Source organism: Streptomyces sp. NPDC036822 (assembly GCF_055609145.1).
This window is the reverse complement of sequence record NZ_JBVJPY010000016.1, coordinates 57,672-113,538: the sequence shown is the minus strand read 5'-3', so window position 1 is coordinate 113,538 and position 55,867 is coordinate 57,672. Positions and strand designations below refer to the sequence as shown.

At 73.0% G+C, this 55,867-nt stretch carries 51 protein-coding genes (2 of these 51 only partly in view); 27 read left to right on the top strand and 24 right to left on the bottom strand.

Annotated elements, in window-relative coordinates; all coding sequences use genetic code 11:
- Positions 1 to 839 carry the 3' portion of a hydrogenase expression/formation protein HypE gene (hypE, locus tag ACZ68P_RS28955; protein ID WP_471011390.1) on the top strand. It extends 202 nt beyond the left edge of the window, so 839 of the gene's 1,041 nt are visible here — the last part of the coding sequence; the start codon falls outside the window, past its left edge; its stop codon occupies positions 837 to 839.
- 3 nt (positions 840 to 842) lie between these two features.
- Here the strand turns inward: hypE and ACZ68P_RS28950 are convergent, their stop codons facing one another.
- Together ACZ68P_RS28950 and ACZ68P_RS28945 are read right to left on the bottom strand one after the other, a co-directional pair.
- Positions 843 to 1,076 carry a hypothetical protein gene (locus tag ACZ68P_RS28950; protein ID WP_471011327.1) on the bottom strand — a complete coding sequence of 78 codons (234 nt, stop codon included), beginning with the start codon at positions 1,074 to 1,076 and terminating at the stop codon, positions 843 to 845.
- Complete coding sequence (locus tag ACZ68P_RS28945; RefSeq protein ID WP_471011324.1) at positions 1,060 to 1,311, bottom strand: DUF6400 family protein; 252 nt, start codon at positions 1,309 to 1,311, stop codon at positions 1,060 to 1,062. Before ACZ68P_RS28945 ends, ACZ68P_RS28950 begins: the two co-directional genes overlap by 17 nt.
- A 563-nt stretch (positions 1,312 to 1,874) precedes the next feature.
- Between ACZ68P_RS28945 and ACZ68P_RS28940 the strand changes: the two genes are divergently transcribed.
- Complete coding sequence (locus tag ACZ68P_RS28940) at positions 1,875 to 2,960, top strand: S1 family peptidase (RefSeq protein ID WP_471011321.1); 1,086 nt, start codon at positions 1,875 to 1,877, stop codon at positions 2,958 to 2,960.
- Positions 2,961 to 3,046: 86 nt separating this feature from the next.
- On the opposite strand, the gene ACZ68P_RS28935 is transcribed toward ACZ68P_RS28940, so the two are convergent.
- Both ACZ68P_RS28935 and ACZ68P_RS28930 read right to left on the bottom strand, forming a co-directional pair.
- Positions 3,047 to 3,766, bottom strand: coding sequence for a leucine-rich repeat domain-containing protein (locus ACZ68P_RS28935; protein ID WP_471011319.1), 720 nt, complete (start codon positions 3,764 to 3,766; stop codon positions 3,047 to 3,049).
- A 271-nt stretch (positions 3,767 to 4,037) separates the two neighbouring features.
- Positions 4,038 to 4,955 (bottom strand): LysR family transcriptional regulator, encoded by a 918-nt coding sequence (locus ACZ68P_RS28930; RefSeq protein WP_471011389.1) that lies wholly within the window; start codon positions 4,953 to 4,955, stop codon positions 4,038 to 4,040.
- A gap of 117 nt (positions 4,956 to 5,072) precedes the next feature.
- On the opposite strand from ACZ68P_RS28930, the gene ACZ68P_RS28925 reads away from it, so the two are divergent.
- On the top strand, positions 5,073 to 6,161 hold the full coding sequence (locus tag ACZ68P_RS28925) for a DMT family transporter (RefSeq protein WP_471011318.1): 1,089 nt from the start codon (positions 5,073 to 5,075) through the stop codon (positions 6,159 to 6,161).
- On the top strand, positions 6,043 to 6,597 hold the full coding sequence (locus ACZ68P_RS28920) for a YdeI/OmpD-associated family protein (RefSeq protein ID WP_471011388.1): 555 nt from the start codon (positions 6,043 to 6,045) through the stop codon (positions 6,595 to 6,597). The genes ACZ68P_RS28925 and ACZ68P_RS28920 overlap by 119 nt, the downstream gene beginning before the upstream one ends.
- 14 nt (positions 6,598 to 6,611) lie before the next feature.
- Here the strand turns inward: ACZ68P_RS28920 and ACZ68P_RS28915 are convergent, their stop codons facing one another.
- The gene (locus ACZ68P_RS28915; RefSeq protein WP_471011316.1) at positions 6,612 to 7,457 is read right to left on the bottom strand and encodes an SGNH/GDSL hydrolase family protein; all 846 of its coding nucleotides are present in this window, start codon (positions 7,455 to 7,457) and stop codon (positions 6,612 to 6,614) included.
- Between the two features lie 331 nt (positions 7,458 to 7,788).
- Here ACZ68P_RS28915 and ACZ68P_RS28910 point away from each other — a divergent pair, with 331 nt between their 5' ends.
- The 6 genes from ACZ68P_RS28910 to ACZ68P_RS28885 all read left to right on the top strand — a co-directional run bounded on the left by ACZ68P_RS28910 (position 7,789) and on the right by ACZ68P_RS28885 (position 15,506).
- Positions 7,789 to 8,403, top strand: coding sequence for a TetR/AcrR family transcriptional regulator (locus tag ACZ68P_RS28910; RefSeq protein WP_471011314.1), 615 nt, complete (start codon positions 7,789 to 7,791; stop codon positions 8,401 to 8,403).
- 123 nt (positions 8,404 to 8,526) lie between these two features.
- Complete coding sequence (locus ACZ68P_RS28905; protein WP_471011313.1) at positions 8,527 to 9,375, top strand: hypothetical protein; 849 nt, start codon at positions 8,527 to 8,529, stop codon at positions 9,373 to 9,375.
- 191 nt (positions 9,376 to 9,566) lie between these two features.
- Positions 9,567 to 10,370: an endonuclease I family protein gene (locus ACZ68P_RS28900; protein WP_471011310.1), complete on the top strand. Its 804-nt coding sequence runs from the start codon at positions 9,567 to 9,569 to the stop codon at positions 10,368 to 10,370.
- Between the two features lie 149 nt (positions 10,371 to 10,519).
- The gene (locus ACZ68P_RS28895; RefSeq protein WP_471011309.1) at positions 10,520 to 12,730 is read left to right on the top strand and encodes a protein kinase domain-containing protein; all 2,211 of its coding nucleotides are present in this window, start codon (positions 10,520 to 10,522) and stop codon (positions 12,728 to 12,730) included.
- A gap of 123 nt (positions 12,731 to 12,853) precedes the next feature.
- Positions 12,854 to 13,837 (top strand): LysR family transcriptional regulator, encoded by a 984-nt coding sequence (locus ACZ68P_RS28890; protein WP_471011308.1) that lies wholly within the window; start codon positions 12,854 to 12,856, stop codon positions 13,835 to 13,837.
- Positions 13,838 to 14,105: 268 nt separating this feature from the next.
- Positions 14,106 to 15,506, top strand: coding sequence for a carbohydrate-binding protein (locus ACZ68P_RS28885; protein ID WP_471011306.1), 1,401 nt, complete (start codon positions 14,106 to 14,108; stop codon positions 15,504 to 15,506).
- A gap of 175 nt (positions 15,507 to 15,681) precedes the next feature.
- Here ACZ68P_RS28885 and ACZ68P_RS28880 read toward each other — a convergent pair whose 3' ends face one another.
- Positions 15,682 to 16,647, bottom strand: coding sequence for an ArsR/SmtB family transcription factor (locus ACZ68P_RS28880; protein ID WP_471011304.1), 966 nt, complete (start codon positions 16,645 to 16,647; stop codon positions 15,682 to 15,684).
- A gap of 68 nt (positions 16,648 to 16,715) precedes the next feature.
- Here ACZ68P_RS28880 and ACZ68P_RS28875 point away from each other — a divergent pair, with 68 nt between their 5' ends.
- Both ACZ68P_RS28875 and ACZ68P_RS28870 read left to right on the top strand, forming a co-directional pair.
- The gene (locus tag ACZ68P_RS28875; RefSeq protein ID WP_471011303.1) at positions 16,716 to 17,654 is read left to right on the top strand and encodes an alpha/beta fold hydrolase; all 939 of its coding nucleotides are present in this window, start codon (positions 16,716 to 16,718) and stop codon (positions 17,652 to 17,654) included.
- Positions 17,655 to 17,796: 142 nt separating this feature from the next.
- Entirely contained in the window at positions 17,797 to 19,212 is a 1,416-nt protein-coding gene (locus tag ACZ68P_RS28870; RefSeq protein ID WP_471011300.1) for an amidase, read from the top strand.
- A 22-nt stretch (positions 19,213 to 19,234) separates the two neighbouring features.
- On the opposite strand, the gene ACZ68P_RS28865 is transcribed toward ACZ68P_RS28870, so the two are convergent.
- On the bottom strand, positions 19,235 to 20,848 hold the full coding sequence (locus ACZ68P_RS28865; protein WP_471011299.1) for an FAD-binding oxidoreductase: 1,614 nt from the start codon (positions 20,846 to 20,848) through the stop codon (positions 19,235 to 19,237).
- A gap of 67 nt (positions 20,849 to 20,915) precedes the next feature.
- Between ACZ68P_RS28865 and ACZ68P_RS28860 the strand changes: the two genes are divergently transcribed.
- Positions 20,916 to 21,578 carry a TetR/AcrR family transcriptional regulator gene (locus tag ACZ68P_RS28860; RefSeq protein WP_471011298.1) on the top strand — a complete coding sequence of 221 codons (663 nt, stop codon included), beginning with the start codon at positions 20,916 to 20,918 and terminating at the stop codon, positions 21,576 to 21,578.
- Positions 21,579 to 21,657: 79 nt separating this feature from the next.
- On the opposite strand, the gene surE is transcribed toward ACZ68P_RS28860, so the two are convergent.
- Both surE and ACZ68P_RS28850 read right to left on the bottom strand, forming a co-directional pair.
- Positions 21,658 to 22,575: a 5'/3'-nucleotidase SurE gene (gene surE, locus ACZ68P_RS28855; protein ID WP_471011295.1), complete on the bottom strand. Its 918-nt coding sequence runs from the start codon at positions 22,573 to 22,575 to the stop codon at positions 21,658 to 21,660.
- 261 nt (positions 22,576 to 22,836) lie between these two features.
- Positions 22,837 to 24,129 (bottom strand): MFS transporter, encoded by a 1,293-nt coding sequence (locus tag ACZ68P_RS28850; RefSeq protein ID WP_471011293.1) that lies wholly within the window; start codon positions 24,127 to 24,129, stop codon positions 22,837 to 22,839.
- A 466-nt stretch (positions 24,130 to 24,595) separates the two neighbouring features.
- Between ACZ68P_RS28850 and ACZ68P_RS28845 the strand changes: the two genes are divergently transcribed.
- Positions 24,596 to 25,606, top strand: a complete 1,011-nt coding sequence (locus tag ACZ68P_RS28845; RefSeq protein WP_471011291.1) for a LacI family DNA-binding transcriptional regulator — start codon at positions 24,596 to 24,598, stop codon at positions 25,604 to 25,606.
- 184 nt (positions 25,607 to 25,790) lie between these two features.
- Here the strand turns inward: ACZ68P_RS28845 and ACZ68P_RS28840 are convergent, their stop codons facing one another.
- Both ACZ68P_RS28840 and ACZ68P_RS28835 read right to left on the bottom strand, forming a co-directional pair.
- On the bottom strand, positions 25,791 to 27,371 hold the full coding sequence (locus ACZ68P_RS28840) for a glycerol-3-phosphate dehydrogenase/oxidase (RefSeq protein WP_471011289.1): 1,581 nt from the start codon (positions 27,369 to 27,371) through the stop codon (positions 25,791 to 25,793).
- Positions 27,368 to 27,967: a TetR/AcrR family transcriptional regulator gene (locus ACZ68P_RS28835; RefSeq protein ID WP_471011288.1), complete on the bottom strand. Its 600-nt coding sequence runs from the start codon at positions 27,965 to 27,967 to the stop codon at positions 27,368 to 27,370. Before ACZ68P_RS28835 ends, ACZ68P_RS28840 begins: the two co-directional genes overlap by 4 nt.
- Positions 27,968 to 28,041: 74 nt before the next feature.
- Here ACZ68P_RS28835 and ACZ68P_RS28830 point away from each other — a divergent pair, with 74 nt between their 5' ends.
- The 3 genes from ACZ68P_RS28830 (at position 28,042) to ACZ68P_RS28820 (ending at position 31,309) form a co-directional block, all read left to right on the top strand.
- Entirely contained in the window at positions 28,042 to 29,637 is a 1,596-nt protein-coding gene (locus ACZ68P_RS28830; RefSeq protein ID WP_471011285.1) for an FAD-binding oxidoreductase, read from the top strand.
- Between the two features lie 29 nt (positions 29,638 to 29,666).
- Entirely contained in the window at positions 29,667 to 30,548 is an 882-nt protein-coding gene (locus ACZ68P_RS28825) for a diacylglycerol/lipid kinase family protein (protein WP_471011283.1), read from the top strand.
- A gap of 260 nt (positions 30,549 to 30,808) precedes the next feature.
- Entirely contained in the window at positions 30,809 to 31,309 is a 501-nt protein-coding gene (locus ACZ68P_RS28820) for a hypothetical protein (protein WP_471011282.1), read from the top strand.
- Positions 31,310 to 31,365: 56 nt separating this feature from the next.
- On the opposite strand, the gene ACZ68P_RS28815 is transcribed toward ACZ68P_RS28820, so the two are convergent.
- Both ACZ68P_RS28815 and ACZ68P_RS28810 read right to left on the bottom strand, forming a co-directional pair.
- Complete coding sequence (locus tag ACZ68P_RS28815) at positions 31,366 to 31,932, bottom strand: Clp protease N-terminal domain-containing protein (RefSeq protein ID WP_471011280.1); 567 nt, start codon at positions 31,930 to 31,932, stop codon at positions 31,366 to 31,368.
- Positions 31,932 to 32,141: a helix-turn-helix domain-containing protein gene (locus ACZ68P_RS28810; RefSeq protein ID WP_005312042.1), complete on the bottom strand. Its 210-nt coding sequence runs from the start codon at positions 32,139 to 32,141 to the stop codon at positions 31,932 to 31,934. Before ACZ68P_RS28810 ends, ACZ68P_RS28815 begins: the two co-directional genes overlap by 1 nt.
- A gap of 147 nt (positions 32,142 to 32,288) precedes the next feature.
- Here ACZ68P_RS28810 and ACZ68P_RS28805 point away from each other — a divergent pair, with 147 nt between their 5' ends.
- The 3 genes from ACZ68P_RS28805 to ACZ68P_RS28795 all read left to right on the top strand — a co-directional run bounded on the left by ACZ68P_RS28805 (position 32,289) and on the right by ACZ68P_RS28795 (position 36,148).
- Entirely contained in the window at positions 32,289 to 34,088 is a 1,800-nt protein-coding gene (locus ACZ68P_RS28805; protein WP_471011278.1) for an ATP-binding SpoIIE family protein phosphatase, read from the top strand.
- 219 nt (positions 34,089 to 34,307) lie between these two features.
- Positions 34,308 to 35,159, top strand: a complete 852-nt coding sequence (locus tag ACZ68P_RS28800) for an MBL fold metallo-hydrolase (RefSeq protein ID WP_471011277.1) — start codon at positions 34,308 to 34,310, stop codon at positions 35,157 to 35,159.
- Positions 35,160 to 35,668: 509 nt separating this feature from the next.
- Positions 35,669 to 36,148 (top strand): lamin tail domain-containing protein, encoded by a 480-nt coding sequence (locus ACZ68P_RS28795; protein ID WP_471011274.1) that lies wholly within the window; start codon positions 35,669 to 35,671, stop codon positions 36,146 to 36,148.
- A gap of 86 nt (positions 36,149 to 36,234) precedes the next feature.
- On the opposite strand, the gene ACZ68P_RS28790 is transcribed toward ACZ68P_RS28795, so the two are convergent.
- Positions 36,235 to 37,689, bottom strand: a complete 1,455-nt coding sequence (locus tag ACZ68P_RS28790; protein WP_471011273.1) for an MFS transporter — start codon at positions 37,687 to 37,689, stop codon at positions 36,235 to 36,237.
- 174 nt (positions 37,690 to 37,863) lie between these two features.
- Between ACZ68P_RS28790 and ACZ68P_RS28785 the strand changes: the two genes are divergently transcribed.
- From ACZ68P_RS28785 to ACZ68P_RS28760, 6 genes are all read left to right on the top strand, one after another.
- Entirely contained in the window at positions 37,864 to 38,379 is a 516-nt protein-coding gene (locus ACZ68P_RS28785) for a MarR family winged helix-turn-helix transcriptional regulator (protein WP_471011385.1), read from the top strand.
- A gap of 171 nt (positions 38,380 to 38,550) precedes the next feature.
- Complete coding sequence (locus ACZ68P_RS28780) at positions 38,551 to 39,000, top strand: SRPBCC family protein (RefSeq protein WP_471011270.1); 450 nt, start codon at positions 38,551 to 38,553, stop codon at positions 38,998 to 39,000.
- Between the two features lie 274 nt (positions 39,001 to 39,274).
- Entirely contained in the window at positions 39,275 to 40,282 is a 1,008-nt protein-coding gene (locus tag ACZ68P_RS28775; protein ID WP_471011267.1) for a YhjD/YihY/BrkB family envelope integrity protein, read from the top strand.
- A gap of 175 nt (positions 40,283 to 40,457) precedes the next feature.
- Positions 40,458 to 41,099: a GAP family protein gene (locus ACZ68P_RS28770; protein WP_471011264.1), complete on the top strand. Its 642-nt coding sequence runs from the start codon at positions 40,458 to 40,460 to the stop codon at positions 41,097 to 41,099.
- 153 nt (positions 41,100 to 41,252) lie between these two features.
- Positions 41,253 to 41,699 (top strand): DUF6325 family protein, encoded by a 447-nt coding sequence (locus ACZ68P_RS28765; RefSeq protein ID WP_471011262.1) that lies wholly within the window; start codon positions 41,253 to 41,255, stop codon positions 41,697 to 41,699.
- Between the two features lie 35 nt (positions 41,700 to 41,734).
- Positions 41,735 to 42,034, top strand: a complete 300-nt coding sequence (locus tag ACZ68P_RS28760; protein ID WP_471011260.1) for an SHOCT domain-containing protein — start codon at positions 41,735 to 41,737, stop codon at positions 42,032 to 42,034.
- A gap of 84 nt (positions 42,035 to 42,118) precedes the next feature.
- Here ACZ68P_RS28760 and ACZ68P_RS28755 read toward each other — a convergent pair whose 3' ends face one another.
- From ACZ68P_RS28755 to ACZ68P_RS28715, 9 genes are all read right to left on the bottom strand, one after another.
- A complete protein-coding gene (locus ACZ68P_RS28755; protein WP_471011258.1) occupies positions 42,119 to 43,486 on the bottom strand; it encodes a chloride channel protein in 1,368 nt (455 codons plus the stop codon).
- Between the two features lie 40 nt (positions 43,487 to 43,526).
- On the bottom strand, positions 43,527 to 44,090 hold the full coding sequence (locus ACZ68P_RS28750) for a potassium channel family protein (RefSeq protein ID WP_471011256.1): 564 nt from the start codon (positions 44,088 to 44,090) through the stop codon (positions 43,527 to 43,529).
- The gene (locus ACZ68P_RS28745; RefSeq protein ID WP_471011254.1) at positions 44,087 to 45,448 is read right to left on the bottom strand and encodes a hypothetical protein; all 1,362 of its coding nucleotides are present in this window, start codon (positions 45,446 to 45,448) and stop codon (positions 44,087 to 44,089) included. Before ACZ68P_RS28745 ends, ACZ68P_RS28750 begins: the two co-directional genes overlap by 4 nt.
- A 184-nt stretch (positions 45,449 to 45,632) precedes the next feature.
- The gene (locus tag ACZ68P_RS28740) at positions 45,633 to 47,243 is read right to left on the bottom strand and encodes a long-chain-fatty-acid--CoA ligase (protein ID WP_471011252.1); all 1,611 of its coding nucleotides are present in this window, start codon (positions 47,241 to 47,243) and stop codon (positions 45,633 to 45,635) included.
- Positions 47,244 to 47,288: 45 nt separating this feature from the next.
- Positions 47,289 to 48,698, bottom strand: a complete 1,410-nt coding sequence (locus ACZ68P_RS28735; protein WP_471011251.1) for an aldehyde dehydrogenase family protein — start codon at positions 48,696 to 48,698, stop codon at positions 47,289 to 47,291.
- Between the two features lie 183 nt (positions 48,699 to 48,881).
- The gene (locus tag ACZ68P_RS28730) at positions 48,882 to 49,859 is read right to left on the bottom strand and encodes a GlxA family transcriptional regulator (protein WP_471011249.1); all 978 of its coding nucleotides are present in this window, start codon (positions 49,857 to 49,859) and stop codon (positions 48,882 to 48,884) included.
- 206 nt (positions 49,860 to 50,065) lie between these two features.
- Positions 50,066 to 51,229 (bottom strand): PP2C family protein-serine/threonine phosphatase, encoded by a 1,164-nt coding sequence (locus ACZ68P_RS28725; protein ID WP_471011384.1) that lies wholly within the window; start codon positions 51,227 to 51,229, stop codon positions 50,066 to 50,068.
- Between the two features lie 356 nt (positions 51,230 to 51,585).
- Positions 51,586 to 52,128, bottom strand: a complete 543-nt coding sequence (locus tag ACZ68P_RS28720) for a TetR/AcrR family transcriptional regulator (RefSeq protein WP_471011247.1) — start codon at positions 52,126 to 52,128, stop codon at positions 51,586 to 51,588.
- Between the two features lie 13 nt (positions 52,129 to 52,141).
- The gene (locus tag ACZ68P_RS28715; protein ID WP_471011245.1) at positions 52,142 to 52,723 is read right to left on the bottom strand and encodes a sugar O-acetyltransferase; all 582 of its coding nucleotides are present in this window, start codon (positions 52,721 to 52,723) and stop codon (positions 52,142 to 52,144) included.
- A 312-nt stretch (positions 52,724 to 53,035) separates the two neighbouring features.
- On the opposite strand from ACZ68P_RS28715, the gene ACZ68P_RS28710 reads away from it, so the two are divergent.
- On the top strand, positions 53,036 to 55,435 hold the full coding sequence (locus tag ACZ68P_RS28710; protein WP_471011243.1) for a lectin: 2,400 nt from the start codon (positions 53,036 to 53,038) through the stop codon (positions 55,433 to 55,435).
- Between the two features lie 102 nt (positions 55,436 to 55,537).
- Here ACZ68P_RS28710 and ACZ68P_RS28705 read toward each other — a convergent pair whose 3' ends face one another.
- Positions 55,538 to 55,867, bottom strand: the end of a protein-coding gene (locus tag ACZ68P_RS28705; RefSeq protein ID WP_471011242.1) for an aldo/keto reductase. The gene runs 705 nt beyond the window's last position; the window shows 330 of its 1,035 coding nt (coding positions 706-1,035); the start codon falls outside the window, past its right edge — the gene reads right to left on this strand; its stop codon occupies positions 55,538 to 55,540.

The window sequence follows — 55,867 nt, the reverse complement described above, 5'->3', positions numbered from 1 at the left end:
TGGTGCGCCCCCTGTTCTTCCCCGGGGGCAGCATCGGCGACCTGGCCGTCAACGGCACGGTGAACGACCTCGCCATGAGCGGGGCCCGCGCGGCCTATATGTCCTGCGGCTTCATCCTGGAGGAAGGGGTGGAGACCGAGGTCGTGACCCGCGTGGCGAACGCCCTCGGCGCGGCGGCGCGGGCGGCGGGCGTGCAGGTGGCCACCGGCGACACCAAGGTGGTGGAGGCCGGCCACGGCGACGGAATCTACATCAACACCTCCGGCATCGGCCTGATCCCGCCCGGGGTCGACCTCCGGCCGGAGCGCGTCGTACCCGGCGACGTGGTGATCGTCAGCGGCCCCGTGGGCGTCCACGGGGTGGCGATCATGAGCGTCCGCGAGGGACTGGAGTTCGGGGTCGAGATCGAGAGCGACTGCGCGGCCCTCGGTGGCCTCGTCGAGGCGATGCTCGCGGTCACACCGGACCTGCACGTGCTGCGGGACCCCACGCGTGGAGGGCTCGCCGCCTCGCTCAACGAGATCGCGGCCGCCTCGGGGACCGGCGTCGTCCTCCAGGAACGGGACGTCCCCGTCCCCGCCCCGGTGGCCAACGCCTGCGCGGTGCTCGGCCTCGACCCGATGTACGTCGCGAACGAGGGAAAGCTGGTCGCCTTCGTCCCGCGGGAACACGCCGACGCCGTACTCGCCGCGATGCGCGCGCATCCGCTGGGCGCCGGGGCGGCCGTGATCGGCGAGGCCGTCGAGGCGCACCCGGGAATGGTGGTCGCCCGCACCGGCCTGGGTGGTACGCGAGTGGTCGACATGCCGCTCGGTGAGCAGCTGCCGCGGATCTGCTGAGCGTCAGCCCCGCGCGCCGCGGTCACGGCCGCGGGCGGTGTCGAGGGTCCAGGTGTGGGTGCAGTTCGGGCACTGCAGGTGGACCCTCGGCCCCTTGTTGGAGATCAGGTAGCGCCAGTGCTCCGGACAGTTGCGACGCTGCGTACAGGTCGCGCAGTCGCGGGCGTCGTCGCACCCCGGACAGGCGACCCAGGCGCGTCGGGCCCGGTCGGCGTGGGGATCAATGGGAAGCCGCACGGCCCGGCTCCTGTCCCGGCAGCACACCCGCCTCGACCAGCATGGCGTGGATCCGCCGCTGCTCGTCGTCCAGCCCCGAGTAGAGCAGGGCGTGCGCCTCCTCCTCGCCCCGCAGGACGGCCACGGGGTCCCAGTCGGGACCCAGAGCCGCGACGACTTCGGCCTGCCTACGGGCCTCCTCGGCGGTGAGGTCGATGGTGAAGACGAGACGGTCGGGATCGGTGCCCTGGCTCATGGCGGTGCTTTCGGCGGAATCGAACAGGTTTCGCCACGTCTACCAGAGGGGGCGCCGGGTACGGAAGGGGGGTCTCAGGGGGCGGCCGTGAGCGGCGTGAGCACTCCGGCAGGAGCCGTGGGGTCGACAGGGGCGCGCGCGGGCGCACTTGAGGACCCGTGTCCCCGGCGGGGCGGCCGCGGGTGATCGCCCGCCCTCCCGCTCCTGTGGCACACCTCACGTACACCGCCCCCCTGCCCTGATCCCCGCGGCCCCGGGGTGCTGTCCGGCCGCCGCGCCGGTCCGCGCGGGGTGCGGGAGAAGTCCGTGCCGGGTCTGATGCGGGGGTGCGCCGGTCCGCCGCGAGGTCCGCCCCCGTCTCTGCCGGGTCTGCGGCAGAGCCCCGTCCGGCGTCCCGGGCGGGGCTCGTCCGTGAAGGACCTGTGAACGCACGCGAGTTGTCGCGTGTGTGTACGGGAGGCGGTCTTGTGTGCGACTGCGACGCATCGGAATAGTGCGGCGGGTCATCCTCCGTACCCGGCGACCCCACATCGTCCGGGCACGGCCCCCCACAGGAGGTCATTTTGAAGCACCGTCGCATAACCAAGCGAAGGACTGCCGTGGCGGGTGGCGCGGTCGCCGCGTTGGTCATCGCGGGCATCTCGTTCCAGAGTGCGAACGCCACCGACAGTACGGAGCAGTTCTCCGTCAAGGCGCTGACGGCGCCTGCCGCCGGGACGCTCGCCCTCTCCCTCAAGGCTGACCTCGGCGCCTCCGAGGCGGGCTCCTACTACGACGCCGCCACCAAGGCGCTCGTCGTGAACGTGGTGTCCGACGACGCCGCGCGGTCCGTACGCGAGGCGGGCGCCAAGGCCCGCGTCGTCGAGCACACCCTCGCCGAACTGACCGGCGCCCGGAAGACCTTGACCGAGAAGGCGACCATCCCGGGCACCGCCTGGGCGACGGACCCGGTCACCAACAAGGTGGTCGTCACGGCCGACCGTACAGTCTCCGGCGCGAAGCTCACGCAGCTGCGGCAGGTCGTGAACAGCCTGGGCGCCAAGGCGGAACTCAAGCGCAGCGCGGGCGAGTTCAAGCCCTTCGTCTCGGGCGGCGACGCGATCCACTCCGGGGGAGGGCGCTGCTCGCTGGGCTTCAACGTGGTGAAGGGCGGCGAGCCGCACTTCATCACCGCCGGGCACTGCGGCGAGACCGGCAGCGAGTGGTCGGACTCGGCGGGCGGCGCGGCGATCGGCTCGATGGTCGACTCCCAGTTCCCCGGCAACGACTTCGCGCTGGTGAAGTACAGCGGCGACACCCCGCACCCGAGCGAGGTCAACCTCTACAACGGCAGCACGCAGCCCATCACGAAGGCGGGGGACGCCACCGTCGGCATGAAGGTGCAGCGCAGCGGCTCGACCACCCAGGTTCACGACGGCGAGGTCACCGGACTCGACGCGACCGTGAACTACGGCAACGGTGATGTCGTCGAGGGACTCATCCAGACGTCGGTCTGCGCCGAACCCGGCGACAGCGGCGGCTCCCTCTTCGCCGGTGACACGGCGATCGGCCTCACGTCGGGCGGCAGCGGCAACTGCTCGTCGGGTGGGGAGACGTTCTTCCAGCCCGTGACCGAGGCGCTCTCGACGTTCGGCGCCGAGATCGGCTGACAGCGGGACCCGCGTCCGACGGCGGGGCCGCCTCCGGCCGGAGGCGGCCCCGCCGTCGGGCGTCGCCGCAGGTCCCGGTGGCGCGGTCACGCCAGGACCACGCACCCCTTCCTCTCCAGTGCGGACAGCACCGGCAGGGAGGGGTCGATCCCGTTCCACCGCAGATCGAGTTTCTCCAGCGCCGGCATCCCGGTGAGCCACTCCGGCAGGCGGCGGAGCCGGTTGCCGCGCAGATCGATCCAGCGCAGGAGCGGCAGGCCGGCCAGGGAGTCCGGCACCTCGGTCACCGCGTTCTCGCGGAGATCCAGGTGGCGCAGTTCGCGCAGTCCGGCGGTCGACGGCGGCAGTCGCTCGATCGCGTTGCCCCGAAGCCACAGCTCCCGCAGGTCGCGCAGGTCGCCGAGGGAGTCGGGCAACGTCGTCAGCCGGGCGTGCTGTGCCCGGAGTTCGACGAGACCGGTCATGTGACCCAGTGTCTCGGGCAGGGCGGTGAGGGGGTTCTCGCCGACGTTGAGGTAGCGCAGCCGCGCCAGGTCTCCCAGGGAGTCGGGCAACCGCGACAGCCGGTTGTCGTGGAGGTAGAGGCAGCGGCTCAGTCCGGGAAGTCCACCCAGTTCGTCGGGCACCGAGGTGAGGGCGTTGTGTCCCAGGTCCAGGGTGTGCAGCCGGGTGAGTCGTCCGATCTCCGGCGGGAGGGTCCGGAGCCCGTTGTCCGCCAGGATCAGCACGCGCAGCTCGACCTGTCGCCAGACCGACGGGGGCACGTGTCCCAGTTGCCGACGCCACAGGTCGAGTGTGTCCTTCATGTTCCGTCCTCTCGCCCCCGCGTCAGACCGGGGGGTGTCCGGGGCTGCGGCTTCCGGATCGGCGATGCTGCCCGACATGATCGACCGTACGTGCTCGGTGATGAGCTCCACGGGCCAGTCCCACCAGGCCACCGCCGGTAGCAGGTCCCTCTCGTCCTCGCTGAAGCGGGTGCGGAAGGGGGCGGCCGGATTGCCCGCACGATGCCGGAGCCGGGCGACGGGCTGCTGGACATGGTCACGGCCGCCTACACACGGCGGTGACGCCCGGAGCTCAGGACCTTCCGCGCCGGCGGGTCGGTGACCCGGTCGCCGGCGCGGAACGCCCCGCGGCCTCCTCCAGCGCGTCGAGCAGGGTACGGAGCGCCGGTTGGGCCGTGGTGCCCTCCCGGACCGCCGCGTGGACGGTCCGGACCGGCTCCGGGCGCCGGACCCTGCGGAGGGAGACGCCGGGGCGGCGGCCCGCCGCTCCCAGGCGGGGGATCAGCCCGACGCCGAGGCCGGCGGCGACGAAGCCCAGCGCGGTGGCGTAGTCCTCGCTGCTCGCGACGAAGGCGGGAGTGAAGCCCGCGGCGGCACACGCGTCCAGCATGACGTCGAGGCAGGGCCCCGGCGGTTCGCTGCCGATCCAGGGCTCCCCGGCGAGATCGGCGAGGTCGAGGACGCGCCGCGCGGCGAGCGGGTGGTCCGCGGGCAGCGCGGCGAGGTAGGGGTCGTCGAGCAGGTGGACCGGATGGATGCCCTCCCGGCCGCCGCGCCGGGGGCGTACCACGATCGCCAGGTCCGCTTCGCCCCGCTCGACCTCCGCCAACGGGTCCTCGGGGTCGATCAGCCGGAGGTCGACCCGCACGTCCTGATGGTCGCGGCGGAGCCGGGCCAGGGCGGGCGCCACGAGCGTGGGCCCGACCGAGGAGAAGTAGCGCACGGACAGCCTGCCGGTGCGCCCGGCTCGCAGGTCGGCCAGTGCCGTCTCCGCCTCGGAGAGTTTCTCGCTGATGAGCGCGGCGCGCTCGGCGAGCAGCCGGCCGGCCGCCGTCGGCCGCACACCGCGACCCACCCGTTCGAGCAGGGCGACCCCGGCCTCCCGCTCCAGCACCGCGACCTGCTGACTCACCGCCGAGGGCGTGTACCCCAGATGCGCCGCGGCCGCAGTCACCGAGCCGCTGGTCACGACCGCCCTCAGCACCTGCATCCGCCTCGGATCAAGCATGTAGCCCAGCTTAACGGTCATGCGGAAAGGTTTGATTGTGCTTACGTGCAGCACCCGGCATCGTTCGGACCGAGGCGAGGACCGGGAGGAGAAGCGAGCGTGAACGGTGCTGTCAGGATGGGGGCGTTGGCCCGGGTGGGGGTGCTCGCCCTGCTGTGGGGCTCCACCTTCCTCTGGATCGAGCTGGCCCTGGAGGCGCTCTCCCCGGTGCAGGTGACCCTGGCCCGCTGCGTGCTGGGCACGGGCACCCTGCTGGCGCTGTGCCTGGCGACCGGGGAGCGCCTGCCACGTGAAAGGGCCGTCTGGGGCCGGGTCCTCGTGGCCGCCTTCTGGTGCAACGCCCTGCCGTTCGCGCTGTTCAGCATCGGTCAGCAGACCGTCGACTCCGGGGTGGCGGGGGTCCTGAACGCGACCACCCCGCTGTGGTCCCTGCTGGTCGGCATCGCCAACGGTACGGAGCGCCGTGTCCGTCCGGTGCGCTTCGGCGGTCTCCTGCTGGGGTTCGCCGGTGTGGTGCTGATCTTCGCTCCGTGGCAAGGGGCGGGGACCGTCGGCTGGGGCGCCCTCGCCATCGTCGCCGCCGCTGCGAGTTACGCGATCGGCTTCGCCTTCGTGGGGCGCCACCTCGTCGGGAAGGGGCACGCGACCCTCTCCCTCTCCGCGGCGCAGCTCCTCGCCGCGTCCGGTCTCACCGCCCTGAGCCTGCCGGCCGGCGGCCTGTCGCCGGTGCACCTCGACCGGACGCTCCTGGTCGCGGTGGCGATCCTGGGCGTCTTCGCCACCGGGATCACCTTCCACCTCACCTACCGGATCATCGCCGACGAGGGCGCGACCGACGCGGCGACCGTCGGCTATCTGCTCCCCGTGGTCTCGATCGGCCTGGGCGCCGTCGTCCTCGGCGAACCCTTCGGCCTCCGGATCGCCGTGGGCATGGCCGTCGTTCTCGTCGGCGTCGGCATGAGCCGCCGCGGGAAGCCGGCTCCGACGGCGATCGGACCCACCACGCGCGGGTGCGGACACCTCGCGGCGATAGCCTGGGGCGATGGACCACATCGACGGGGTGGAGATCATCGTCTGCGCGGATGGCGAGGCCTTCGAGAGCTGGCTCGCCGAGCACCACGGCCGCCACGAGGGAGTGTGGATCAAGGTGGCCAAGAAGGGGTCGGGGATCCCCTCGGTCACCGCTGACCAACTGGTCGACATCGGCCTGTGCTACGGCTGGATCTCCGGCCGGCGCCGGTCTCTCGACGGACGGCACTACCTCCAGAAGTACGTACCCCGGCGGCCCCGTAGCCTCTGGTCGCGCGTGAACGTCGAGAAGGTCGACGCGCTGACCGCCGCCGGCCGGATGCGCGAGCCCGGCCTGGCCGAGGTGCGCAGGGCCCAGGCGGACGGCCGGTGGGCGGCCGCGTACGAGTCGCAGCGTACGGCCACCGTGCCGCCCGACCTGGCGGCGGCGCTCGACGCGGACCCGGAGGCCCGGCGCTGCTTCGAGTCCCTCGACCGGACCGGCCGCTACCAGGTGATCCTCCCCCTGCTCCAGGCCGTCACCCCGGAGAGCCGGCGGGCCCGGCTCGCGAAGGCCGTGCGATCCCTGCGGACGGCCGGCGCCTCGCCGACGTAGCCCTCCGGGCGTGGTCAGTCGAGGCCGAGGACCGCCATGGTGTGCTCGGCCATGCGCTGGGACCCCAGGGCGTTGGGGTGGACGGGGACGACGCTGCGTCCGAAGAGGAGCGGTTCGATCCAGCGGCTGCCGGGGGCCTTGCACGCGTCGTGGCCCTCGGAGGCCTGGGAGAGGTCCACGTAGGTGGCGCCGCTCTCCTCGGCGGCGCGCTCGACGACCGTGTTGAGGTGCGCCTGGATGCCGCGGACGTAGGGCACGTCCCCCGAGGCGATCGGGAGTTTGGCGAAACAGGACGGGTCTGCGGTGGGCGGGACGATCCAGGGGTAACCGAGCACCGCGACACGGGCGTTGGGGGCCTTGTCGCGGACCGCCCGCAGGGCCGTCCTGAGCGCCGGGAGGGTGTTCGCCTCGATCTGGTCGTCGAAGGAGGTGCCGTGCTTGTCCTTGCAGGGGCTGCCCTTCCCTCCGCTGAGGACGCCCGCGGAACCGCAGGACGTGATGGCGTTGATGAAGGTGTTGTTGTCGTTGCCGCCGATCGTCAGGGTCACCAGATCGGTGTCGGCGGAGAGGGCGTTCACCTGCGGGCCCGTACCCGGGTACTGGGCCTCGGTGAAGTGCTTCGTCTGGGCGGCGCCGCAGGTCACGTCCTTCAGTACGGCGCCGGTTCGGGAGGCCAGGACGTGGGGGTAGTTGGCTGTGGACCGCAGGCACAGCAGGTTCGTGGGGTCGACGGGCAGGACGCCCGAGCCGGCGCTGTAGCTGTCGCCCAGAGCGACGTAGTCCAGCGTGGACGAGGCCTGTGCGGCGGTGGCGCCGGTGAGGCTGAGGGCGAGTGCGCAGAGACCGGCTGACGCGGACATGACATAACGGCGTTGAGGCATGTGCTCTCTCTTCTCGGAGGCGTGCGGCTGACGGTGGGGGAGGGTGACCGTGAGGAAACCGGTGCGCCTCCGGGAGGAACGCGGGGCTCGTCGTGCGGCGGGGCGCGGACCGGTGGCGGACCGGTCCGACCGACGTGCGCGAGCGGCGGGCGCGCAGACCGCTCGGAGAGGAGCCGCACGGGGTTACCGCGGGTTCCTACCGATAGGTAATGTGCGGGCGGAGCCCCGGCGGCGTCAACATTGTTGACCGAACTTCTTGAAAGACCGACGACCGGGCGGTTCGACGAGCCGGGCCCCTATCCTTGCCCGCATGCCGCAGCCAGCACCGGGGGCGACCCCGCGCACGACGTCGGCCACACCACCGCGCATCGCGCCGGGGATGACGCCGGGGATGGCGACGCGCGAGGCCATCCGGTCGGCCGCGACCCGCTTGTTCCGGGAACGGGGCTTCGCCAGGACCACGGTCCGTCAGATCGCGGCGGCGGCGGACGCCGATCCCGCGCTGGTGATCCGGCACTTCCGGAGCAAGGAGCTGCTCTTCCTGGAGACGATGCACCTCACGATCGACGAGGAGCCGCTGCTCGACGTCCCCTTGGAGCAGTTCGGCGAACGGCTCGTCGAACTCCTCCTCGATCTCGACGGTGCCGCACGCGGTGTCTTCCTCGCCCTGGTGCGCGGAAGCAACGAGGCGCAGATACAGCAGCGCCTGCGTGACACCCACCAGAAGGTCCTGATCGAGCCGTTGCGTGGCCGGCTGCGGGGACCCGACGCCGACATCCGCGCCCGCATGGCGGCCTCCCTGTGCTCCGGCCTGCTGTACTCCCTGTGGATCGCCCGGGACGAGACCCTGCTCCGCACCGACCGCAAGGCCCTCATCTCGCGGTACGGCGCCTTGTTGCAGCACATCCTGACGCCGGCGCCCTGAGCCGCGGGCCCGTCACGATCGGGAGTGACAATCCGGGCATACCCCTGTGGCGGGCGCGGGACTGGTGGCACGATGGCCGGACAGGCCGGTCGACGGCTGGTACCACCACCTTCTGGGGCACTCATGAACCTCTCGCTCCCCTTCCGACTCCTCGCCTCGGCGACCGTGCTGGGCCTGTCGCTCACCGCGTGCGGTGGTTCCGGCGGCTCCTCCCCGAACGCCTCGAGACCGGCGACCGCGGCATCCGCGATGTCCGGGACCGCGCGGCCGACGACCGAGTCCCCGGCCCCTTCGACCGCCGAGCCGTCGGCCACCACGAGCCCGGCCACGCCGACCCCGAAGACCCCGCGGAGCACGCCGCCGCCGGACGTCCAGGGCCTCCAGCCGCTGTGGCCGTTCGCCACGCGGGCCCAGGCGCAGGCGTGGGAACGGTCGTACCGCTCCGGCGGCCACCAGCCCTGGCACCGGGACCCGGAGCAGACCGCCCTGGCCTTCACCCGTGACTACCTCGGCTTCACGGATATCGACAAGGTGACCTCACGCGCGGTCAGCGGCCGGCACGCGCGCATCGGAGTCGCACCCGGCGGCCCGGAGGGCGGCACCGCGGCCGTGATCCACCTCGTGCGGTTCGGCACCGGCGCGGACGCCCCCTGGGAGGTCGTCGGCACCGACGACACGACGTTCTCCCTCACCACTCCCGCGTACGGCTCGCCCACCGGGTCTCCGCTGCACGTCGGCGGAAGGATCACCGGCGTGGACGAGAGCATTCGCGTCGAGGTGCGACAGCCCTCGTCCGAGGCGCCGTTGGGCACGTCGCCCTGCTGCACCGCCGCGGGCGGCACCAGCCAGCCCTGGAACGCCCGGGTCACCTTCTCCGGTGCCCGCGACCCCATCCTCACCGTCGTCGCGTCCACGGGCGGTCACGTCGCCGAGGTCGAACGCTTCACCGTCACGGCGGTGCGCGCCCGCTGACCCGAGCGCGCCGGCCGTACGGGCCGGCGCGCTCTATGCGAGAACGTCACGGAAAAGCCTTCTCCCCGTTACGTCCACGTCCGCGCTCCCGTGCCACTCTCCCGATGACACGAAGTCAACACGCGTAGAGCGCCGCCCCGTCCCCGCGGGGCGGCGCTCCGGCGCGTGCCGTCCCCGGGAAAGGGCCCCCCATGTCCGTTGCGCAGACAGGCAGATGGAAGGTGTGGACGGCGGGCATAGCCGCCACCCTCGTCGGCCTCACCCTTCCTTCGGTCACCGCGTCTCCCGCGAGCGCCACGACCACGGCGTACGACAGCACGTACTACAAGAACGCGATCGGCAAGACCGGCACCAGCCTGAAGAGCTCGCTGCACACCATCGTCAGCAGCCAGACCAAGATCTCGTACGACGCCGTCTGGAACGCGCTGAAGGCCACCGATCAGGACCCGAACAACAGCGCCAACGTCCTCCTGCTGTACAGCGGCACCTCGCGCAGCAAGACCCTCAACGGCGGTGACCTGGGCGACTGGAACCGGGAGCACGTGTGGGCGCAGTCCCACGGCGGCTTCGGCACCTCCGCGGGCCCCGGCACCGACCTGCACCACCTCCGGGCGGCGGACGTGCAGGTCAACAGCATCCGGGGCAACAAGGACTTCGACAACGGCGGCAGCCCGGTCAGCGGCGCCTCCGGCAGCTACACGGACAGCAACTCCTTCGAACCGCGTGATGCCGACAAGGGCGACGTGGCCCGCATGATCCTCTACATGGCCGTCCGCTACGAGGGCGACGACGCCTGGGCCGACCTGGAGCCCAACGACTCGACCACCAACGGCAGCGTGCCCTACCACGGCCGCCTCTCCGTCCTGAAGCAGTGGAACGAGCAGGACCCGCCGAGCGCCTTCGAGGAGCGCCGCAACAACATCGTGTACGCCACCTACCAGGGCAACCGCAATCCCTTCATCGACCACCCGGAGTGGGTCGAGGCGATCTGGTAGACCCGCCGGATCCCGTGCCGAGCCCCCGGCGCGCCCCCGGGGGGTCGGCCGTCGCCCGCCGTTCCGCAGGGGCCCGGCTTGACTGTCGTACGCCTTGGCGGGTAGTCAATGGCCTGCGCCTGTTCAGGGGCGGAACGGGGGACATACGGATGAAGCCACTGGAACCGGGGGATCCCGCATCGGTCGGTGACGGGCGCTACCAGCTGACGCACCGGCTCGGTCAGGGCGGGATGGGCGTGGTCTACCTGGGCCGTTCTCCGTCCGGCCGGGCGGTGGCCGTGAAGGTCGTACGGCCCGAGCTGAGCACCGAACCGGGGTTCCGGCGCCGGTTCGCGGACGAGGTGGCCGCTGCCCGACGGGTGGGCGGCTTCCACACGGCCTCCGTGGTCGACGCCGACCCCGAGGGGGATCCCGCCTGGCTGGTGACGGCGTTCGTGCCGGGCCCGACGCTGTCCGCCGTCCTGGCGCGCGTCCGCTCCCTGCCGGAGGACACCCTCACGGTGCTCGCCGCCGGGCTCGCCGAGGCGCTGGAGGCGATCCACCGGGCCGGTGTGATCCACCGCGACCTCAAGCCGGCGAACATCATCGTCGCCGAGGACGGGCCCCGGGTCATCGACTTCGGCATCGCCCGGGCCCTGGACGGGACGACGCTGACACGGACCGGATTCCAGGTGGGCACACCCGGATTCCTCTCTCCCGAACAGCTCACGCGCGGCACGGTCACTCCGGCGGTGGATGTCTTCGCCCTGGGCGTGGTGCTGGCCCAGGCGGCGGGCGGCTCGCCGTTCGGCGACGGGCCGTCCGCGGCCCGCCTGTACCAGGTCGTGCACGAGGACCCCGACCTCACCGCCGTCCCCGACGGCCTGCGCGCGCTGGTCGCCGACTGTCTCGCGAAGGACCCGGCGGACCGGCCCACCCCGACGGAGTGCCTGCGTCGCTTGACGGTCCGCCACCGCGACGGCGGCGCCTGGCTCCCGGACGCGGCGACCGCCCTGCTGCCCCGCCGCGACCCGGCGCCGGAACCTCCGCGCGCGCCCGTCGCCGCGGACGACCCGCGCGCGCCCGCGCCCGCCACCGACCCGCGCGCGCCTGCCGCCTCGGAAGACCCGCGCACGCCCACCGCGCGGCCGCAGTCGCAGCCGCAGCCGCGGCCGCAGTCGCAGCCTCAGGTGCGGCCGACGAAGACGGAGCCCGAGCAACGCGTGTCCGAGCCGCGTGATGCAGCGTCGCCCGGGCCCGAGCTGCCGCAGCCCGTACGGGAGCCGGTGTCGCCCCACCCCGTACGGACCGGGCCCGAGCCCACCGAGGCGGGCCGGGTCGCGTCCCTGCTCACCGAGGTCCGGATCGCTGGCGACCCCGCCGCACCGCGGCCGGGCCGGCGCCGCGCCGTACCGGTCGCGATCGGTGTGCTGGCGGCACTCGCCGTGGCCGGCGTCCTGGTGTGGCAGTCGTGGTCCGGCCGGTCCGAGGGGAACGACAAGGGCGGCGGGGTCTCCCCGTCCCCCTCCGCCACCCCCTCCGCCACCCCGGCCCCCTTCCCGTCCCAGCCCCTGCTGATCCGGAAGGACACCGCCCCGGGCTGGCCGGGGAAGTGCCACGGCGTGATCGCCCGCCGCGATCCGGGCCCCGGCGAACCCGTCCCCTTGTTCACCGACGACACCTGCTCGATCCTCCCCCAGTGGTCCCCGGACCGGCGCTTCATCGCGTTCACGAGGGTCACCGCGGACGGCGCGGCCGTCTGGACGGCCAATGCCGACGGCACCAATCCGCGGCGGCTCGCTTCGATCGCCGGCGGCCGGGTGTCCTGGTCCCCCGACGGGACGCGACTCGCGGTGCTCCGCAAGGTGAGCGGTGTCCAGCAGTTGTTCACGGTGGAAACCGCCGACGGGACCGCGCGGCAGGTGACCACCGGCTCGACACGGGTGGAGGACCCCGCCTGGTCGCCGGACGGCAAGCGGATCGCCGTCTGCGTGGAGGCCGGGAAGGGCAACTGGCAGATCCACCTGGTGGAGCCGGACGCCCCCGGAACCGCCCCGCGGCAGGTGACCCGGCTCCCGCACCAGGCGCTGGACCCCGTGTGGTCGCCCGACGGACGCTCCTTCGCCTACACGGCCGGCGCCTACGGCAAGGGCAACCAGGGCGACATCCGCGTGGTCGGCGTCGACGGCCGGGGCGACCGCGCCGTGGTGGCGACCGGCGCCCACGAGATGGACCCCACGTGGTCCCCGGACGGTGCCTGGCTGGCCTTCGTCCGCGGCCCCTACGCGAAGCCCTGGATCTGGGCCGTCCGCGCGGATGGCACCGAGCCCCGCTCCCTGACGCCGGGATCCGCCGCCGAGGGGCACCCCAACTGGCGCTGACGTCCCGCGAGCGGGCCGACCGGCCGGCCCTCGCGCAGTCGTCCGGTCGGTCGCTCCGCATGTCCGCCCCCCATCCTCGCATTTGGTCTGGACCTGTCCGGGGAGGGGCGTCAAGCTCTCCGTATGGATTTGGAGTTGAGGCACCTCAAGACGATCCGGGCCATCGCCGACGCGGGCAGCCTCACACGGGCCGCCACCGCGCTCGGGCTCGCGCAGCCCGCGCTCAGCGCCCAGCTCAAGCGGATCGAACGGGCGCTCGGCGGCGTGCTGTTCGAGCGAGGAAGGGATGGTGTGCGGGCCACCGCGCTCGGTGACCTGGTGCTCGAACGGGCCCGGGTGGTGCTCCCCGCCGTGTGCGAGCTGCAGGAGGAGGCGGTGCGGTTCGCCCGGGACGGAGCCGACGGCTACCGCCTCGGCGGTACGCACGGACCGCTGCTCGGCGGCCTGGTCGACCGGCTGGCACGGACCGAACCCGAGGCGGCCGTCACCACGTACACCTCGTGGTCGGAGCGCGACATCGCCCGCGCGGTCGGCGCGGGGCGGCTCGACTTCGCCCTCGTCGGGGTCTGCGGCGAGAGCAGCCCCTTCGACGCGGACCGGCTGGCCTGGACGGAGGTCGCACGCGACCCGGTGTACGTGATGCTCCGCACCGGCCACCCGCTGGCCTGCCGGGCCGAGCTCGAACTGGCCGAACTGGCGGGGGAGGCATGGACCGACGTACCGGGTGACGGCTGCTTCGGGGACTGCTTCGCCGCCGCGTGCGTACGGGCCGGCTTCACCCCGGCCCGGGTCTACGAGACGGACACCGCCTCCTGCGTCCACCTCGTCCAGGTGGGCCGTGCCGTCGGCCTGTGCCGTGCCTCCTTCCCCGCGACTCCGGGCCTGGTGACCCGTCCTCTGGCCGGAGCCCCGCTCGTCTGGCGGCACCTGCTGGGCTGGCACCCCGACGCGCGCGCGGCCGGCCGGGCCTCCGCCGTCCTCCGGCACACCCGGGACGCCCACACCGAGGCCCTGGCGCGCAGCGCCGGGCACAGCCCCGGCGACGGGCCCGTCGGCGCGCGGGACGACCGGCAGGACAGGGCGCTCGCGCGGGGGCTCGTCTTCTGACGGAGCGGGGCGCCCCTGAGCCCCCGTCAGGCAGGAGCCGGGGCCGCGCGCTCGTCCTCTCACGGAGCCAGGACCGGGGCACCCTCGCGTCCCGGCGCGTGGAAGCGGCGGGCGTTGACGACGGTCCGCCCCCGCGGCCGGCCCCTGGTCGGCGCGCACGGACCGGGGGCCATAACGCGATGCCAGGGGAGGAACGGCATCTGCCGTACGCCCTCCGCGCTCCCTACGGTTCCGGCAGAACCCCCACCGAGACCGAGGAGACATCCCCATGCTCCGACGACACGCTCGCGCGGCGTGTACCGCCCTGGCCGCCGCCGGTATGGCGCTGGCCGGCCTCCAGGCCGGATCCGCCGCCGCGGCCCCGCCGAGACCGACCGACAACGAGGTCCGCACAACGGCCGCCGGACAGGCACCGGGAGCGGCCGTCCGCTCCGCCGCCGACGCGCTCGGCGTCGCCGCCGCCCAGCCGGAGCTGCTGCGCGCCCTCCAGCGCGACCTGGGCCTGACACCCGCTCAGGCCCGCGCCCGCCTCGCGAACGAGGCCGGGGCCGGGGCCACCGCCGCCCGGCTCCGCCACGACCTGGGCGCCGCCTACGCCGGGGCCTGGGTCGGCGGCGCCGACGCCGGCACGCTGACCGTGGCCACCACCCGTACCGCCGACACGGCCGCGATACGGGCCGCCGGTGCCGACGTCCGACTCGTCCCGCACAGCCTGACCGTTCTCGACCAGGCCAAGGCGGCCCTGGACCGCGCGGCGACCGCCGGAACGCCGGTCCGCTACGTCGACGTGCGCGCCAACGCCCTGGTCGTGGAGGAGGCGACGCCCGGAGCGGCCGCGCGACTCCTCGCCGACACCGGCGTGCGCCGGGACCTCGTGCGGGTTGTCCGTACCTCGCAAGCGCCCCGCCCGCTGTACGACATCCGGGGCGGAGACGCCTACTACATGGGCGCCGGGGGCCGTTGCTCCGTCGGCTTCGCCGTCACCCGGGGCACCACGCAGGGCTTCGCGACCGCCGGGCACTGCGGCCGCGCCGGCACGACGACCAGCGGCTACAACCAGGTCGCCCAGGGCAGCTTCCAGGGCTCCGTCTTCCCCGGCAACGACATGGCCTGGGTGGCGACCAACACCAACTGGACCGCCGTTCCGTACGTCAAGGGCGCCGGCGGTGCCAACCTCCAGGTCACCGGCTCCGTCCTGCAGCCGGTCGGTTCGTCCGTGTGCCGTTCGGGGTCGACCACCGGCTGGCACTGCGGGACGATCCAGCAGCACAACACCAGCGTCACCTACCCCGAGGGCACCATCTCGGGCGTGACCCGCACGACCGTCTGCGCCGAACCGGGCGACTCCGGCGGCGCCTACATCTCCGGCAGCCAGGCGCAGGGAGTGACCTCGGGCGGCTCCGGCAACTGCTCCAGCGGCGGTACGACCTTCTTCCAGCCGCTGAACCCGCTGCTGCAGAACTACGGCCTGACCCTGAAGACCACCGGCACCGACCCCGGCCCGGGGCCCGGAGAGCCCGAGCCGGGTGGCACGTGGGCGGCCGGCAAGGTCTACGCGGCGGGTGACGTCGTCACGTACGGCGGTGCGAGCTACCGCTGCCTGCAGGGTCACCAGGCCCAGACCGGCTGGGAGCCGTCCGCCGTCCCCGCCCTGTGGCAGCGCCTGTGACCCCTGGCCGACGGTGAGGTGACCGCCGGCCGACGACGGGCGGGGCCGCGACTCCCGAACCACGCTCGGGGGAGCCGCGGCCCCGCACCGTCCCGCCGGCGTACGCCCCCGCTCGGCCGGGCGCCGCACCGTCCCCCGGACTCCGCTGCGCGGGCGGGCCGTCGGCGCGAGCGTCTCAGGGGGAGGAGCCTTCGAGCAGGTGGGTCGCCCGTTCCGTGCGCAGGTGCAGCGCGTTGCGGCCCTGGCCCTGTGTCGACACCAGGCCGGCTCCGCGCAGGGCTCCCAGATGCTGGGAGACCGCGCTCGGGGTGACACCGAGGCGGGCGGCCAGGGCGGGCGTCGTCAGAGGCTCGGCGAGGGCGGTGAGCAGGGCCGTCCTCGTCCTGCCCAGGACCGGGGCGAGACCCGCCAGGGCCGGCGAGGGCGCCTCCCAGAGCAGCCCGACCCCGACCGCCGGATAGCGGATCGACGCCGCCGCGACCGGCGCCTTGTCCACGCCCGCGTTCGGCCAGTTGAAGACACTGGGCAGCAGGACGAGACCGTGCCCGCCGGTGTCCACCGTGTGGACCGCGTGCGGGGTGCGGCGGCCGTGGACGACCAGCTGGCCGCCGTCCCATGCGATGTCCCGGTGCAGTTCGGCGAAGAGGGCCTGCACCCCGCCGTCCACCAGAGTGAGCGCACGCCGCCCTATGTCGGCCTCCAGCACCGCGCGCATCCGCTCCCACTGCGGGGCGATCACCAGGGCGTGGCAGCGGCGCAGCGCCTCCGCCAGCCGCGGAAGCACCTTCTCCGGCCCGGGACTCTCCTCGACCCGGAGCCCCAGGACCGCGGCGTACTCCTGGCGGAAGAACGTCTCGTCCGTCGCCCTCAGCAGCTCCAGCTCCGTCGCCATCGAAGGCGAGCGCTCCGCCGGCACCGGGAAGAGGAACGACGGCATCGGCCCCGCGATGAGCGACCGCAGCAGCGGCAGTTCCCGCTCGTCCGCCACCAGCGGCCGTGCCCCGCGCGCCCACGGGCGATGGACCGCGTGCCCGCCGGTGCCGAGCAGGATCCGCAGGGCCAGCACCGTCTCGCCCAGCGGGGACAGCGCGAACCGCACCCTCGCGACCGACGCTGCGGTGAACCTGATCTCGACCGCCATCCGTCCCCATCATGTAGCCGTAGCTGAACGATAGGCCGTCCTGCCGGTCCCCCGGCAGGCTGACCGGCATGAACCTCTTCACGTCCCACGACGGAACCGAACTCGCCTACCACGTGCAAGGCGACGGTCCCGCCGTGATCTGCCTGCCCGGGGTACCCATGCAGGCCTCCGCCTATCTCGGCGACCTCGGTGGGCTCTCCGCGCACCGCCGGCTGATCATGCCGGACCTGCGGGGGACCGGCCGGTCCGCACGGCCGGCCGACCCCGGGTCGTACCGCTGTGACCGGCTCGTCGCCGACGTGGAGGCCCTGCGCGAGCACCTCGGCCTCGACCGGACGGACCTGCTCGGGCACTCGGCCGGGGCGAACCTGGCGACGCTGTACGCGAGCCGCCACCCGGAACGCGTCGACAGGCTCCTCCTGATCACGCCGAGCGTCATGGCCGCAGGCGTGACGATCAGCGGGGAGGACCGCCTCGGGGTCGCGCGACTCCGCGCGGACGAGCCGTGGTTCGCGGGCGCCTTCGCCGCCCTGGAGGCGATCGTCGCCGGCCGGGCGACCGCCGACGCCTGGCGAGCCGTCGCCCCGTTCGCGTACGGCCGCTGGGACGACGCGGCGAGAGCCCACCGGGCGGCCGAGGACACCCAGCGGAACGCGCGGGCCGCGGAGATCTTCGCCGAGGCCGGAGCCTTCGACCCGGCCGCCACCCGCACGGCGCTCGGTCGGCTCGGGTCGCCCGTCCTGGTTCTCGCGGGCGAGGTCGATCTGGCGGCCCCTCCCCGCGCCATGGCCGAACTCGCCGGACTCTTTCCGTACGGGACGGTGGCGCTCCAGCCGGGAGCCGCCCACTTCCCCTGGCTCGACGACCCGGAACGGTTCGTGGCGACGACCCGTGCCTTCCTGGACGCTCCGGAGCCCGCCGAGCCATCCGGCGTCGAGGCACGCACCGTAGAGGCCCGCGTCGCCGATCGCCGGATCGTCGTGCCCGGTACCGACCCCGTGGCATAGGTGCGTTGCCGCCCCGCGGTCCGGCCGGAGCGCTACGGCCCGCGGCTCGTCCGTCAACCAAGGCCGTCGCGGCCCGTGCGTGTTACCTGCGGGTAGGGAATGATGGCGGGCGACCATCAACACGGCTGGGGCTGAGGTAGCGGTGACGACTTTCGAGGAACGAACCACGGTGCACGCCTTCCGGGACGACGCCCTGGGCGAGCACGACGCCGTCGGTCTCGCCGCGGCGATCCGCAGGGGCGAGGTCGGCGCCGTCGAGGCGGCCCGGGACGCGGCCGAGCGGGTGCGCCTGGTCGAGGCGCGCCTCCACGCGGTCCAGGCGCACGTCGACGCTCCGGTGCCCGCCGCCGAAGCGGGCGGCGTCTTCTCCGGCGTGCCGACCTTCGTCAAGGACAACACCGACTTCCAGGGGCTTCCCACCGGCCACGGCAGCGCGGCCTTCACCCCGCGGGCCGCGCGGCGGCACGCCCCGTTCGCCCGGCAGCTCCTGAGCAGCGGGGTCACCGTGCTCGGCAAGACCCGGCTCCCCGAGTTCGGGTTCAGCCCGACGACGGAGTACGAGACCGCCGAGCCCGTCCGCAACCCGTGGAACCCAGGCTTTTCGGCGGGTGGTTCGTCGGGCGGCAGCGCGGCCCTCGTCGCCGCCGGAGCGGTGCCGATCGCGCACGCCAACGACGGCGGCGGGTCGATCCGGATTCCCGCCGCGTGCTGCGGACTGGTGGGCCTCAAGCCGACCCGGGGACGGGTCGTGGCGAACGCGCAGAGCCGGCAACTGCCGCTCGACATCGTCTCCGACGGCATCGTGAGCCGTTCCGTGCGGGACACCGCCGCGTTCCTCGCCGCCGCCGAGACGTACTGGCGCAACCCGAAGCTGCCGCCCGTGGGCCTGGTGGAGGGACCCTCGCAACGCCGGCTGCGCATCGGCTTCCTCGTGGACTCGCCGAACGGAGTCCCGACCGACGCCGCCACCCGGGAGGCGGTCGCGCGGACCGTCGCGACGCTCGAACGGCTCGGCCACACCGTGACACCGGTGGAGTTGGACCTCGACCCCCGCTTCACCGACGACTTCCTCGTCTACTGGGGGATGCTGTCCTTCCTTCTCGGCGTCACGGGCCGGACCCTCGGCGCGGACTTCGACCGGCACCGTATGGACGGCCTCAGCCGGGGCCTGCGCGAGGCGTACGTGAAGGAGTGGCGGCGCACGCCGGGCGTGCTGCGGAGACTGAAGCGCACGCGGGAGGCGTACGCGGCGGCCTACCGCGGGCTCGACCTGGTCCTCACCCCGGTGCTCGCCCACACGACGCCGCCGATCGGTCACCTCGGCCCGGACGTGCCCTATGCGACGCTCATCGAGCGGATCCTCGCCTACGTCGCCTTCACGCCGGTGAACAACGCCGTCGGCACTCCCTCGATATCGGTGCCCGCCCCGACCGCGACGGAGGACGGGCTGCCCGTCGGCGTGATGTTCTCCGGCCGCCCCGGCAAGGAACGGGACCTGCTGGAGGTCGCGTTCGCGCTGGAGGCCGACCGGCCGTTCCGGCGTATCCAGGACGTGTGATCCCGCTCGGGGGCGGGTCGGGTCATGTGCCGCGCAGGGGGTCGAGCAGGGCACCGGGGTTGAGGATGCCCGCCGGGTCCAGCACGGCCTTTCCGGCCCGGAGGGCGGCGGCGAAGAGGTCGGGGCGCTGCCGGTCGTACCACGGCCGGTGGTCGCGGCCCACCGCGTGGTGGTGCGTGATGGTGGCTCCGGAGGCGAGCAGCGCTTCGGAGACCGCCGCCTTGATCTCGTCCCACTGCTCCACCGTCCTGCCCCACGCGCCCGTGGCGTAGATCCCGAAGTACGGCGCCGGGCCGTCGGGGTGGACGTGGGTGAACCGGCAGGTCACCACGCCGGTGGCGCCGACCCGGCGCATGGCGTCCCGGGCCGCTTCCTCGACCGCCGCACGGAGGCTGTCGTACCGGTCCCAGGTGCAGGCGGTCTCGAAAGTCTCCACGATCATGCCCTGGGCCGCCAGCGCGTCGCGCTGGTACGGCATCCGCAGAAAGGACGAGCGCCAGGTGCCCGCCGCCCCGCCGTGCGCGGAACGGTCGGCCGTGTCGGTGTGGCGCGGCGGCTCGGACAGGGTGCCCCCGTGGTCACGGCAGAGTTCGAGGGCGCGTTCCATCCGGGCGGTGACGGGGTGGTCCGCGGACTCGAAACCGAGGACCAGGACCGCCGTCGGGGAGCCGGCGTTGAGGAACGCCTCCACGGGGTCGAGGAGACGGCAGTTGGAGGGGTGGAGCCCCGACTGGGACAGCGCCCGCACGGCATCCACACCGTGCGCGTGGTCCGCGAAGCCGACCGACGCCCCCGCTCGCCACCGGGGACGGTCCTGGAGCCGTACCCACGCCTGGGTGATGACGCCGAGCGACCCCTCGGAACCGAGGAACATCCGGTCCGGGGAGGGGCCCGCGCCCGACGCGGGAAGCCGGCGGGACTCGACGACCCCGGCGGGGGTGACGACCCGGAGCGACTCGGTGAGGTCGTCGATGTGCGTGAGCGCCGTGGCGAAGTGGCCACCGGCCCGGGTGGCCAGCCAGCCGCCGAGTGAGGAGAACTCGAAGGACTGGGGGAAGAAGCGGAGCGTGTACCCCTGCGGCCTGAGCCGGTCCTCGAGGTCCGGGCCGAGCACCCCGGCCTGGACGAGCGCGGCCCGGCTGGTGCGGTCCACCTGGAGGACCCGGTTCATCGAGGTGAGATCCAGACTGACCGACCCCGCGTAGTCGTCGCCGACGCGCGGTTCGACGCCTCCCACCACCGAGGTGCCGCCGCCGAAGGGCACGACCGCGACGCCGGCGTCGCCGCACCAGTCCAGCACCTGGACGACCTCGGCCTCGCAGGTGGGCCGTACGACGAGGTCGGGCACGTGCGGGAGTGTTCCCAGCAGCGCGCGTACCACGTCGCGGAACGCCTGCCCGTGGCTGTGCGCCAGCCGGTCGCGGACGTCGTCGGAGACGATCGACGCCAGGGCCGACGGCGCCTTGATCCGGCTCGCGGGCGTGCCGAACGACTCGACAGGCGGCGCCTCGTGCACGGTCAGGTCCGCGCCCGGCAGCAGTTCCGCGACCCGCCGGGACAGCGCGTCCCGTTCCCGGCCGACCACGGCGTCCTCGGTGTTGCCCCAACCCCACCATGAGCGCGTCCTGTCTCGCATCGCCCGGCACCAACCGATCTGAACGCTGGGTAAATTACCTTTCGGTAAGATTCCATAGGAGGGGCCCATGGGCAAGCACGAGAAGCAGGGTCAGCAGGAGACGCGGGAGAGGGCTACGCGCGGTGCGGGCACGAAGGGCATGCCCCGCAAGGACCGTGAGCTGCTCATCCTGGACGCGGCGGCGGAGGAGTTCGGGATCAAGGGCTACGCACGCGGGTCGACGGCGGTCGTGGCGGCGAGGGCCGGGATCAGCAAGCCGATGATCTACGAGTACTTCACGTCCAAGGACGGTCTCTACCTCGCCTGCCTCGACCGCGCGGGCTCCCGCCTGGTGGCGGCGGTCGCCTCCGCGCAGGACGGGCCACCGGACCTCAGTCGTGCCGCCCACACCATGGAGGCCATCTTCCGGGCCATCGAATCACGGCTGTACGAGTGGGAGTTGGTCTACGACACCACCGTGCCGCCCGAGAGCGGCCTCCATGCCGCCGCGGCCACCTACCGGCGGGAGCTCAACCGCATGGGCGCGGCAGGCGTGGCCGATGTCCTCGGCGCCTCCCGGGCCGCCCGACCGCTCGACGCCGACCTCGTCACGCACCTCTGGTACGGCACCGTGAACTCAGTGGTCGGCTGGTGGCGCCACCACCCCGAGCAGACCGCCGAGGAGATGAACGCGCGCTTCCAGCGCGTCCTCGGGGCCCTCTCCGCCCACGGCAGGACGGGCCGCGGCTGAGCCCGCGAGAGGCGTCCCCTCCGGGCGCCGGCCGAAGCCGCCCGCCCCGAAGGGCGGGCGCTCGGCCCCGGAGGATCGGTCAGGGGCGCAGGCCGACGAGCAGGGCCGAGGTCGCTGCGTGGCCGGCGGGCCCGGCGTTCCAGTCGGCGTTCATCGGGCTGATGGCGATCCTGCCCTTGCTGACGGCCTCGACGTCCCCGCCCCTCGCGGCCGGGCGCAGGTCCACCCGCACGCCGACCTTCCAGGTGCCGTCCCCGGAGTCGGTGAAGTCCAGGTCCAGGAGTGTCTGCGGATCCTGGAAGGTGGTGGTCACACCGGCGGCGGTGCCCTTGCCGTCGGTGCCGACGACGGGGTGGTTCACGTTCAGGCCGACGCCTTCCGGCAGCAGCGGTCCGGACTTCGCCCGTACGCGCAGCCGGTCGATGAGCTTGACGGCGAAGTCGACCGTGGGGCCCATCGCGTTGACGGTGGTGACGGGATCGGGCACCGCGATCCCGCCGGTGCTCAGGGCGATGGCGGGCACTCCGGACTCCACGGCCGTGACGGCGCCGCCGACGGTGCCGGAGTGGGTGGCGAGGGCGGCGATGTTCGGCCCGAAGTTGGTGCCGGATACGACCAGGTCGGGGGCGCGGTCCGCGAACACCTCGGAGAGGCCGAAGGCGACGGAGTCACCGGGAGTGCCGTCGACGGCCCAGACCTTCGGCGCGGGGTGCTTCACCGAGATCGTGGGAGCGCTCGTCGTCTTCGTACCGGTGCCGCTCTGGTTGGTGAGCGGGGCGACGATGGTGCGGTCGTGCCCGGCGGCGGTGAGCCGCTCGAACGCCTTGCGGATGCCGGGGGCGTCGTAGCCGTCGTCGTTGGTGAGCAGGATCCGCAGCGGTGGCGCGGGGGTGGGGGACGGGGCCTCCCGCGGCGAGGCGACGGCGGGCGCGGTGCCCACGAGGGCGGCGGTGCACAGGAGCAGCATGGCCGGCGGCAGGACGAGCTTGCGTCTCACAGGAATCTCCTTGGGGGAGTGGTGCGGGAAGGGGGCATCGGAGATGCGGTACGTACGGGGCGGGCGGTGGGGCGACGGTGGGGCGGGCGAGGTGCGCTCGGGGTGCGAGGGCTCGGTGTGCGCACGGGTGCGGGAGGTGCGGTGTGGCGGTGGAGGGCGAGGTGCCGGGAGGCCGGCGGGTGCACGACCCTCGACGCGCACCCGCCGGAGCAGGGGGGCGGGCCGCCTCGGCGCGGGAGGCGGGCGGCGGTCCGGCGGGGGTCAGCGCACGCTGCGGATCGGCAGGATGGCGAGCGCGCCGATGAGGGAGAGCGCGCCGCCGGCCAGGAACAGCGGGGTGTACCCGCCGAGAGCCGTGACGATGGCGGAGGCGACGAACGGGGCGATGATCTGGGGTCCGGCGTTGGCGATGTTGAGGACGCCCATGTCGCGGGCCGCGTCCTCCGCGCGGGGGAGGACCAGGGTGACGAGCGCGGTGTCGACCGCCATGAAGCAGCCGAAGGCGAGCCCGTTGAGCGCGCTGAACACCAGCATGCCGGTCCACGACGGGCTGACCACGGGGATCACCATGACGAGCCCGGCCAGCGCGGCCGATACGCCGACGAACACCTTCCGGCGGTTCCAGCGATCGGACAGCAGCCCGCCCACGATGGTGGACAGCGCCACGGCGACCATCGACACCGGCGTCAGGATTGCCATCGCCGCGGGCGGGGTCAGTCCGCCGGGCAGTGCGATGTGGTCGCCCAGGATGTACAGCTGGTAGCCGACGACGGAGAAGTAGCCCAGCACCATCAGGGCGCGGCCGATGAAGGCCCAGCGGAAGTCGTGGTTCGCCAACGCCGAAAGGAAAGCGGCGAGTGGGGACCCCTCGGGCGGCTCGGCGGCGGTGTCGGCGCCGGTGCCGGTCCCGGCAGGGGGAGTGTCGCGGCAGAAGACCGAGAGCAGCAGGGCGGCCGCCGCCACGATCGAGCCGAGGAGCAGGTATCCGGTGCGCAGGTGCGTCGCGGTCTGCGAGGCGAGGAGGACGCCGATGGTCCCTCCGATCGGCATGCCCAGACCGACCAGGGCGGACGCCGTGCCGCGACGGGCGGCCGGGACGCGGTCGGGCACGATCGCCGTGACCGCCGCCTGGTAGGTGTTCATCGTCGCCTGGACCAGGCACCAGCCGATGCCGACGAGCAGGGCGGTGGTCACGCTGCCGAGGAGGGCCAGGGCGAGCAGCGCGCCGAGGGCGCCGCCGAGGATCCAGGGATTGCGGCGGCCGCTGCGGTCGGAGAGGGCGCCGGCGATCGGGTTGAAGGCGGTCGCGAAGATCGCGCTGACGCCGCCGATCAGGCCCAGGACGGCGACCTTGTCGTCGGGGGCGATCGCGGCGACCTGGGTGGGCAGGAGGACGGAGCCGACGCCCATGTAGACGGCCATCATGGCGGAGTTGGCGACCAGCAGCAGGAGCATGAGCCCGCGCTGACGCGGGGCTTCCGGTTCCAGGGGAGCGGAGGCGGTGGCGGTCGCGGCGGGTGGGTCGACGGGATCGGTGAGTTCGTTGGTGGCCATGACGACTCCTTGGGGGACGGGCGGGGAGGTGGCGGGGCGCGGGGCCGGGCGCCGGACGGGTGCCGAGCGGTGGAGCACCGTCCCGGATCCAGGGCGGCGGTACGCGGGTGAGAGGCGCCGCACGAGCGGTCGCGGGGGCGGTGGTGTCACCGGTCGCCCCTGCGGACGGCTGCGGGTGAGACGATGTTGTTACACGTGTCACCAACGGCGCCAGGACACTGTGTAGCACCCATTTCCGGCCTCGGCCAGAGTCTGCGCAGGATCGTCGAGAACGTCGCCCCCGAAGGGAGAACGCCCTGACAGGCACGTGTAACCACCCGGAGAGCCGACTGACCGGCGCAAACGGTTCTCGCCGCTCTGACTCGTGTAACGTGCGGCGCAGGAGAACGCGCGTACGCAGTCAGCCCGTGCACAGGCGTCGCGTACGTGGGCACCGCAACCATCGCGAGGAGCGTCGAGAGACGTCATGGCAGATGAAGCCCCCGGCCGGCCCGTCTCGATCACCAGCGCCGACGTGGCACGCCTCGCCGGGGTGTCGCGGGCCACCGTCTCCTTCGTCCTCAACAACACCCAGGGCCACCGGGTCAGTGACACCACCCGCACCCGCGTTCTCGACGCGGCCGACCGGCTCGGTTACGTCCCCCACGGCGCGGCCCGGTCCCTGCGCGCCGGCCGCAGCGACCTCGTGCTGATGCCCGCGTCCGTCTCCGCGATCGGCCGGCTCGTCAGTGACTGGGTCGACGACCTGCGCAGCGCCCTCGACCGCCACGGATACACGGTCGTCCTCCACGCGGGCCGCTTCGGCGACCCGCTGGACGCCGCCCGGGCCTGGGCGGAACTCCGGCCGGCGGCGGTCGTCGCCCTCGACGGGGACCGCCTCTTCCCGCAGGCCGCCGAACTGCTGCGCCGTGCGGGCGTGCGCGGTCTGCTCGCCTTCGCGTCCCGCCCCCTGCCGGGGGTCCACACCATCGACTTCGACCACGCCCGTATCGGCGCCGTGGCCGCCGAGCACCTCATCGCCCGCGGCCGGACCCGTATCGGCGTCGTGATGCCCCCGGAGCGGGGCCTCGACGCCTTCGCCCGGCCGCGTCTCGCCGGAGCCGAGACGGTCGCCGCCCGGCACATGGCCACCGTGACGCCGCTGGAGCTCGCCTACACCCGGGAATCGGCGACCGCGCTCGCGCGGCGCTGGGCGAGCCTGGGCCTCGACTCCGTCTTCGCCTACAACGACGAGTACGCCGCCCTGCTCCTGCACGCGCTCCGGGCGGAGGGCGTCGCGGTGCCGGACGAGGTCGCGATCGTGGGCTCCGACGACCTGGTCCTCTCGGCGCTCCAGGAGCCCCCGCTCAGCACGATCCGCCTGGACCTGGCATCACCCGCGCGGATCGCCGACGCCCTGCACGAGCTGATCGAGACCGGTTCGGCGCCGAAGCTTCCCCCGACGGAGGTCGTGCTCGTCCACCGCCGGACCTCCTGACCGCCACCGGGTCGGTCGCCCGGCCGGGACGGCCGGGCGGAGACCGGCCACCCACCGGCCCGGCCGAGGCTGCCCACCCGCCCGGCGGAGGCTGCCCACCGGCCCGGCGGAGGCTGCCCACCGGCCCGGCCGAGGCTGCCTACGCGGTTCCGGCCTCCGCCCCTCCACGCCCGGCCGGGACTGCCTACGCCGTTCCGGCCACGCTCGCGGAGAGGGCGTCCTGGGCGGTCCGTTCGGCGGTGTCGCGGTGCTCGGTGCCGAGGTTGATCCGGGTGCGGCGGTCGAGCAGGTCGGAGGTGGTGAGGGCGCCCTCGTGGTGGACGGCCCAGTGCAGTTCGGCCACGGTCGTGGGGTGGTCGGGCGTGACGGGCCGGGCCAGGTGCGGGTGGCGCCTCATCAGGGCGTGCAGGGCCGGGGCCTCGGTGCCGTAACGCTGGACGAGGCGGGCCGGGGCGTCCAGCTGCGCGAGGCGCCGGGGGGACGACGCGCCGACGAGGGGGACGGAAGCGGTACGGCAGTCGGCGGCGGGGAGCCGGTGCGTGGCGACGGCCCGGTCGAGGGCGTCCTGGGCCATGCGGCGGTACGTGGTGAGCTTGCCGCCGACGATGGTGGTGACGCCGTCGGACGAGGTGAGCACGGCGTGCTTGCGGGAGATGTCCGCGGTCCGGCCGTCGGCGTGCGTGGTGTCGAGCAGGGGCCGCAGGCCGGCGAAGGCCCCGATGACATGGCCGCGGTCGATGGGGGTGTCGAGAGCCGTGCCGAGGACGTCGAGGAGGAAGCCGATGTCGGTCTCGGGGGCCTCGGGGACGTCGGGGACCTCGCCGTCGAGGGGTTCGTCGGTGAGGCCGACGTAGGTGCGCCCGTCGTGCTGGGGCAGGACGAGGGCGAAGCGGTTGGTCTCGCCGGGGATGGGGATGTGCAGGCCGGCGGTGAGGTTGCCGAGGTCCGCGGAGCGCAGTACGAGGTGGGTGCCCCGGGAGGGCCGGAGGCGGATGTCGTCGACCAGGCCTCCCGCCCAGACGCCGGTGGCGTTGACGACGGCGCGGGCCCGGATGCGCAGCTCCGCGCCGGTCGTCTCGTCCCGTACGAGCGCTCCGTCGCCGGTGAGGCTCAGGGCGCGGGTGTGGGTGAGGACGCGGGCGCCGTGCGCGGCGGCGGTGCGGGCGATGGCCGTGACCAGGCGGGCGTCGTCGGACAGTTGCCCGTCCCAGGACAGCAGCCCGCCGCGCAGCCCGGTGGCCCGCAGGGTGGGCGCGAGGTGGCGGGTCTCGACGGCGGACAGCGCGCGGGGGGCCGGCAGCGTGCCGCGCGAGGTGCGGGCGGAGGCGCGCAACAGGTCGCCGGCGAGGAGACCGGCCCGGGTGAGGGCGGCCTGGCGGCGGCTGACCAGCGGGGTCAGGGGCAGCACGAAGGGCTGGGCGTGGACCAGGTGGGGGGCCGTGCGCTCCATGAGGACGCCGCGTTCGACGGCGCTCTCGTGGGCGACGTCGAGCTGACCGGTGGCGAGGTAGCGCAGGCCGCCGTGGATGAGCTTGGAACTCCAGCGGGAGGTGCCGAAGGCCAGGTCGTGGGCGTCGACGGCGGCGACGGTCAGGCCGCGGGTGGCTGCGTCCAGGGCGACGCCGGCTCCGGTGGCGCCCAGCCCGACGACCAGGACGTCGACGCGGACGCCGTCGGCGAGTTCGGCCAGCTCGCGGCCGCGGCGGCGGGCGTCGAGGGAGGATCCGTTCAGGGCGGGGGTGCCGGCGGGGGCGATGGCGTTCACGGGGTGAGGGTCCTCTCCAGAAGGGTGCGCAGTTCGCCGAAGAAGGCGCTCTCGTCGAGCCCGGGATCGTCCGCGTCGGCCATGGTGCGCAGCGACAGCGTGAAGGACTGGACGACGAGGAGGAGTGACCGGGCCTGGAGGTCGAGCCCGGCGGCGCGTACCGATCCGTCCTCGTGGCCCTGGGCGAGCGCGGTGCGCAGCAGGTCGAGCAGGGCGTCCTGGGTGGCTCCCCTGCGGTCGAGGATGTAGGGCAGGAGCAGCTCGGGGTCCACGTCGAGGATCTTGTGGAACAGCGGGTGGGCGCGGAAGGCGGCGGCGCCCGCGGTGAGCCCGTCGACGATGCGGGCGCGTGCCGGGCGGCCGTCGTCCGCAGGCGGCATGGCCCCGGCGGCGACGCCGATCCATTCACGGGTCATCAGGTCGCCGACCAGGGTGCGGACGTCGGGCCAGCGCCGGTACAGCGTCATGCGCGACACGCCCGCGCGGCGGGCGACGTCGGTCAGGGTCGTGCGGCGTACACCGACGGCGAGGACGCAGTCGCGTGCGGCGTCGAGAACGGAATCCGTGTCCGAGTGGTTGTGACGAATGGGCGTCATCTGTCACAGTGTAATGCCAGAGCGGGGACAGCGTCAGTGCCATCCCGGAAACACACCGTGAGGAACGACTCAACGTGGACATGTTGTGGAGCGGCTGGGGCGACCCGGCCAAGGCGGCACCCCTGCCCGACTCGGTGACCGGCCTCCTGCGGGACCTGCTCGGTGTGACGCCCCGCGCGAGCGGCCCCTCGGCCCTCGCCGACCTCGACGTCCCCGCCCCGGACCTGGCCGACGGCGCGCGGAAGGCGCTGGTGGCCGCACTCGGCGGCGCGGAGCGCCTGCGGGACGACGCCGAGAGCCGCGTCCGGCACACCCGCGGCAAGTCGACCCCCGACCTCCTGCGCATCCGCGCCGGCGAGGTCGACGCCCTCCCGGCCGCCGTCGCCCTGCCGACCGACCACGACCAGGTGCTCGCCGTCCTGCGTGCCTGCGCCGAACACGGCCTCGCCGCCGTCCCGTTCGGCGGGGGCACCTCCGTCGTCGGCGGCCTGGCACCCACCACCGAGCGGCCGTTCGTCGCCCTGGACCTGCGGCTCCTCGACCGGCTCCTCGACCTCGACGAGGTGTCCCGCACCGCCACGCTCCAGCCGGGCCTGCGCGGCCCGCAGGTCGAGGCGCTCCTCAACGCCAAGGGGTGGACGCTCGGCCACTTCCCGCAATCCTTCGAGTGGGCGTCCGTCGGCGGCTTCGCCGCGGCCCGCTCCAGCGGCCAGGCATCAGCCGGGTACGGCCGGTTCGACGAGATGGTCCTCGCCCTCACCGTCGCGACGCCCGAAGGCACCCTCCAGACCGGCCGCGCCCCCCGCTCGGCCGCCGGTCCCGACCTGCGCCAGCTGCTCCTGGGCTCCGAAGGCGCCCTGGGCGTCATCACCTCGGTGACCGTCCGGATCCGGCCGCTGCCCGCCGAACGGATCTACGAGGGCTGGCGGTTCCCCTCCTTCGCCGAAGGCACCGCGGCCCTGCGCCGCCTCGCCCAGGACGGCCCGCGCCCCACGGTCCTGCGGCTGTCCGACGAGACGGAGACCTTCATCGGGCTCGCCCAGCCGGACGCCATCGGCTCCGCCGACACCCCGCCCGCCGCCGGCTGCATGGCCGTCGTCGGCTACGAAGGCACCGCCGAGGACGCCGAGGCCCGGCGTGCCGCGGCCCGCGAGATCCTGCTGGCCTGCGGCGGGGAGTACGCGGGCGAGGAACCGGGCGACCGGTGGGAACACGGCCGCTACAACGCCCCCTACCTCCGCGACGCGCTGCTGGACGCCGGGGCGTTCGCCGAGACGCTGGAGACCGCCGCGTTCTGGTCCGCGCTGCCCGGCCTCTACACCGCCGTCCGCTCCGCGCTCACCACCACGCTCACCGACGCCGGCACCCCGCCGCTGGTGATGTGCCACATCTCCCACACGTACGAGAACGGCGCCTCGCTCTACTTCACCGTGGTCTGCGCGCAGGGCGCCGACCCGGTCGCCCACTGGGAGCCCGCCAAGCGGGCCGCCAACGACGCCATCCTGGCCGCGGGCGGCACGATCAGCCACCACCACGGCGTCGGCACCGACCACCGCGACGGATACCTCCAGGAGGTCGGCCCCCTGGGCGTCCGTATGCTCCAGGCGGTCAAGGCCGAGGTCGACCCCGCGGGCGTTCTCAACCCCGGCGTCCTCGTTCCCGTCCGCTGACCACCGTCCCGCCGCCCGGAGGCCGATCGATGCGCCACTTCACCGCCGTCGTCAACCCCACCGCTGGGGGTTCCAGCGGGACGGCGGGCCTGCTCCCGCTCGCCCGGCTGCTGCGGGAGAGGGGCGCCCGGTTCGACACCGTCTACAGCCGCAGCCTCGCCCACGCCCAGGAACTCGCCCAGGCCGCCGGAGCGGAGGGGCGGGTCGTGCTCGCCGTCGGCGGCGACGGCATGGCCGGGCGCGTGGGCGGCGCGCTCTCGGGGACGGACACCCTCTTCGGGCTCGTTCCCGCCGGCCGCGGCAACGACTTCGCGCGTGCCCTGGGGCTGCCCACCGACGCCGCCGACCTGGCGGAGATCCTGCTCGACGGCGCCCCACGGGCCGTCGACACCATCGAGGTGCGGTCCGCCGTGCACCAGGGCACCCACGTCCTGGGCAGCGTGTACGCGGGCGTCGACGCCGTCGCCAACCGGTACGCGAACACCTCGCGCCTGCTGCGCGGAGCCGCCTCCTACTACGTCGGCGGCCTGCGGGCGGTCGTGGCCTGGAGGCCCGCCACGTACCGCATCACCGTCGACGGGGTCGCGCACGAGCGCTCCGGCTACACCGTGGTCGCCGCCAACTCCGGCTACTACGGCTTCGGCCGCCAGGTCGCTCCCGGCGCACGCGTGGACGACGGTCTTCTGGACATCGTGGTGATCAAGACCGCCCCGAAGCGGCACTTCTTCGCCACGATGAACGAGCTGAAGACCGGCGCGCACGTCCACCGTCGGGAGGTCGAGATCCTGCGCGGCCGCGAGGTGCGCATCGAGGCGGACCGCCCCCTGCCGTACGGCGCGGACGGCGAGGTGGACGCCACGCTGCCGGTGACGGTCCGGGTCTGCCCGGGCGCCTTGAACGTCCTGGCCTGACACCGGGGGCGGGAGCCGGATCCCCCATGGCCGACTGCCGCCCCCGGTGTCCTCATCACCCTCGCGCGGCGAACGCGGCGAGAGGCCCGTTCCCCGCGCATCGCGTCGAGCTCCGCGTCCGAGAGCCCCCGCCGGACCAGCAGGAACTCGTCCAGCGAGCCGCGCGCGATGAGGACGCCGGCCGGCGTGTCGGGGTCGGCCCGAACGCGGGCGATCGAATGCGCGTGCACTGATCCGCCGGGCAGTCGCATACTCACCCCATGGCTTCGTCCTCCCGTCGCTTCCAGGACCCGCGCAGCAGCACGCACCACTTCATCGGCTCGATCGTCGTGCGATGCCCTGGCTGCGCGAAGGCCGCGCGCGTCGTCCCCTCGCCCGCAGACTTCGAGCCCGGAGCCCGGATGCTGTGCGGTCCTCGGCGGCTGGTGTGCCGTGCTTGCGGACTGGCACGAGTGTCGGGCGGGCGTCTCGTCGAGTTCTCCCGGGGCGCGGCCGGACCCGCGACGGACCCGTACTTCGGCACGCCGTTGTGGCTCCAGGCCGAGACCCGGCATGGCTGGTTGTGGGCGTACAACCTCGACCATCTCGACCTGATCCGCCGTTTCGTCCAAGCGTCACTGCGCGAACGAGCTCCCTGGTACGACGCAGGGCAGAAGATGACTTTGGTGGCCCGCCTTCCGGCATGGGTCAAGCGAGCGAGGAACCGGGACGAGATCCTGCGCGCCGTCGGCCGGATCCACGGTTCAGGGGCTGCCGGCTGAGCCGGCTTTCCACGCCCGCCTGATCTCGGTCGGGCAGCCCCCCTTCGCGACCCGCCCTAGCCCGCCTCCTCCGCGGGCTCCCCGAACATCGCGCGCTCCAGTGCCGCATATGTCGCTCCGTGGGCGGCCAGGACCTCCGCGACGACGCCGTCCTGTGCCGTGAGGGCCAGCAGGATGTGTTCCGCGCCGATGAACCGGTCGCGCCTGCCCAGGGCGATCCGCAGCGACTTCTCCAGGGTCGTCTTCGCCTCGCGGGCGAAGGAGGGGCCGCCGGACCACCGGCGCCGGTCCCTGCGGTCGCCGGCCAGCGCCCCCGCGCCGTGCGTCTCCTCGACGCTGGCCACGATCCGGCCCACGTCGATCCCCAGTGCCGCGAGCGCCTTCCGGTCCGATTGCGTCATGCCGCCGTGCCGGCGCGCTTCGGCGAGCGAGGCCTCAAGGGAGGACCGCCTGTCCAGCACCCCGAGCGCGTGGAAGGCGAAGCCGGTGCGGGCCGCTCCTTCGAGGTCGAGGAGGGCCAGCAGCAGGTGCTCGTTGGTGACCTCGGACGCGGCGGCCCGGGCGGAGCAGGCCTTGGCGCCGATCACGACGGCGCGGGCGTCCTCGGTGAACCGTTCGAACATCACAGCCTCCCGTGCTTCTTGTGTACGGCCTGGCGGCTCACGCCCAGCTCGGCGGCGATCTCCTGCCACGACCAGCCCTGGTTGCGGGCGCTTCTGACCTGGACGGCCTCGAGTTGTTCCAGCAGCCTGCGCAGCGCCGCGACCGCCCGGAGACCCACTCGGGGGTCCCGGTCGCCCGCGCGCTCGGCTAGGTCCGTTGCTTCCGTCATGGCTGTCAATCTACGTTGACAATCGACGGGTGTCAACGTCGGTTGACGTCAAGAGGGCTGTGACCTCGCGACTTCACGTGCGTACGGCCCGCTTCCGGTGCAGACTGTGCACCAAGAGGCGTCGAGTCCTGTCTGGGGGCCGAAAGAGTGAACGGCGGCAGTGGCAGGCGACGCCTGACCGGCCGGGGAGCGGCCGGACGGGACCCGGTGGTGCACCACTCCGCCGGCGCGGGCGCGCGGTTCCGTCGGGGCAGGGGCCTCCTGCCGCCGGACCGGATCACCACCCGCAGTCGGCTGGCCTGGCTGAATTCCGCCACCTCCAGGATCGGCACCACCCTCGACCTGGAGCGCACCGCGCAGGAGCTCGCCGAGTTCACCGTGCCCCGGTTCGCCGACGGGGCCGCCGTGGACATCCTCGAGAGCGTGCTGCGCGGCGACGAGATCTCGCAGTGGGCGGGGGAGGGCATCCCCGCCATGAGGGCCACGGCCCTGTGCGCCATCGAGGAGCTCTCCTCCCTGGAGCCCACCCCCGTGGGCGAGACCTTCGTCCATGCCGAGACGCCGCACGAGACCCTGCTCCACCGATACTGCCTCCGGCAGGGCAAGCCGGTCCTGCTGAGCCGGATACGGGACGACGACTTCGCCCGTGTCGCGCCCACCGAGAGCGCCGCCGCGAAGATGCGTGCCGCCGGGGTGCACAGCTACCTCGCCGTGCCCCTCATCGCCCGCGGGGTGCTGCTCGGGAGCGCCGACTTCGTCCGCGGCCCGGGCACGCCGCCGTTCTCCACCATCGACCTGGCCCTGGCGGAACAGCTCGCCTCCACGGCCGCCGTCTTCATCGACAACGCCCGGCTCTACGGACGCGAGCGCGAGCACGTGATCTCGCTGCAGCGCAGCCTCCTGCCGCGCGTGACGCCGGTGACGCCGGGACTGCGGATCCACGCCGAGTACGCGCCCTCCACCGCCCGCCACGGCGTCGGCGGCGACTGGTACGACGTCATGGCCCTGCCCAGCGGGCGCACGGCCCTGATGGTGGGGGACGTGATGGGGCACGGACTGCCCGCCGCCGCCACCATGGGGCGCCTGCGCACGGTCGCCCGCACGCTGATGACCCTCGACACGGCCCCCGAACGCATCCTGGCGCGACTCGACCTGGCCACCCGCGACCTGGAGGACGAACAGGTCGCCACCTGCCTCTGCGCGGTCTACGACCCCGCCGACTCGACCTACACGCTGGCCAGCGCCGGACACCTGCCGCCCCTGCTCGTCGACGGCCAGGGCTCGGCCGAGTTCGTGCCCGTCCCCACCGGCGCGCCCCTCGGCGCCGGCGTGATCCCGTACGACCCCCTGCGGCTGCGCGTACCGGACGGCGCCCACCTGGTCATGTACACGGATGGACTCGTCAAGTCCCGGGTCGAGAACCTCGACGTGCAGCTGGACCGGCTGCGCTCGGCGGCGCTCGGACTCGCTCCGGGGGTCCTCGAGGCGGGTGGCCTCGTGGAGAAGGCTCCGGCGGGCGTCGCCCGGTTCGACGAGGCCGTCCTCCTCATCGGGAAGAGCTCCGCGTTCCCGCCCGACGACCTGCGGGTGTGGGACCTGCCGCAGGACGGAAGGGCCGCGGGCGCCGCCCGGAGCCTCGTCACCGGACAACTCGCCGCGTGGGGCCTGACGGAGCTCGCCGACGTCTGCGAGCTCGTCGTCTCCGAACTCGTGGGCAACGCGCTGCGCTACGGCAACGGCCCCGGCGAACTGCGCCTGCTGCGCGGCGAACGCCTCGTCGTGGAGGTCTCGGACACCGGCCCCGACCTGCCCCAGATCCAGCACGCCGACCTCAGCGACGAGGGCGGGCGAGGACTTCAGCTCATCAACATGCTGTGCCGCAGGTGGGGTTCATGCCGCACCGTCACCGGCAAGGTGGTCTGGGCCGAACAGAACATGCCCACCTAGGTCGTGTCCTGCGGGCGTGTCCTTCGAAAGTCCCGTACGGCACCCCGGCGCGGTTGACGCCCGACGCCCGCCCTGGCGCGGCCCCGTACGGCCACCGCCGCGCCCCCCCCGCCGCTCCCCACGGCCGGCCCGCACGCGGGCTGCGTTTGACGACGGCCCGGCACGGGGCTGCACTGGATGCATGGGCGCTGCGGTGACTCCGTCCTAGGGAGAGCAGCGATGACAACCACGGAGAGTTTCGACCTTCTGCAGCCGTACAAGATCGCCGAGGAGACGTTCGTCATCCCGTGGGCCCTGGAGGCCCCGCCGGTCGGCCACTTCCCGATGAACTCCATGGTGATCCGGGGAAGCGAACCGGTCCTCGTGGACACCGGCGCGCCCGCGGTGCGCTCCCAGTGGCTGGAGGCGGCCTGGTCGGTCGTGGATCCCCTGGACGTACGGTGGGTCTTCCTCACCCACGACGACCGCGACCACGCCGGCAACCTCCTGGCGGTCCTCGCGGCATGCCCGAACGCCACCCTGCTGACGACGTGGTTCTCCGTCGGCCGCATGGCCGAGGAGTGGGAGATCCCCATCAGCCGGTGCCGCTTCATGACCGACGGCGACACGATCGACGCGGGCGATCGCACCCTCGTCGCCAAGCGACCGCCCCTGTACGACAACCCCACGACCCGCGCCCTCTTCGACCCGAGGACCGACGTCCTGTGGGCCGTCGACACCTTCGCCACGAACGTGCCGACGCCCATGCCCGAAACGGGGGCGCTGTCGCCGGACGAGTTCCGCGACGGCCAGCTCTTCGGCGGCAGGCTGGTCTCCCCCTGGGTCGGCCTGCTGGACGCCCGGAAGTTCGGGGCGGTCGTCACCGCCTTCCAGCACCTGAACGCCGAGGTCATCGCCGGCTGCCACTGCCCGGTCCTCCGCGGACCCCAGATCCCCGAGGCCTACGACCTCCTCCGGCAGCTGCCCGGAATCCCGCCGTGGGAAGAGTTCACCCAGGCCGACCTGGACCAGTGGATGGCGGATGCCGAGAGCTCGGTTCCGCCGGAGCAGCCGCGGCCGTCGGGAACGTGACCGGCGCCGACACGCGGAGTGGGCATCCTCTGCATGGCCGTCCTGGCCGGGGCGGGTGCGCGAGGCGGTCGGCGCCGCGACGCCGTGCGGCGCCCGCGACCGGAAGCCCGCGGGTCTGATGTCGCCTCTGTGTGCGGAGAGCGATCGGCCGTGCGAGGAAACGTGCAGAACGGCCGTTACCGCGCGGCGTCCCCCGGTCGGCGCAGTGGGGGCGCCGTCCCGGCCGCTGCCGGGCGTGAGGCGGCGGGGTGTGGTGGGTGCTTCGGGGGCGGGTCGGTGTAGCCGTCAGTGAATGTCAGGGCCACGCCCGCCATGTACGCCGGGGCCGTTCGGGCGAAAGTTACGAAAATGTCCGTGTTCGGTAACGGGGTCGGGTGGGCGCGTCGAGGGCGTCGGGCAGCGGCCAGAGTCGAGGTCCTCGGCCCGAACCGGACCGAGAACCGAGATCCGCCATCGCTCCCATCGGCTCGTGTCGGCCGGTGGGGCATGTTCTTGAGGGGACATCACCCATGTCTGCTTCTTCGACCGCCCGCCGCGTCGCGGCCACCGTGCTGGCCGCCGGCTCCGTCGTCTGTGCCGCCGCGCTGCCGGCCGCCGCCCACGACGACGGACGCCACCACCAGAAGCCGCGGGTCGAGATCAGCCGCGTCCAGGCCGACAGCCCGGGACGCGAGAGCCGGTCCAACCGGTCGCTCAACGCCGAATGGGTCGAGATCACCAACACCACCCGCCACGCCGTCAACCTCCGTGGCTGGACGCTGCGTGACGAGGACGGCAACCGCTACCGCTTCGGCGACTTCCGCCTCGCCGGTCGCGCCACCGTCCGGATCCACACCGGCGAGGGCCGCGACTCCCGTACCGACCTCTTCCAGGACCGCGACGACTACGTCTGGGACAACCGCTCCGACAAGGCGACCCTGCGCGACGACCACGGCCGCACCGTCGACACCGAGTCGTGGGGCAACGGCCGCCACCACCACCGGCGCTGATGTCCTCGCCGGCGCCGGCCGGCGAGACCCGTGACGCCCGTCGGCGCCGACCCGCCAGGTCGGCGCCGACGGGCGCGCGTGCGCAGCTAGGCGCGGGCGGCCGGCGCCTGCGCGCCGACGGCCTTCTCGTCCGCCCGCTCCGCCTTTCCGCCGCCGAGGCCCGGAATCGCCGCGGCGACGGCGGCGGACACGAGCGCCACGCCGCAGCCGATCAGCAGGCCGGTCCGGAACCCGTCCTCCGAGGCGAAGGTGACCCCTCCCGCGCTGGCCGACATCTGCGCGAGGACGACGCCGATCACCGCCGAACCGATGGTGGTGCCCAGCGACCGCATCAGGGCGTTGAACCCGTTGGCCGCCGCCGTCTCCGAGAGGGGGACGGCGCTCATGACCAGAGCGGGCATCGCGCCGTACGCGAGGGCCACGCCGCTGTTGATGACGATGCCGACGACCATGAGGCCCCAGGGCGAGCCCATCAGGGCGAGGGCGAGGGCGTACCCCGCCGCGATCACCAGGCCGCCGAGGGTCATGGCGACCTTGGGGCCGCGTGCGTTGATGAGCTTGCCGCCGAGCGGGGAGACGACCATCATCATGAGGCCGCCGGGCGCCATCCACAGGCCCGCGGCCAGCATCGACTGACCGAGGCCGTGTCCGGTGGCCTCGGGGAACTGCAGCAGCTGCGGCGCGATCAGCATGAAGGCGTACATGCCGACACCGACCAGGAGCGAGGCGGCGTTGGTCATCAGGACTCGCGGGCGGGCCGTGGTGCGCAGGTCGATGAGCGGGTCGCGGGTGCGCAGCTCCCAGTAGCCCCAGACGGCCAGGGTCACGGCCGCGAGGGCGAACAGGCCCAGCGTGATGCCCGAGCCCCAGCCCCAGTCCGCTCCCTTGGACATCGCGAGCAGCAGGGAGACCAGCCCGATGGCCAGCCCGATCGCGCCCGGGGCGTCGAAGCGCTGACCCTTGGCGCCGGGCGGAACGTCCGGTACGAGGAACCAGATGAGCACGGCGACCACGACGGCCAGGCCCGCCGAGCCCCAGAACAGCACACGCCAGTCGGCGTACTGCGCGACCGCGGCGGAGAGGGGCAGGCCGATCGCGCCGCCGACGCCCATGGAGGCGCTGACCAGGGCGATGGAGCCGCTGAGCTTCTCCGCCGGGACGACGTCGCGCAGCAGTGCGATGCCCAGGGGCACCATGCCCATGCCTATGCCCTGAAGGCCTCGGCCCACGATCATCGGGACGACGGAGGAGGCGAGGGCGCACACCACCGAGCCGACCATCAGCGGAACGGCGCAGGCGAGCAGCATGCGCTTCTTGCCGAGCATGTCCCCGAGCCGGCCCGAGATCGGGACGCACACGCCCGCGACGAGCAGCGTCACGGTGACCACCCACGCCGCGTTCGAGGGCGTGGTGTCCAGGAGCGCGGGCATCTCCGCGATGAGCGCGGTCACCAGGGTCTGCATCACCGCAGCGATCGTGCCGGCCAGCGCGAGTGTGGCGATGACACCGCCTGCGCGGTCGGTCGGCTGGGGGCCGTCCAAGGTGAGCTCCTCTTCGAGGCATCGACGGAACACCCTTGGCGGAAGGCAAGGGATTGATATGCAGCATACACATTGCGTGTATCAGCCATGCCTAATGGCCGATGCATATACTGGCTGCTCGGGTAAGGGAGCGGGTCGCGCCGCACGCGGCAGGAGAGAGGGCTCGTGGACGGCATGGAAAGGGCCACCCAGCGGGTGGAGTTCGAACAGATGTTGCTGGGCCGGTATCTGCACCTGCACAAGAGCAAGGGGCGCCGGAAGGACAGCGTCCTGGAGCGTAGCGCCTACATCCTGCTCAGCCGCATTCGCGTGGAGGGCCCGATGTCCATCGGGCAGCTCGGCGACGCCTTCGGGCTGGACGCCTCCACCCTCAACCGGCAGACCGCCGCCGCCATGCGGGCGGGTCTGATCGAACGCATCGCTGATCCCGAAGGCGGCATGGCCCGCAAGTTCCGGATCACGGCCGAGGGCGAGCAGCGCCTCGACGAGGAGCGCTCGGGCCTCGTGTCGAGTCTCGACCGCGTGATGGCGAGCTGGTCGGAAGAGGACATCGCCGCCTTCGCCGACCATCTGCGGCGCTTCAACTCCGACATCGAGCGTCTCTACGGGCTGCCGTGGCCGCGCCCGGAGGGCGCCGCCGGGGCGTCACCCCGAGTCCCCGGGCCCGGCGACGGGGCGGGCCCGGCCTGAACGAGACCGCGCGCGCTCCCTGCCCTCGGCGGCGGCGCGGTCTCCTCGTACGACATCGCCTCCGGTGAGTCATGGTTCGTGTTTCCCGGGGCAGGCGTTGTGGCGGGGCACCCCGTCAGCACCCTTACGACGGAGCCCCGTTGGCGACACCGTACGAGGAAAGGGAGATCCATGTCGCAGGTCGAAGAGTCCATCGAGGTCGACGTCCCCGTCCGCACCGCCTACAACCAGTGGACGCAGTTCGAGACGTTCCCGGTCTTCATGGACGGCGTCGAGAAGATCACTCAGGTCAACGACACCCTCACCCGCTGGACGACCAAGGTCGGCGGGGCGGAGCGCGAGTTCGACGCCGAGATCACCGAGCAGATCCCCGACGAACGAGTGGCCTGGACGACCGTCGACGGCGAGGCGAGGCAGGCCGGGGTGGTGACGTTCCACCGTCTGCACGACACCAGGACCAAGGTGATGCTGCAGATGGACTTCGACCCCGAGGGGTTCAAGGAGAACGTCGGCGACAAGCTCGGCTTCGTCAAGCGCCAGGTCACCGGCGATCTCAAGCGCTTCAAGCAGTACATCGAGTCCCGGGGGACGGAGACCGGCTCGTGGCGGGGCGAGGTCTGACGCTCCGGCACCCCATCCCACGGCCGGCCACCCTGACGGGTGGCCGGCCGTCTCCCGTCTCCGCCGACCGCCCCGCTTCTCCTCCGCCGTCCTCCGGTGTGTGACCCCGCGGGCCGCCGTCCTTCACCACGGTGGTCCGCCCGAGGTGCCGCCCGGGGCGGCGTCCCGCACGCTGTACGAGGAAAGGGAGGCGCACCATGGCGACATCTGCGGGACCGCCCCCGGTACGCGACGGCCGCGCGCCTCGGGACGTGGACGCCCTGCGACCCTCCTGATGGCGGCGAGGGAGCCCGGCGACCGTCAGCCGGGCAGGACGGGCGAGGACCCGGCGGGCAAGGACGTCGACGCGCGGAGCCCCGCGGACGGGGCGCGCCGAAGCAGGTTCCTGGGGCCGTCCTGGTGGCGGGCGAAGTCGTACGCCCTGACGGAGACCGGCCAACGGTTGCGGCGCGGTGCCGAGCGTCGTTTCCCCGTGATCACGCACCTGACCGCTCGCATGCTGTCGGTCAACATTTTGGACAACGCCACCAGGCTCGCCGCGCAGTGCTTCCTGACCGCGGTCCCGCTCCTCTTCGTCTTCGGTTCCTTCGCGCCGCAGAGCGTGCAGGACCAGCTCCTCTCCTCCCTGCGGGCGGTGTTCGGACTGAGCGGGGCCGTGAACGCGCAGCTGGAGAAGGTGTACCAGCCCGGTGACGACTCCCTGCAGGAGGTCACCGGCGTCGTCGGCGCCCTGCTCGTGGTCATCTCCGCCACCGCCGTGAGCCGAGCGATGCAGCGGCTGTGCCGCCGGGCGTGGCAGGTGCCCAAAGGGACGACGAAGGTCGCCCCCTGGCGGTGGGTCGTCTGGATCGTCGTATGGCTGGCCATCCTGGTGGTGCAGGCTCCGCTGCGCGACGGCTTCGGGGCCGGGCTGTGGCTGGGGATCCCCCTGACGCTGCTCTATCAGACGGCGGTGTGGTGGTGGAGCCAGCACCTTCTCCTGGCGGGCGCACTCGGCTGGTCGCCCCTCCTGCCCGGGGCGGTGCTCACGGCGGTCGCGGTCACCGTCCTGTCGATCGGGGCACAGTTCTACATGCCCGCCGCGCTCAACCGGACGCTCGCGGAATACGGCGCCCTGGGTCCGGTCTTCACGCTGCTCTCGTGGCTGATCGTGGTCTGCGCGGCGGTCGCCGTGGGCATCACCGGAGGCGCGGTGATCGCGCAGGAGACCCACCTGGCGGGTCGGTTGGGGAGCCCGCCCCCGTGGCGCGGCCCCGACGACGGCCGGGCCGGTCGTCCGTGAGTCCGGCCTCCCGCCGGCCCGGCGACCGCCTCGCGGCCGTCCGCCGGGTGGAGCGTCGGGGAGGCCTGTTCGTCGCCCCAACGGGGGTCTCCTTTTCGCGCGCCCCACGGATTCGTGACTGGCTGGGAACGACAGGCGGCGCCTCGCCCCGCACGCACGGAGGGAACGCACGCCGATGACACTCGACCTGATCCTCATCGGCCTGGCGATCACCCTCATCCCCTTCCCCGGCATGGCCCTGATCCTGCTCCTGTCCGCCGACGGGGGCGTGCGCAAGGGACTCGCCTTCATCCTCGGATGGCTCGCGTGCCTGGGGGTGGTGATCGCCTGCGTCCTGCTCTTCACCGGAGGCTCACCGCCCAGGGCCCGCACCGCGCCCTCGACCGCCGTCCTCGCCGTCAAGCTGGCCATCGGCGTCGGACTCGTGGCCTACGGCGTGCACCGACACCACGGAGCGAGCCGGCGCAAGGAGGAACCGGGGTGGCTCAGCCGGGTGCGTCACGCCTCGGGATGGTCGGCCGCGGGCATGGCCGTCCTGCTCCAGCCGTGGGGCCTGGTCGCCGTGGGCGCGACGACCGTGATGAAGGCCGACCTGTCCCACACGGCCACCTGGCTGACCCTGATGCTCTACGTCCTGCTGGCCTCGTCGAGTCTCCTGGCGATGGAGCTGTACGCGACCCTCCGGCCCGCCCACGCCACCGCCCGGCTCCAGTCCCTCATGCGCACGATCACCGGCCACCAGGACCAGGCGCTCGTCGTCCTGTGCCTGGGGGTGGGCCTCTGGGTCGTCGGCAGGAGCCTCTACGAACTCGTCTGAGCCGGGACACCCCCGCCGCCGTGAAGGGGCGGGCCGAAGGTGCAGGTGCGGTTCCCGTCCCGCGGTGCTGGAATTGAAGGCGGTGCCGGTGAGGTCGGTGGGGGCGGCCGTCGTCGCACATCGAAGAAGCGGACCGCCAGGCGAGGAGTCGGTATGAGCGGCGACGAAGTCACGGAGATGGGACCTGTCGACTACCTGGTCCTGGAGTTCCCCGGCAATCGGATGACCGGCGAAGGACTGTCCCTCCTGCTGGACCTGGTCGACCGGCGCGTCATCCGGATCCTCGATCTGTCCTTCGTACGCAAGGACGCGGACGGATCCGTCAGCGCGCTGCAGATCGCCGATCTGGACGGCGACGGGCAGCTCGACCTGGCCGTCTTCGAAGGAGCGTCCTCCGGCCTGCTCGGCGAGGACGACCTCCAGGAGGCCGCCGCCGTCCTCGAACCCGGCAACTCGGCGGGCGTGCTCGTGTACGAGAACCTGTGGGCCGCACCTCTGGCGACGGCCCTGCGGCGCAGCGGTGCCCGGATGGTGGCCGGCGGAAGGATTCCCGCCGACGCGCTCCTGGCGACTCTGGAGGCCGTCGAGTCCACCCCCTAGCGGCCCTGCGCCGCCCTTCGACAAGGACCACTCTCATGCCAGGACTTCTCCGCGGGGTCGCCCGCACCGCAGTCATCTCCGGCACTGCCACCGCCGTGTCCAACAGGGTGTCGCGGCGTCAGGCCGGCCGCTGGGCGCAGCAGGCCGAGGAAGCACCTGCCGCGGCCCCGCCGCAGCAGGCCTACAGCGCTCCTCCTCCGCCGCCGCCGCCCCCGGCCGCGGCGTCGATGGAGACGAAGATCGCCCAGCTCAAGGAGCTCGGTCAGCTCAAGGAGCAAGGAGTGCTCACCGAGGCGGAGTTCGACGCCCAGAAGCGCCGCCTCCTCGAATACTGAACCGAGCGACGCGTCCGGCTCTTCGCTCCGGCCGCTCTCCGCTTCGGGCGCCGCCCGTCCCACGGCGGCGCCGGCCCGGATCCGTCAGGCCGCCCCGCCCGCCGTCTTCTCCGGCGGGCGGGGCGCGGCCGCGGGCCCCCGGGGAAGCAGCTCGGAGGTGGCGAAGGCCGTCACGGCCGCCAGGATCACCACCGGGATCGTCTCGGAGTTGCCGAGCATCAGGACCACCAGGGCCACGCTGCTGACCGGCAGCCGCAGAGCGGCCGTCGCGGCAGCGGCCATGCCCGCCGAGGCTCCGGGGATCACCCCGAGCCCGGGAAGCGGAGCGAGCAGGACACCCACCGCCGCGCCCAGGAAGAGCACCGGGAACACCAGCCCACCGCGCAGACTGCCCAGACACAGGGCGTAGGCGACGGACTTGAACAGCAGGACGGCCAGCAGGGCGCCCACACTCCAGGCATGCGGATCGGCGGCCAGCTGGGTCAGGGTGGCCTGCCCGGAGGAGGCGACCTCCACCGGAGAGCGGCCCGTCACGACCGCGTACAGGGCCGCGCAGCCGCCGGCGCCGACCGCGCAGAGCAGCGTCCGGACGAGCGGGGCCGGCGCCACGAAGGCGGCGGCCAGCCGGCCTCCGATGATCATCAGGTGCACCAGCGCTCCGATGCCCACCGCCAGCACCATCGCCCACACCACGTCCCCGGTGTCCAGGCGCGGCGGCGCCGTGGGGAAGTGCACGGAGAGGCCGGCCGTCTCGAGACCCGTCCAGCGTCCGAAGCCGGTGAACACGATCCCGCCGATGCCACTCGACAGGAGCGAGGGGAGCAGGATGACGAACAGCCGCGGTCCGCCCACGCCCGCCACCTCGATCAGGAGCACCGCGGCGACCAGCGGATTGCCGAAGATGGCCGCGATCGCCGCCGCCGCTCCGGCGGCCCCAAGGAGCGCGGTGCTCTGGGGAGTGGCGGGGGCCCGGACGAGCCGACGGAACAGCAGGGCCAGCCCGCCGCCGAGCGCGATCAGAGGCGCCTCGGGGCCGAGGACCGCACCGAACGGCAGGCTCGCGGCCGCGGCGACGACCACTCCGGGCAGCGCGGCCGCCGATGCCCCGCCCGGGTGCAGTCCGGAGGCGGGCACGTGACCGCCCGCACCGGGCAGACGAGCCACCACAAGCCCCACGACGGCCCCGGCGACGGCGAGCAGGGGCAGCGGCCACCACGCCGGCGGGGTGGCCCAGCCCCACGCCTTCGGCAAGTCCGCCCACAGCGCGTGCTCCGCTTCGTGCAGGGCGACGAGGAACCAGAAGGCGGCCAGGGAGACGGGGATGCCGATGAGCGCGCTGAAGAGCAGGATCTTGCGGTACCCGGGGGTGCGCAGCAGGTCCCGGAGTCGGTCGGCCTCGTCGGACTCCTCGGAATCCGGGGACGCGGCCGGGCGGGCGGAGGGCGCCGTCATGGGTGCGGTCTCTCCTCACGAGGGGCGAGGGGCGAAGGGGTCACGGTTCGCGCTTCTCCGGCGGCGGGGTGGACTGGCGTCGCTCCAGACCGAGCCGTACCGCTCCCACCATGACCTTCGCGATGAGGCCCACCAGGATGAGGTCGGCCACCATCTGGACCGTGGTCAGCACCCGTGCCGTCTGGGAGAGGGGCACGATGTCGCCGAAGCCGACCGTGGCGAAGACGGTCACCGTGAAGTACAGCGCGTCGGTCCTGTCGAGCGGTTCGGAGAAGGTGTGCGCTCCCTGCTCGCGCCCGTACAGGAAGTAGGTGGCCGAGAACAGCAGCAGGAAGAGGGGGACGGCGGTGGTCAGCGCCTCGACGGCACGCAGCCGGGGGTGGGAGGAGCTGACGATGCTGACCGCCTGCAGGCCGAGCAGCGCACCGATGCCGAGGAGGCCCAGGGCGAGCACGGTGGCGGTGTTGTGATCGAGATCGCGGTCGAGGGGGAGCAGGAAGTACAGCGTGGTGGTCACCGCCACCACGGCCGAGGCGCGCAGGAGGGGCAGGAGCAGACGCACCTGGTGCGACCGCCCCTTGCCGTCCGCCCGCGGGGCGCTCATGAGGGCCGCGGTTCTCTCTCGCCGTCCCGTCGGCCGGTACCGTCCGCCGGCCCGGTGTCGTCGAGGAACTCCCGTACGGCGAAGGCGGCCAGGACCGCGACGACGATCCACAGCACCACCACCGTGCTCGGATAGGACCACGTCACGAGGACGATCAGGGCGACCACCAGGATGAGCGCGCCGATCCACCGCTTGTGGCGGTGGACGAACCGCCCCACCGCACCGAGCCGCAGGCCACCCGAGGCGGCGGCGCCCCGCGCGGCCGCGATGCCACTGGCGCACGCCCGCCGGATCGTGACGGCGGGGCGCGAAGGCCCGGCCAGGAAGGCACCGCAGGCCGTCACCAGAGCGACCGCGGCGACCGCGCGGACGGTGGCCCGCAGGAATCTGACGAGCGCGTCGAACACGGCCGCCGCCGCGTCCTGCGACACCTCTGCCGGCAGACGGTCGAGGTAGATGCCGCGGAAGACGGTCAGACTCACGCCGAGAACCAGCATCCCGAACGCCACGGCGAGCGCCGTCGCCACCAGGACGCGCCGCCGGTGGGCCGCCAGCAGGACCCCCGCCGCCGCGATCAGGACGGTGACCACCGGAAGCCACGAGCCGACGATCTGCAGGATCCGGGTGTACGTCTTGACCTTGGAGAGCTCGTCCGAGGAGAACACCACGAAGTCGGTGTGCACGTCGGGGATGCGCGCGGCCGGGGAGAAACCGGCCTTCACCAGCTCGTCCTTGGCCCGTTCGATGACGGGGGCGACGTCGATCGCCACCTGATCGCCCTTCAGCTCCACGGCGCCGCCGCCCTTGCCCGTGAGCGCCTTGTCCAACGACCTGTGTGCCACCCGGTTGCCCTCGCGCCACAGCGTTTCGAAGGCGGAACTCGTCACGATGCGGCGGACCGTACTGCTCACCAGCTCCTTGAGGCCGCTCTCGATGGGGCCGCTGAGTTCCTTGATCAGTTTCCCGGCGGCGGGCGGCGCCCCCTCCCGCTCGGCGGCCGTGGAGAGTTCGGTCACCAGGGCCTTCACGTCGATCTGGTCCAGGATCGCTGTCGTCGCCCGGTTGGTCACCGCCGTCTGGACGGCCGGGTCCGAGGCGAGCGGTGCGACGGTGTCGACGTAGCGGTCGGTGTCCGCCACCATGCTGTCGGCCCACACCGCGACGACGGACAGCACGGACAGCACCGTGGCCAGGCATACGAGCAGGGCGGACAGCACCGACCGCCACCGGTGACGGCGTGGCCTGCCGCCGCTCTCCAGTTCCGCGATACGGCGCTGAAGATCCGCCCACTCGGTTCCGCTCCCCGTGGGAGAGGGGGAGCCGGGTGACGGCTCCGGCTGCCGTGGCTGGGGTTCCATACGGATCTCCTGCGAGAGCGCACCGCGGGGGTCGCGAGCGGCGGAGCACCCGCCGCCAGTCCAGCAAAGGCGCTCCGACCGCGTCCCGCGACCGGAGCGATGCCGTCCGTCCCCCGTTCGGCAGACGTACCGTCAGGGCGAGCCGGACGGCGGCGTACGGCCGTCCGGCTGAATCCGCCCCGTCTCAGTGCGTCTCCGCGACCTCTGCCTGCCCTCGGCCGGCGGTGGCGCGGCCACCGCCCGCGTTGGTCTCCCGCAGTTCGCGCTTGAGGATCTTGCCGGTGGCGTTGGTGGGCAGGACGTCGAAGAACTCCACCAGGCGGGGGTACTTGTAACCCGCCATCCGATCCCTGCACCACTCGCTCAGCTCCTCCTCGAGGACCTTCGCCTGCGGGGCGAGGACCACGCAGGCCTTGATCTCCTCGCCGTGCCGCTCGTCCGGCAGACCGACGACGGCCACCATGCTCACGGCAGGGTGCGTGAGCAGTACCTCCTCGACCTCCCGCGGATACACGTTGAAGCCTCCGCGGATGATCATGTCCTTGGCGCGGTCGACGATGTGGAACCAGCCGTCGGCGTCCCGGCGGGCCAGGTCACCGGTGCGGAACCAGCCGTCGCGCATCACCTCGGCGGTCGCTTCGGGCCGGTTGTAGTAGCCCTTCATCACGTTGTGCCCGCGGACGACGATCTCTCCGATGGCGTCCGGCCCCTGGACCGGTGTCCAGTCCTCGGCGACCAGATCCACCTCCACGCCCCAGACGGGGCGCCCGATGGAGCCGGGGCGTACCCGCTCCCCCCGGGGCGAGAAGGTGGCGGCCGGGCTGGTCTCCGACAGGCCGTACCCCTCCAGGATGGTGACGCCGAACCGCTCGGCGAAGCGGCGGTGGATCTCCACGGGCAGGGCCGAACCTCCCGATCCCGCCATGCGCAGCTTCGCGGCGATCTGCGGCAGGTCCACGTCGGACGCGTCCGCCTCCAGCAGGGCCCAGAACATGGTGGGAACGCCGGTGAAGAAGGTGACGGCGTGGCGCTGCATGAGGGCGAGGGCCGACCGGGCGTCGAAGCGAGGCAGCAGGACCAGGGTGGCTCCGGACGCCAGGCCCGCGTTCATCTGGACGACCTGGCCGAACGAGTGGAACAGCGGCAACGCGATCAGGTGCACGTCGTGGTCGACCTCGCCGAACAGCTTGTGGCACGTCACCACGTTGAGCGTCAGGTTGGAGTGGGTGAGCTCGGCACCCTTCGGCCTGCCGGTGGTGCCGGACGTGTAGAGGATGACCGCGGTGTCGCCGGGCTCGGTGGCGACCGTCTCGAAGTCCGCGCTCTGGTCGGCCAGGGCCGCCGTCAGCGTCTGTGCGCCCTCGATCGGCGAGACCGCGGAGGGAGCGCCCGTCATCAGGAAGAAGTGTTCACAGCCCGGCGTGTCGAGGAAGCCGGCCCGGCCCTCCTGCCCCAGCGGCAGTTCGGCGCCGCCCTCGAAGCAGAAGTACGCCTTCGCGTCCGCGTCGGCCAGGTGGTACGCGATCTCACGGCTCTTGAGCAGCACGTTGAGCGGGACGACCACCGCGCCGGCCTTGAGGATGCCGTAGTAGACGATCGGGAACCACGGCAGGTTGGGGCAGGACAGGGCCACCTTGTCGCCCGGCCCGATGCCGCGTGAACGCAGCAGGTTCGCCACGCGGCGGGCGGCCGCGTCGAGTTCGGCGTAGGAGAGCCGCTGGCCACCCAGGACGATCGCGGTGCGGTCGGGCACGGTACGGGCGCTGGTCTCCAGCACCATGGCGAGGTTGAGCATGAGGTCTCCGTGGGGACGTGGCGGTCGGTGCGGGCGCGCGACGGGTCAGCCGCGCAGCGCGGACGCGAGGAGGGCGGGCAGCTTGGCGAGGCTCGGCGCGGCCGTGAACCGCGTGAGGCGTCGCACCGTGGTCTGCGCGGTGCGATGGGTGACGAAGTACGGGGGACGGGGTGACAGGGACGGGTCGCCCGTGACCAGGCCGCGCGGCGCGGGCGTGAAGGGCGCGCGCACCACCGTCTTCTCGACGTCCTCCAGCATGAACGCGTTGTGCACGAAGCCGGCGCCGCTGCCGATGTCCTGGCGGGTGTGGCCGGGGAAGGCGCCCCAGGGGGTGAAGCCCAGCAGGAAGCCGACCGCGGACCAGCAGTTGACGCCCAGGGTGCCGTAGCGCAGCTCCGAGACGGCGGTGCGGACCGCCTCTCCGTGGGCCTTCTCGGTCCGCGGATGGACGATCAGGGTGGCGCCGAGGGTCCCGGGGAGCGTGTCGTTGGCGAAGTCCACGGCATGGGCGAGGAACGCGTCAGGAGTGGAGCCGGGCAGACGCACGACCGCCAGGGCGCTGCCGAAGACCTCGCCGGTGATCAGGGGGTCGGCGTGGTCGGTGAGGTCGGGGACGAGCAGGCGGCTGCCCTCGCCGTGCGTCTCCGCCTCCGGATGGGCCGCGAGGACCGAGGCGAGGCGCTCCGCGGAGCCCGGGTAGTAGTCGGTGCGGGGCGGCAGGGCGCGCAGGACCCGCCGGATCTCGTCCAGGAGCCGGTCGGTGCCGTCCCAGTCGCGCGGCAGGACCAGGACCTGGCTGGCGATGCAGTTGTGTCCGGAGTTGTTCATCTTGCTGGTGACGATGTGTTCGGCCTGGAAGCGGAAGTCGGCGTCGCTCCAGGGTCCGGGCACCACGATGCAGGGGCTGACACCTCCCAGTTCACTGCTGAAGGGCTTGTCGATCAGTGGCCGGTCGTCGCGGCGGCGCCGCTCGGCGTCCTCGCCGGTGCCCCAGACGATGGCGTCATGGGTGCGGTCGCTGCCGGTGACATGGATGGTGTCGACACCCTCGTGACCGGCGAGGTGGCCGCCCTCCGCCGCCCCTCCGTCGACGAACCACACCCAGCCGCGCTCGACGAACTCGGCGAAGACGTCCTCGAAGTGGGGCCGCAGATAGGCGTTGACCGGGTTCATCTTGGCGATGACGACCTGGCCTTCGGCGTAGAGCTTGTGCAGGATGTCCAGCGCGGTGATGGCGGCGACGTTGCCGGCGCCGAGCACCAGGGCGACGGCCGGGGGACCGGGCCTGCCCCGGTACTCGCCCGCCGCGCGGGTCCGGACCCGGTCCGCGGTGACGCCGGGACGCATCCGCACCCGGGCCGAGTAGCCGTTGAGCAGCAGGACGTCCCAGCCGGTGGCCGGGAAGACGTCGACCCAGGTCCGGCCCGCGTCCTCGTGGACGGCCTTCGTCTCCACCGGCTCCTTGCCCGCGGCGACGCGCCGCAGGACGTGCAGGAACGCCGAGGCGTTCTGCGCCAGCGCCCACGGCCCGCCGATCCAGTCTCCAAACGGTGTGATGTGGTGCCGAGGGCGCGGGCATGGCGGTGTTCCGCCAGGCGGTGGCGCGCGAGGCGATGAGGGTTCGGGGGGTGCGTCGGGTCAGCGGAAGCGGCGACGGTACTCCGCCGGGGTGGTTCCCAGCCGGCGTTTGAAGGCGCGGTGCAGGCTCTCGACGGAGCCGAGGCCGCTGGTGGCGGCGACCTCCGGCAGGGTGCGGTCGCTCTCCTGCAGCAGCCGGCGCGCGGCCTCGAGCCGTGCGGACTCGACGTAGGCGGCCGGTGTGGTGGCCGTGCGCCGGCGGAAGAGCCGTGAGAAGTGGCGCACGCTGAGGTGCAGTCGCGCGGCGAGCGCCTCGGCGGAGAGGTCGTCGGTGAGGTGCTCGCCGATCCAGACGCGCAGGTCGTCGATCCGGTCGCCGGTGGCGGTCGACACGGCGAGCGGCACGCTGAACTGGCTCTGGCCGCCGGAGCGTTTGACGTACATGACCATCATCCGGGCGGTGGACAGGGCGAGGTCCTGGCCGTGGTCCTCGGCGACCATGGCCAGCGCCATGTCCATCCCGGACGTGATTCCGGCGCAGGTCCAGACCCGGCCCGCGCGGATGAAGATCGGGTCCGGATCGACGGCGACCCGCGGGTGGGCGGCGGCCAGTCGCGCGGCCGTGAGCCAGTGTGTCGTGGCGGGCAGGCCGTCCAGCAGCCCCGCCTCGGCCAGCAGGTGCGCGCCGGCGCAGATCGAACCGATCCGGCGGGTCCGCGGCGCCGAGTCCCGCAGCCATTCGACGATCCCGCGATGGAGCACCGGCGCGACACCCGAGGCGTCGACGGTGATCGCACCCGAGACGAGCAGCGTGTCCACGTCGTCGTCCACCTCCGCGAGCGTCAGGTCGGCCATTACACGCACCCCGCTGGAGGTGGTCACGGGTTCGCCGTCCGGCGTCGCGATACGGACGACGTAGCCGGGGCGACCGGCGTCGGCGACCCGGGTGGCGACGGAGAACACCTCGGCCGGTCCGGTGACGTCGAGCAGTTCGGCACCGGGGAAGGCGGCGATGACGACTCTGTGGGGCTGGAGCATGGGCTGATCATTTCGCGCCACTTCAATGGCCGCAATGACCATGTTCTGTCACATTCGGCCATGGAGTCCGCGGTGTCCGTCGCGCGGGTTCTTCTCGTGCGTAGGTGTACGCGTCCACGTTTGCGGGCGTGCCCGGTGTGCGCCATCCCTGGCGCCGCCCCGCGCGCTCCGCCCGCCCGCGCGGCCCTTTCGTACCGTGCCGGTGGTCAGCGGCCGGCCGAGGCCTGCTGGGTGTCGGCGCCGGAGCTGACGTGTCGGTGGGTCTCCTGGGGGCCGTGCCAGTCCAGGCACATCACGGTGGCGTCGTCCTCGAGCCGGCCGCCGGCGGCGTCCCGTACCGCCGAGGTCAGCAGCAGGGCGGTCTCCCGAGGGTGGAGGTCCCGCGTGCGCTCCAGCAGGGTGGGCAGGTCGACCGTCTCTCCGTGGCGTTCGAGCATGCCGTCGGTGAACATGAGCAGCCGGTCACCGGGGCGCAGGTCGACGTCCTGCACGCGGTAGGGGTGGGGCATGGGCACGGACAGCCCGAAGGGATGGTCCACCTCGAAGGTGAGCGCCTGCGCGGCTCCTTCGCGCATGCGCAGGGGCCAGGGGTGGCCGGCGTTGACGAGCTGGGCCTGGCCGGTGTGGATGTTGATGCGGAGCAGCTGGCCGGTGGCGTGGCCGCGTCCGTGGTCGGCCAGGGCCTGATCGGCCAGGTGGGCCTGCTCGGCCAGACCGGCCCCCGCGCGACGGGCCCCGCGCAGGGCGCCGAGCAGGACCGTGGCGGCCAGGGCGGCGTCGAGGTCGTGACCCATGGGGTCGGTCACCGACACGTGCAGGGTGTCCCGGTCCAGGATGTAGTCGAACGTGTCACCGCTGAGGTCCTCGGACGGTTCGAGGTGTCCGCACAGGGTGAACTGGGCGGCCTCGCACGACAGGGACGGGGGCAGCAGCTGGTACTGGATCTCCGCCGCGAGGGTCGGCGGCCTGGAGCGTTTGCCCCAGGTGTAGAGATCGGTGAAGCGCCCGTTGGCGATCACGACGTAGGCGAGGATGTGCGCCGCTTCCGCGACCTCGTCGAGCACGTCCGTGCCCGGACCGGCCGGCAGGAGCAGTTCCAGGAGTCCGATCGCGTCTCCCCGGTTGGTGACCGGCACGATCACCCGATGCCCCTGGTCGGTCGCCTCCTGGTACAGCCGCTGGGTACGGACCACCTGCTCGTACACGCTGCCGAACAGGGGGATCCGTTCCGGCTCCCGCCCGCCCTCCACGGCCCCGGCGGTGGACAGCCGTGCCACCGCCTTGCCCGTCAGGTCCACGATGAGGAACGAGACCTCCACCGCGTCGAACCGCCGGCGCAGGTCCCGCGCGACCACGTCGACGGCGTCCACCGGCGCCGCCGTCTCCGCCGCCGTCAGCAGCCGGGGAAGCCCACTCTGCCCACCGCTCACGGCCACGGTCCTTTCGATGAGCCCCTTCATCCGCGGCTTGGGAAACCGCTGGGCTCTCCCCTCCCATCATGGACCGACGCGTACCGGTCCGCCGCGCGGCCCGGGGCCCGGCCCGGGGAGCCACGTGACGGCCGGATGGTCACGCCGCGGAGGGTGCCGGTACCGCCGGTGCCGCGACCGGGGTCAGGACACGCCGTTACCGGATCACGGCCGCTGCGGCGAGCCGGTGGCCAGGTGATGCCTGCGGGGGAGCGGTGTCAGGGCCGCGCCCCCGCAGGCTGCCGGGGTGGCCGCCGTCAGGGGGTGGTGATGCGCTCCACGGCCTGGACGGTGAGCCGGCGGTCGTGCGGAGCGGTGTCGAGGGCGCGGTGGAGGGTCAGGCCCTCGATGAGCGCGTCGAGCTGGCGGGCCGTGTCGGGGTCGAAGTGCCGTTCCAGCAGCTGCCGGCTGCGGAGCATCCAACTCCGTGTCAGCTCCCGGTACTCGGGGCGCCGGGCGGCGAGGGTGTAGAGCTCCTGGGTGAGGATCAGGTCGCGCTGCGGCCCGTCGGAGAGGGTGTGGACGAGGCTGGTGACCGCTTCGCGCGCCTGGGCCGGCCCTTCGGCCGAGTTCAGGTGCCGCTCGAAGACGGTGACGATATGGCCGGCGAAGCGGGTGAAGGCTTCGCGGAGCAGTTCGTCGATGCCGTCGAAGTGATAGGTCATCGAGCCGAGCGGCACGCCGGCGCGGGCGGCGATCTTGCGGTGCGAGACTCCGGCGACGCCTTCCTCGGCGATGTGGTCGAGGGTGGCGGTGAGGATGCGCTCGCGGCGCTGGGGGTCGCTGTGTCCGGTGGCCATCGAGCCGGACCCCTCAGAGGTCCCGGATCGGCCGGGCGGGGTTGCCGACGGCGACGACGTTCGCGGGGATGTCCTTGGTGACGACGGATCCGGCGCCGATCACGGTGTTGTCGCCGATGGTCACACCGGGGCAGACGATCACGCCTCCGCCGAGCCAGACGTTGTCCCCCAGGGTGATGGGGAGCGCGGCCTCCAGCTTGTCCCGCCGCGGCTGCGGCTCCAGGGGGTGCGTGGGCGTGAGGAGCTGGACGTTGGGCCCGATCTGGCAGTCCTCGCCGATGGTGATCGCCGCGACGTCCAGTGCGGTGAGGTTGTAGTTGACGAAGGTCCTCGCCCCGATGGAGATGTTGCTTCCGTAGTCCACGTACAAGGGCGCCCGCACCACGACGTCCGCGCCGACGTGGCCGCAGAGCTCGGCGAGCACCGCCGAGGCCGTCGCCGGGTCCCGCAGGCTCGCGGCCTGGTAGTCGGCGGCGAGCCGCGCGGCACGCAGTTGCCTCCGGGCGATCTCGGGATCGTCCGCGATGTAGAGGTCGCCCGCGAGCATGCGCTCCACCGGGGTGCGCGGATCGCCGGCGAAGTAGTCGGTCGTCATGCGTACGATCGTACACTCAGAAGGTACGTTCGTACACTCCATGCCCGTGCCCCCCCCCACACGAGTCGGGGCGCCGGGGCACGGCGCGGCCGCCCGGGACCTCGGGAAGCGCTACTTCCCGTCACTTTCTCTGCTCTCGGGACAAAGCATGGACGCCGTCAGAAGAAGTCCCTACGGTGTCCGTTGCGACGGTGGGGGCTCACGGCCCTCACCCGCAGCGACTCCGTGTCCGGGACGACGGCGCGCCCCGGCAGCGGTGGATCCCCCCTTGCCCGATCGAGCCCTCCAAGCCGAGGGCCGTCAGGAGGTCACGTGCATCCACGGCTGTCCACCCGGCGACTGGCCAGACGCCTGGCCGGACCGTTTCTCGCCTCGTTACTGGGCCTCGGCCTGGCGGCCGGCCCGGCCCCGGCCGCCGGCTCCGCCCCCGCCGCTCTCCCGCCGCAGGAGCCCGGAGTCACCCTCCGCGTCTTCGACGTGCAGGCGCCGCTGAGCGATCTCTGCACGCTGAAAGCGGGACAGACCCCCAACATCGACAAGCTGATGCCGGTCATCGACTGGTCCACGTCCGGGGACTTCGGTCTGGAGAGCAACTTCGTCACCCATGTCATCGGCAATCTCGGCGCCCCGCAGTCGGGCGGCTACACCATCCGCCTCACCAGCGACGACGGATCCCGCCTCTGGCTCGACGGCCGCCTGCTGATCGACCACGGCGGCCTCCACGGTGCCGAGCCCAAGGAGGCGACCGTCGACCTGACGGCCGGTCACCACGCGTTGCGTATCGAGCACTTCGAACGCGACGGAGGCCAGCAGCTGACCCTGGCGTGGAAGCCGCCCGGCGCCTCCGGCTTCACCGTCGTGCCGAACACGGCCCTGAGCACGGACGCCGGCGTCGTCCGTGTGACCGCGCCCGGCCGCAAGGAATGCGAGGCCGGCACGGACTCGCCCGGTGACGGCCTGCCCCTGACCGGTGTGCACCCCGATTTCACCCTCACGCAGCTCCGTCCCAGCGGCTTCGAGCCACAGGTCTCCGCGATGGACTGGCTGCCCGACGGTCGTCTCGCCGTCACCACCTGGGGCGGCAGCAACAACACCCTCGGCGAGGTCTATCTGCTGTCCAACGTCACGGGAAGCACCGGCCCGGACAAGGTGACCGTGAAGAAGGTGGCCTCGGGTCTGAAGGAGCCCATGGGCATCAAGTACGTCGACGGCAAGCTCTACGTCTCCCAGAAACACGAGCTGACCGAGCTCGGCGACACCGACGGCGACGAGGTCACCGACCAGTACCGGAGGGTGGCGACCTGGCCCTTCGGCGGCAACTTCCACGAGTTCGCCTTCGGCCTGCTCCACAAGGACGGGTTCTTCTACCTGAACCTCTCGGTGTCCATCAACTACGGGGGCGCGACCACGGATCCGCAGCCCGCCCCGAACCGCGGGACCACCATCAAGGTGAACCGGCAGACCGGCGCCGTGTCGTACGTCGCCGGTGGGCTGCGCACCCCGAACGGCATCGGATGGGGCCCCGAGGGCGACATCTTCGTCACCGACAACCAGGGCGGCTGGCTTCCCTCGTCGAAACTGGTGCACATCAAGCAGGGCCGGTTCTTCCACCACCGCACCAACCCGGTCGGCCCCTTCGACACCCAGCCGGTGACCAAGCCGGTGCTGTGGCTGCCGCAGAACGAGATCGCCAACTCGCCCAGCACACCGCTCCAGCTGACCGAAGGCCCGTTCGCCGGACAGATGCTGTTCGGAGACGTGACGTACGGGGGCATCCAGCGCGGATTCCTGGAGAAGGTCGGCGGCGAGTACCAAGGCGCGGTCTTCCGCTTCACCCAGGGGCTGGAGGCCGGCGTGACCCGCATCAGCGTCGGGCCCGACGGAGCGCTGTACGCGGGAGGGCTGGGTGCGGGCGGCAACTGGGGTCAGGAGGGCAAGCTCAGTCACGGCCTGCAGAAGCTCACACCCAACGGCTCCCACACCTTCGACATCCGCGCCATGCGCGCTGTTCCCGGCGGCTTCGCCCTCGACTACACCCAGCCCGTCTCGACGGAGACCGCCGCCGAACTGGGCACACGCTACAAGGTCAAGCAGTGGCGCTACGTGCCGACCGCGGCCTACGGCGGCCCGAAGGTCGACGAGGAGACGCTCACCGTGCAGTCCGCCACACTCTCCGCCGATCGCAAGACGGTCACCCTGGCCCTCCCGGGACTCAAGACCGACCGGGTGGTCCACGTCCGCTCCCCCCGGCCCTTCAGTTCGTCGACCGGGGAGCCCTTGTGGAGCACCGAGGCGTGGTACACGCTCAACCAGCTGCCCGGCGGGACGTCCGGGACCGGAGAGGTGAAGGGAGTGGGCGGCAAGTGCCTAGACGTCGACGACTCCCAGACCGCCGACGGCACGAAGATCCAGCTGTGGACCTGCAACGGCACGGCCGCCCAGCGGTGGACCGTCTCCGGTGACGGCACGCTGAAGGTCCTGGGCAAGTGCCTGGACGTCTCCGACGGAGGGAGCGCGGACGGTACGAAGGTCCAGCTGTGGACCTGCAACGGGACCGGCGCCCAGAAGTGGGCGCCCCAGGCGGACGGGACGGTCCGCAACCCGCAGTCCGCCAAGTGCCTGGACGCCTCGGGAGGCGTCTGGAACGACGGCACCGCCGTCCATCTCTGGAGCTGCCACACCGGCCCCAACCAGAAATGGACACTGCCGTGACATGACGGTAGGCCCGGTCCTCACCGTAACGGGCCCCGTTACGGTGAGGACCGCACCCAGGGCGGCCGCCGGGGAGCAGGCCCCCCGCCGGGCCCCTGTCCGTCAGGCGCCGCGGCGGCGCAGCTCCGGCTCGGCGAGGGATGCCGGGACGTAACCCGCGTCCCGGGCGGAGAGGTTGGTACCCGGAGGGATGATCTTGTCGATCCGGTCGAGGACGTCCCGGTCCAGGCGGATGGCGTCCGCGCCGAGCTGGCCCTCCAGCTGCTCGAAGGTGCGCGGGCCGATGATGGCCGAGGTGATCGCCGGGTGCTCCAGGACGAAGGCGAGCGCGAGCTGGACCAGCGTCAGGCCCGCCTCCTCGGCGAGCCGGGCGAGCGCCTCCGCCGCGTCGAGCTTGGCGGCGTTCTCCGGGGCCGCGATGTCGAAGCGCTC

Coding starts and splice junctions, on each gene's coding strand:
- ACZ68P_RS28905 (WP_471011313.1), top strand. CDS start 8,527: ATGAACCTCTCGCTCCCCTTCCGACTCCTCGCCTCGGCGACCGTGCTG.
- ACZ68P_RS28865 (WP_471011299.1), bottom strand. CDS start 20,848: ATGCGAGACAGGACGCGCTCATGGTGGGGTTGGGGCAACACCGAGGAC.
- ACZ68P_RS28885 (WP_471011306.1), top strand. CDS start 14,106: ATGCTCCGACGACACGCTCGCGCGGCGTGTACCGCCCTGGCCGCCGCC.
- ACZ68P_RS28935 (WP_471011319.1), bottom strand. CDS start 3,766: ATGAAGGACACACTCGACCTGTGGCGTCGGCAACTGGGACACGTGCCC.
- ACZ68P_RS28765 (WP_471011262.1), top strand. CDS start 41,253: ATGAGCGGCGACGAAGTCACGGAGATGGGACCTGTCGACTACCTGGTC.
- ACZ68P_RS28900 (WP_471011310.1), top strand. CDS start 9,567: ATGTCCGTTGCGCAGACAGGCAGATGGAAGGTGTGGACGGCGGGCATA.
- ACZ68P_RS28750 (WP_471011256.1), bottom strand. CDS start 44,090: ATGAGCGCCCCGCGGGCGGACGGCAAGGGGCGGTCGCACCAGGTGCGT.
- ACZ68P_RS28890 (WP_471011308.1), top strand. CDS start 12,854: ATGGATTTGGAGTTGAGGCACCTCAAGACGATCCGGGCCATCGCCGAC.
- ACZ68P_RS28730 (WP_471011249.1), bottom strand. CDS start 49,859: ATGCTCCAGCCCCACAGAGTCGTCATCGCCGCCTTCCCCGGTGCCGAA.
- ACZ68P_RS28880 (WP_471011304.1), bottom strand. CDS start 16,647: ATGGCGGTCGAGATCAGGTTCACCGCAGCGTCGGTCGCGAGGGTGCGG.
- ACZ68P_RS28815 (WP_471011280.1), bottom strand. CDS start 31,932: ATGTTCGAACGGTTCACCGAGGACGCCCGCGCCGTCGTGATCGGCGCC.
- ACZ68P_RS28910 (WP_471011314.1), top strand. CDS start 7,789: ATGCCGCAGCCAGCACCGGGGGCGACCCCGCGCACGACGTCGGCCACA.
- ACZ68P_RS28780 (WP_471011270.1), top strand. CDS start 38,551: ATGTCGCAGGTCGAAGAGTCCATCGAGGTCGACGTCCCCGTCCGCACC.
- ACZ68P_RS28810 (WP_005312042.1), bottom strand. CDS start 32,141: ATGACGGAAGCAACGGACCTAGCCGAGCGCGCGGGCGACCGGGACCCC.
- ACZ68P_RS28930 (WP_471011389.1), bottom strand. CDS start 4,955: ATGCAGGTGCTGAGGGCGGTCGTGACCAGCGGCTCGGTGACTGCGGCC.
- ACZ68P_RS28820 (WP_471011282.1), top strand. CDS start 30,809: ATGGCTTCGTCCTCCCGTCGCTTCCAGGACCCGCGCAGCAGCACGCAC.
- ACZ68P_RS28845 (WP_471011291.1), top strand. CDS start 24,596: ATGGCAGATGAAGCCCCCGGCCGGCCCGTCTCGATCACCAGCGCCGAC.
- ACZ68P_RS28760 (WP_471011260.1), top strand. CDS start 41,735: ATGCCAGGACTTCTCCGCGGGGTCGCCCGCACCGCAGTCATCTCCGGC.
- ACZ68P_RS28860 (WP_471011298.1), top strand. CDS start 20,916: ATGGGCAAGCACGAGAAGCAGGGTCAGCAGGAGACGCGGGAGAGGGCT.
- ACZ68P_RS28835 (WP_471011288.1), bottom strand. CDS start 27,967: ATGACGCCCATTCGTCACAACCACTCGGACACGGATTCCGTTCTCGAC.
- ACZ68P_RS28915 (WP_471011316.1), bottom strand. CDS start 7,457: ATGTCCGCGTCAGCCGGTCTCTGCGCACTCGCCCTCAGCCTCACCGGC.
- ACZ68P_RS28740 (WP_471011252.1), bottom strand. CDS start 47,243: ATGCTCAACCTCGCCATGGTGCTGGAGACCAGCGCCCGTACCGTGCCC.
- ACZ68P_RS28895 (WP_471011309.1), top strand. CDS start 10,520: ATGAAGCCACTGGAACCGGGGGATCCCGCATCGGTCGGTGACGGGCGC.
- ACZ68P_RS28825 (WP_471011283.1), top strand. CDS start 29,667: ATGCGCCACTTCACCGCCGTCGTCAACCCCACCGCTGGGGGTTCCAGC.
- ACZ68P_RS28785 (WP_471011385.1), top strand. CDS start 37,864: ATGGAAAGGGCCACCCAGCGGGTGGAGTTCGAACAGATGTTGCTGGGC.
- ACZ68P_RS28850 (WP_471011293.1), bottom strand. CDS start 24,129: ATGGCCACCAACGAACTCACCGATCCCGTCGACCCACCCGCCGCGACC.
- ACZ68P_RS28755 (WP_471011258.1), bottom strand. CDS start 43,486: ATGACGGCGCCCTCCGCCCGCCCGGCCGCGTCCCCGGATTCCGAGGAG.
- ACZ68P_RS28715 (WP_471011245.1), bottom strand. CDS start 52,723: ATGACGACCGACTACTTCGCCGGCGATCCGCGCACCCCGGTGGAGCGC.
- ACZ68P_RS28875 (WP_471011303.1), top strand. CDS start 16,716: ATGAACCTCTTCACGTCCCACGACGGAACCGAACTCGCCTACCACGTG.
- ACZ68P_RS28795 (WP_471011274.1), top strand. CDS start 35,669: ATGTCTGCTTCTTCGACCGCCCGCCGCGTCGCGGCCACCGTGCTGGCC.
- ACZ68P_RS28775 (WP_471011267.1), top strand. CDS start 39,275: ATGGCGGCGAGGGAGCCCGGCGACCGTCAGCCGGGCAGGACGGGCGAG.
- ACZ68P_RS28945 (WP_471011324.1), bottom strand. CDS start 1,311: ATGAGCCAGGGCACCGATCCCGACCGTCTCGTCTTCACCATCGACCTC.
- ACZ68P_RS28720 (WP_471011247.1), bottom strand. CDS start 52,128: ATGGCCACCGGACACAGCGACCCCCAGCGCCGCGAGCGCATCCTCACC.
- ACZ68P_RS28800 (WP_471011277.1), top strand. CDS start 34,308: ATGACAACCACGGAGAGTTTCGACCTTCTGCAGCCGTACAAGATCGCC.
- ACZ68P_RS28745 (WP_471011254.1), bottom strand. CDS start 45,448: ATGGAACCCCAGCCACGGCAGCCGGAGCCGTCACCCGGCTCCCCCTCT.
- ACZ68P_RS28770 (WP_471011264.1), top strand. CDS start 40,458: ATGACACTCGACCTGATCCTCATCGGCCTGGCGATCACCCTCATCCCC.